Annotated in this window: 53 protein-coding genes and 2 pseudogenes (2 of these 55 only partly in view); 12 read left to right on the top strand and 43 right to left on the bottom strand. The window is 74.8% G+C overall.

Annotated elements, in window-relative coordinates; translation table 11 throughout:
* Positions 1–440, top strand: partial view of a sensor histidine kinase gene (locus HCK00_RS22755; protein ID WP_168103887.1) — the final stretch only. 1,765 nt of this gene lie to the left of the window's left edge; only the last 440 of its 2,205 coding nucleotides appear in the window; the start codon falls outside the window, past its left edge; it ends in the stop codon at positions 438–440.
* Between the two features lie 185 nt (positions 441–625).
* Here the strand turns inward: HCK00_RS22755 and HCK00_RS22750 are convergent, their stop codons facing one another.
* A complete protein-coding gene (locus HCK00_RS22750) occupies positions 626–2,476 on the bottom strand; it encodes an alpha/beta hydrolase (RefSeq protein WP_168103886.1) in 1,851 nt (616 codons plus the stop codon).
* A gap of 440 nt (positions 2,477–2,916) precedes the next feature.
* Here HCK00_RS22750 and HCK00_RS22745 point away from each other — a divergent pair, with 440 nt between their 5' ends.
* Positions 2,917–3,279, top strand: a complete 363-nt coding sequence (locus HCK00_RS22745; RefSeq protein WP_168103885.1) for a DUF805 domain-containing protein — start codon at positions 2,917–2,919, stop codon at positions 3,277–3,279.
* Positions 3,280–3,402: 123 nt separating this feature from the next.
* Positions 3,403–4,125 carry a response regulator gene (locus tag HCK00_RS22740; protein ID WP_311765437.1) on the top strand — a complete coding sequence of 241 codons (723 nt, stop codon included), beginning with the start codon at positions 3,403–3,405 and terminating at the stop codon, positions 4,123–4,125.
* 32 nt (positions 4,126–4,157) lie between these two features.
* On the opposite strand, the gene HCK00_RS28850 is transcribed toward HCK00_RS22740, so the two are convergent.
* The 4 genes and pseudogenes from HCK00_RS28850 to HCK00_RS27915 all read right to left on the bottom strand — a co-directional run bounded on the left by HCK00_RS28850 (position 4,158) and on the right by HCK00_RS27915 (position 10,395).
* The gene (locus HCK00_RS28850) at positions 4,158–4,763 is read right to left on the bottom strand and encodes a LutC/YkgG family protein (RefSeq protein ID WP_446459020.1); all 606 of its coding nucleotides are present in this window, start codon (positions 4,761–4,763) and stop codon (positions 4,158–4,160) included.
* 604 nt (positions 4,764–5,367) lie between these two features.
* Positions 5,368–7,155, bottom strand: a complete 1,788-nt coding sequence (locus HCK00_RS22725; protein WP_240966006.1) for a lactate utilization protein B — start codon at positions 7,153–7,155, stop codon at positions 5,368–5,370.
* A gap of 329 nt (positions 7,156–7,484) precedes the next feature.
* Positions 7,485–8,216, bottom strand: a pseudogene (locus HCK00_RS22720) ((Fe-S)-binding protein); the annotation flags it as partial.
* A 166-nt stretch (positions 8,217–8,382) separates the two neighbouring features.
* Positions 8,383–10,395: an L-lactate permease gene (locus HCK00_RS27915; protein ID WP_168103883.1), complete on the bottom strand. Its 2,013-nt coding sequence runs from the start codon at positions 10,393–10,395 to the stop codon at positions 8,383–8,385.
* Between the two features lie 460 nt (positions 10,396–10,855).
* Between HCK00_RS27915 and HCK00_RS22710 the strand changes: the two genes are divergently transcribed.
* Entirely contained in the window at positions 10,856–11,713 is an 858-nt protein-coding gene (locus HCK00_RS22710) for a FadR/GntR family transcriptional regulator (protein ID WP_168103882.1), read from the top strand.
* Positions 11,714–11,937: 224 nt separating this feature from the next.
* Here the strand turns inward: HCK00_RS22710 and HCK00_RS22705 are convergent, their stop codons facing one another.
* The 4 genes from HCK00_RS22705 to tsaB all read right to left on the bottom strand — a co-directional run bounded on the left by HCK00_RS22705 (position 11,938) and on the right by tsaB (position 14,890).
* Positions 11,938–12,198: a hypothetical protein gene (locus HCK00_RS22705; protein ID WP_168103881.1), complete on the bottom strand. Its 261-nt coding sequence runs from the start codon at positions 12,196–12,198 to the stop codon at positions 11,938–11,940.
* On the bottom strand, positions 12,195–13,364 hold the full coding sequence (tsaD, locus tag HCK00_RS22700) for a tRNA (adenosine(37)-N6)-threonylcarbamoyltransferase complex transferase subunit TsaD (protein ID WP_168103880.1): 1,170 nt from the start codon (positions 13,362–13,364) through the stop codon (positions 12,195–12,197). The genes HCK00_RS22705 and tsaD overlap by 4 nt, the downstream gene beginning before the upstream one ends.
* Positions 13,357–14,103, bottom strand: a complete 747-nt coding sequence (rimI, locus tag HCK00_RS22695; protein ID WP_206320766.1) for a ribosomal protein S18-alanine N-acetyltransferase — start codon at positions 14,101–14,103, stop codon at positions 13,357–13,359. The genes tsaD and rimI overlap by 8 nt, the downstream gene beginning before the upstream one ends.
* 100 nt (positions 14,104–14,203) lie before the next feature.
* A complete protein-coding gene (gene tsaB / locus HCK00_RS22690; protein ID WP_168103879.1) occupies positions 14,204–14,890 on the bottom strand; it encodes a tRNA (adenosine(37)-N6)-threonylcarbamoyltransferase complex dimerization subunit type 1 TsaB in 687 nt (228 codons plus the stop codon).
* A 298-nt stretch (positions 14,891–15,188) separates the two neighbouring features.
* Here tsaB and HCK00_RS22685 point away from each other — a divergent pair, with 298 nt between their 5' ends.
* Positions 15,189–15,785, top strand: a complete 597-nt coding sequence (locus HCK00_RS22685) for a L,D-transpeptidase (RefSeq protein ID WP_311765435.1) — start codon at positions 15,189–15,191, stop codon at positions 15,783–15,785.
* Between the two features lie 137 nt (positions 15,786–15,922).
* Here HCK00_RS22685 and HCK00_RS22680 read toward each other — a convergent pair whose 3' ends face one another.
* The 10 genes and pseudogenes from HCK00_RS22680 to HCK00_RS22635 all read right to left on the bottom strand — a co-directional run bounded on the left by HCK00_RS22680 (position 15,923) and on the right by HCK00_RS22635 (position 27,677).
* Positions 15,923–16,264, bottom strand: a complete 342-nt coding sequence (locus HCK00_RS22680) for a hypothetical protein (protein ID WP_168103878.1) — start codon at positions 16,262–16,264, stop codon at positions 15,923–15,925.
* Positions 16,265–17,048: 784 nt separating this feature from the next.
* Positions 17,049–17,609: pseudogene (gene tsaE, locus HCK00_RS28775) on the bottom strand (tRNA (adenosine(37)-N6)-threonylcarbamoyltransferase complex ATPase subunit type 1 TsaE); the annotation flags it as partial.
* Between the two features lie 251 nt (positions 17,610–17,860).
* Entirely contained in the window at positions 17,861–19,315 is a 1,455-nt protein-coding gene (locus HCK00_RS22670; RefSeq protein WP_168103877.1) for an alpha/beta fold hydrolase, read from the bottom strand.
* 587 nt (positions 19,316–19,902) lie between these two features.
* Positions 19,903–21,045 carry an alanine racemase gene (gene alr / locus HCK00_RS22665; RefSeq protein WP_168103876.1) on the bottom strand — a complete coding sequence of 381 codons (1,143 nt, stop codon included), beginning with the start codon at positions 21,043–21,045 and terminating at the stop codon, positions 19,903–19,905.
* Between the two features lie 72 nt (positions 21,046–21,117).
* Positions 21,118–22,035, bottom strand: coding sequence for a L,D-transpeptidase (locus HCK00_RS28245; RefSeq protein ID WP_168103875.1), 918 nt, complete (start codon positions 22,033–22,035; stop codon positions 21,118–21,120).
* Positions 22,036–22,482: 447 nt separating this feature from the next.
* Entirely contained in the window at positions 22,483–24,000 is a 1,518-nt protein-coding gene (locus tag HCK00_RS22655) for an NAD(P)H-hydrate dehydratase (protein WP_168103874.1), read from the bottom strand.
* A 92-nt stretch (positions 24,001–24,092) separates the two neighbouring features.
* Positions 24,093–24,377: a DUF1540 domain-containing protein gene (locus HCK00_RS22650; protein WP_168103873.1), complete on the bottom strand. Its 285-nt coding sequence runs from the start codon at positions 24,375–24,377 to the stop codon at positions 24,093–24,095.
* 497 nt (positions 24,378–24,874) lie between these two features.
* Positions 24,875–25,243: a holo-ACP synthase gene (locus HCK00_RS22645; RefSeq protein ID WP_168103872.1), complete on the bottom strand. Its 369-nt coding sequence runs from the start codon at positions 25,241–25,243 to the stop codon at positions 24,875–24,877.
* Positions 25,240–27,087 carry a glutamine--fructose-6-phosphate transaminase (isomerizing) gene (gene glmS / locus HCK00_RS22640; protein WP_168103871.1) on the bottom strand — a complete coding sequence of 616 codons (1,848 nt, stop codon included), beginning with the start codon at positions 27,085–27,087 and terminating at the stop codon, positions 25,240–25,242. The genes HCK00_RS22645 and glmS overlap by 4 nt, the downstream gene beginning before the upstream one ends.
* A gap of 293 nt (positions 27,088–27,380) precedes the next feature.
* On the bottom strand, positions 27,381–27,677 hold the full coding sequence (locus HCK00_RS22635; RefSeq protein ID WP_168103814.1) for a hypothetical protein: 297 nt from the start codon (positions 27,675–27,677) through the stop codon (positions 27,381–27,383).
* Between the two features lie 192 nt (positions 27,678–27,869).
* Between HCK00_RS22635 and coaA the strand changes: the two genes are divergently transcribed.
* Both coaA and HCK00_RS22625 read left to right on the top strand, forming a co-directional pair.
* Positions 27,870–28,913, top strand: coding sequence for a type I pantothenate kinase (coaA, locus tag HCK00_RS22630; protein WP_168103870.1), 1,044 nt, complete (start codon positions 27,870–27,872; stop codon positions 28,911–28,913).
* A gap of 215 nt (positions 28,914–29,128) precedes the next feature.
* On the top strand, positions 29,129–30,097 hold the full coding sequence (locus tag HCK00_RS22625) for a DUF389 domain-containing protein (protein WP_168103869.1): 969 nt from the start codon (positions 29,129–29,131) through the stop codon (positions 30,095–30,097).
* Between the two features lie 327 nt (positions 30,098–30,424).
* Here the strand turns inward: HCK00_RS22625 and glmM are convergent, their stop codons facing one another.
* The 3 genes from glmM to rplM all read right to left on the bottom strand — a co-directional run bounded on the left by glmM (position 30,425) and on the right by rplM (position 33,014).
* Positions 30,425–31,783, bottom strand: a complete 1,359-nt coding sequence (gene glmM / locus HCK00_RS22620; protein WP_168103868.1) for a phosphoglucosamine mutase — start codon at positions 31,781–31,783, stop codon at positions 30,425–30,427.
* A 207-nt stretch (positions 31,784–31,990) separates the two neighbouring features.
* On the bottom strand, positions 31,991–32,530 hold the full coding sequence (rpsI, locus tag HCK00_RS22615) for a 30S ribosomal protein S9 (RefSeq protein WP_168103867.1): 540 nt from the start codon (positions 32,528–32,530) through the stop codon (positions 31,991–31,993).
* Positions 32,531–32,570: 40 nt separating this feature from the next.
* Positions 32,571–33,014: a 50S ribosomal protein L13 gene (gene rplM / locus HCK00_RS22610; RefSeq protein ID WP_168103866.1), complete on the bottom strand. Its 444-nt coding sequence runs from the start codon at positions 33,012–33,014 to the stop codon at positions 32,571–32,573.
* Between the two features lie 599 nt (positions 33,015–33,613).
* On the opposite strand from rplM, the gene HCK00_RS22605 reads away from it, so the two are divergent.
* The 3 genes from HCK00_RS22605 to HCK00_RS28240 all read left to right on the top strand — a co-directional run bounded on the left by HCK00_RS22605 (position 33,614) and on the right by HCK00_RS28240 (position 39,540).
* Positions 33,614–34,600 (top strand): EamA family transporter, encoded by a 987-nt coding sequence (locus HCK00_RS22605; protein ID WP_168103865.1) that lies wholly within the window; start codon positions 33,614–33,616, stop codon positions 34,598–34,600.
* Between the two features lie 503 nt (positions 34,601–35,103).
* Positions 35,104–35,943, top strand: coding sequence for a hypothetical protein (locus HCK00_RS22600; RefSeq protein WP_168103864.1), 840 nt, complete (start codon positions 35,104–35,106; stop codon positions 35,941–35,943).
* Positions 35,944–36,234: 291 nt separating this feature from the next.
* The gene (locus tag HCK00_RS28240) at positions 36,235–39,540 is read left to right on the top strand and encodes an AAA family ATPase (protein ID WP_168103863.1); all 3,306 of its coding nucleotides are present in this window, start codon (positions 36,235–36,237) and stop codon (positions 39,538–39,540) included.
* Between the two features lie 246 nt (positions 39,541–39,786).
* Here the strand turns inward: HCK00_RS28240 and HCK00_RS22590 are convergent, their stop codons facing one another.
* On the bottom strand, positions 39,787–40,395 hold the full coding sequence (locus HCK00_RS22590) for a helix-turn-helix domain-containing protein (protein WP_168103862.1): 609 nt from the start codon (positions 40,393–40,395) through the stop codon (positions 39,787–39,789).
* Between the two features lie 102 nt (positions 40,396–40,497).
* On the opposite strand from HCK00_RS22590, the gene HCK00_RS22585 reads away from it, so the two are divergent.
* Both HCK00_RS22585 and HCK00_RS22580 read left to right on the top strand, forming a co-directional pair.
* The gene (locus HCK00_RS22585) at positions 40,498–41,124 is read left to right on the top strand and encodes an SAM-dependent methyltransferase (protein ID WP_168103897.1); all 627 of its coding nucleotides are present in this window, start codon (positions 40,498–40,500) and stop codon (positions 41,122–41,124) included.
* 43 nt (positions 41,125–41,167) lie between these two features.
* A complete protein-coding gene (locus HCK00_RS22580; protein ID WP_168103861.1) occupies positions 41,168–41,680 on the top strand; it encodes a DinB family protein in 513 nt (170 codons plus the stop codon).
* Between the two features lie 340 nt (positions 41,681–42,020).
* Here the strand turns inward: HCK00_RS22580 and HCK00_RS22575 are convergent, their stop codons facing one another.
* The 20 genes from HCK00_RS22575 to HCK00_RS22475 all read right to left on the bottom strand — a co-directional run.
* The gene (locus HCK00_RS22575) at positions 42,021–43,160 is read right to left on the bottom strand and encodes a Fic family protein (RefSeq protein ID WP_168103860.1); all 1,140 of its coding nucleotides are present in this window, start codon (positions 43,158–43,160) and stop codon (positions 42,021–42,023) included.
* Between the two features lie 79 nt (positions 43,161–43,239).
* Positions 43,240–43,722 (bottom strand): VOC family protein, encoded by a 483-nt coding sequence (locus HCK00_RS22570; protein WP_168103859.1) that lies wholly within the window; start codon positions 43,720–43,722, stop codon positions 43,240–43,242.
* A 185-nt stretch (positions 43,723–43,907) separates the two neighbouring features.
* Positions 43,908–44,840, bottom strand: a complete 933-nt coding sequence (gene truA, locus HCK00_RS22565) for a tRNA pseudouridine(38-40) synthase TruA (RefSeq protein WP_311765433.1) — start codon at positions 44,838–44,840, stop codon at positions 43,908–43,910.
* Positions 44,841–44,967: 127 nt separating this feature from the next.
* Positions 44,968–45,528 (bottom strand): 50S ribosomal protein L17, encoded by a 561-nt coding sequence (rplQ, locus tag HCK00_RS22560; protein ID WP_168103858.1) that lies wholly within the window; start codon positions 45,526–45,528, stop codon positions 44,968–44,970.
* Between the two features lie 162 nt (positions 45,529–45,690).
* Positions 45,691–46,713, bottom strand: coding sequence for a DNA-directed RNA polymerase subunit alpha (locus HCK00_RS22555; RefSeq protein WP_168103857.1), 1,023 nt, complete (start codon positions 46,711–46,713; stop codon positions 45,691–45,693).
* A gap of 162 nt (positions 46,714–46,875) precedes the next feature.
* Positions 46,876–47,502: a 30S ribosomal protein S4 gene (rpsD, locus tag HCK00_RS22550; protein WP_168103856.1), complete on the bottom strand. Its 627-nt coding sequence runs from the start codon at positions 47,500–47,502 to the stop codon at positions 46,876–46,878.
* 28 nt (positions 47,503–47,530) lie between these two features.
* Positions 47,531–47,935 carry a 30S ribosomal protein S11 gene (gene rpsK, locus HCK00_RS22545; protein WP_009715860.1) on the bottom strand — a complete coding sequence of 135 codons (405 nt, stop codon included), beginning with the start codon at positions 47,933–47,935 and terminating at the stop codon, positions 47,531–47,533.
* Between the two features lie 100 nt (positions 47,936–48,035).
* Positions 48,036–48,416: a 30S ribosomal protein S13 gene (gene rpsM / locus HCK00_RS22540; RefSeq protein WP_168103855.1), complete on the bottom strand. Its 381-nt coding sequence runs from the start codon at positions 48,414–48,416 to the stop codon at positions 48,036–48,038.
* Between the two features lie 164 nt (positions 48,417–48,580).
* A complete protein-coding gene (rpmJ, locus tag HCK00_RS22535) occupies positions 48,581–48,694 on the bottom strand; it encodes a 50S ribosomal protein L36 (protein ID WP_003956441.1) in 114 nt (37 codons plus the stop codon).
* 60 nt (positions 48,695–48,754) lie between these two features.
* A complete protein-coding gene (infA, locus tag HCK00_RS22530; RefSeq protein ID WP_003956442.1) occupies positions 48,755–48,976 on the bottom strand; it encodes a translation initiation factor IF-1 in 222 nt (73 codons plus the stop codon).
* A 308-nt stretch (positions 48,977–49,284) separates the two neighbouring features.
* Positions 49,285–50,127 carry a type I methionyl aminopeptidase gene (gene map / locus HCK00_RS22525; RefSeq protein ID WP_168103854.1) on the bottom strand — a complete coding sequence of 281 codons (843 nt, stop codon included), beginning with the start codon at positions 50,125–50,127 and terminating at the stop codon, positions 49,285–49,287.
* A gap of 122 nt (positions 50,128–50,249) precedes the next feature.
* Positions 50,250–50,906, bottom strand: a complete 657-nt coding sequence (locus tag HCK00_RS22520; RefSeq protein WP_168103853.1) for an adenylate kinase — start codon at positions 50,904–50,906, stop codon at positions 50,250–50,252.
* Positions 50,906–52,222: a preprotein translocase subunit SecY gene (secY, locus tag HCK00_RS22515; RefSeq protein WP_168103852.1), complete on the bottom strand. Its 1,317-nt coding sequence runs from the start codon at positions 52,220–52,222 to the stop codon at positions 50,906–50,908. Before secY ends, HCK00_RS22520 begins: the two co-directional genes overlap by 1 nt.
* Before the next feature lie 483 nt (positions 52,223–52,705).
* Positions 52,706–53,161 (bottom strand): 50S ribosomal protein L15, encoded by a 456-nt coding sequence (gene rplO, locus HCK00_RS22510; RefSeq protein ID WP_168103851.1) that lies wholly within the window; start codon positions 53,159–53,161, stop codon positions 52,706–52,708.
* 1 nt (position 53,162) lies between these two features.
* Positions 53,163–53,345: a 50S ribosomal protein L30 gene (gene rpmD / locus HCK00_RS22505; RefSeq protein ID WP_019707838.1), complete on the bottom strand. Its 183-nt coding sequence runs from the start codon at positions 53,343–53,345 to the stop codon at positions 53,163–53,165.
* A complete protein-coding gene (rpsE, locus tag HCK00_RS22500) occupies positions 53,345–53,947 on the bottom strand; it encodes a 30S ribosomal protein S5 (RefSeq protein ID WP_168103850.1) in 603 nt (200 codons plus the stop codon). The genes rpmD and rpsE overlap by 1 nt, the downstream gene beginning before the upstream one ends.
* A gap of 44 nt (positions 53,948–53,991) precedes the next feature.
* Positions 53,992–54,375: a 50S ribosomal protein L18 gene (gene rplR / locus HCK00_RS22495; RefSeq protein ID WP_168103849.1), complete on the bottom strand. Its 384-nt coding sequence runs from the start codon at positions 54,373–54,375 to the stop codon at positions 53,992–53,994.
* A 3-nt stretch (positions 54,376–54,378) separates the two neighbouring features.
* On the bottom strand, positions 54,379–54,918 hold the full coding sequence (gene rplF / locus HCK00_RS22490) for a 50S ribosomal protein L6 (protein WP_168103848.1): 540 nt from the start codon (positions 54,916–54,918) through the stop codon (positions 54,379–54,381).
* Between the two features lie 19 nt (positions 54,919–54,937).
* A complete protein-coding gene (rpsH, locus tag HCK00_RS22485) occupies positions 54,938–55,336 on the bottom strand; it encodes a 30S ribosomal protein S8 (RefSeq protein WP_168103847.1) in 399 nt (132 codons plus the stop codon).
* A 251-nt stretch (positions 55,337–55,587) separates the two neighbouring features.
* Positions 55,588–55,648, bottom strand: the 3' end of a protein-coding gene (locus HCK00_RS22475) for a type Z 30S ribosomal protein S14 (RefSeq protein WP_003956452.1). 125 nt of this gene lie beyond the right edge of the window; 61 of the gene's 186 nt are visible here — the last part of the coding sequence; its start codon lies beyond the right edge, outside the window; it ends in the stop codon at positions 55,588–55,590.

Here is a 55,648-nt window from a genome sequence, read left to right as displayed (position 1 = left end):
GGCCCGGCGATCCGGGGGCCGCGGCACCAGGCGGCCCGGCAGCCACTCCGGCCGGACGGGCCCCGGAGGAATCGGGCTGGTTCGAACGTCACCGGGTGGCCGCCGGCTGTCTTCTCGGGGTGGCCGTCGTCGTCGCCGGGCTGGTGGCCGCGGGGTTCTGGCTCCACTCGGTGGTCGGCGAGGTCCGGGGGAACGGCGACCGCTACGCCCGCGTCCACACCGGGATGACGCGGGCGGAGACCGAGCGGATCCTCGGGCCGGGCCCCGGCGACGAGGCCGAGCGGGAGTTGCGGGAGGACGAGCCGCCCCGGCCGGCCGGGGCGGATTGCCGGTACACGCTGGGCATGGACGGTGACGGTGCCGTCGCCTACCGCTTCTGCTTCGCGGACGGGCGGCTCGTCGAGAAGCGCTCCTACCCGGCGCAGGCGGGCGCGGGCTGAGCCCCGGGCCCGCGGGCGGTACGTCTCCTCTCCTCCGGTGTGATCCACCGGACCGGCACCGGCCCCGAGGGGCGGCGAGCCCCGGACGGCGACCGGCCCCGAGGGGCGGCGAGCCCCGGACGGCGACCGGTCCCGTGTCCGCCTGGGGCAAGGCGGACACGGAACCGGGGAGGGGTGGGCCGCACTCAGGGAGTGAAGCGGTTCACCTCACTCACCTGCTCCTGCGCGGCGCGCCGGAGGGCCTCGGCGGCGGGGTCGGCGTCGTCCGTCCGCCGCTGCTGGGCGCCGGAGGGCTTGCCGGTGACGGGCCCGTCGACCGGGTACACCTCCGTCTCACCCGGGAGCGGGAGGCCGGCGCAGGTCGCGCGGTCGGGGCGGTCGCCGTCCAGCAGGAAGCCGTCGACCAGCGTGTCCACGCAGGCGTTGCCGTCCAGGATGTACTGGCCGTGGAAGGTGGAGTCGTCCACCTCGACCAGCCCGGTGCCGGGGGCCCGGCGGAGGGCGCCGGCGGCCTGCTCGTAGCCGGTCTGCGGGTCGAACTCGCTCTGTACGACGAGCACGTTGCCGCGCACGGAGCGGGGCAGGTTCGGCAGCTTCTGGCGCGCCGTGTCCGGCCAGAACGCGCAGGGCTCACCGATCCCGTAGGCCCAGCCGAACATCGGGTACTTCGGGCCCTGCACCTCGCTGAGGAGGCGGTACCAGGCCGGGGAGCGGGTGGGCTGGTCACCGCAGGCCACGGCGAACCGGGTGCCCCCGATGTCGGTGAACTCGGGGTCCTCCGGCTCGGGCTCCGGCTCGGGCTCCGGGTCGGTCAGGGAGGCGGCCACCTTCTTCGCGGTCAGTTCCGCGGCGGGGGTGCCGAACTCGGCGCGGCTCCGCTCGTCCAGCAGCTTCCGCAGCTCCGGCGAGGCGGATGCGGCCGCACCGTTCGCGGACCCGCCGCCCTCCTCGCCGCCGCCCGCGAGTTCCTCGGCCCCGGCGACGAGCACCGCCGTGGCGAGGATCCACTGGAGCTCGTTGCCCATGCCGACGAAGATGCCGTCGTAGGAGTCGGCGGGCACCTCCATCGAGACGTAGTACGCGCGCACCTTCTCCCAGGTCTCCAGCGCCTCCTCGGGGGTTTCGCCCACCACCGGGAAGTTCCGCACCACCCAGGGCAGATACACCTGTTCGAGCTGGCGCTGGCCGATGCGCGGGAAGTCCTCGAACGCCGCCTGGAGCCGGCCCTGCCAGTTGACGCTGGAGTCCAGCACCACCCGGCCGGCCCGGTGCGGGAAGAGGGAGGCGTACTTGGCGCCGAGCCAGCTGCCGTAGGAGTAGCCGAGGTAGTCCAGCTTCCGCTCGCCCAGGAGACCGCGGATCAGATCCATGTCGTGGGCGGTCTGCCAGGTCGTCACATAGGGAGCCAGCTCGCGTGCGCTGCACGCCTTCGCGATGGCACGCGGGATCTTGAGGTGCTCCGCGATGCTCTCCCGCGAGCGGTCGCGGGCGTCGAGCATCGCCTCCTCCGGCGGGAGTTCGGCGTTCGGGACGGAGCACATGAGGTCCTGCGGGCCGGCGCCCAGCTGGCCGGTGCCCCGGGGGTCCATGCCGATCACGTCGTAGCGCTCGCCGAGTTCGGGCCGCAGCCCCGCGAGCAGACCGGCCAGCGAACTGCCCTGGCCGCCCGGTCCGCCGGGGTTCACCAGCAGTGAGCCCCGCCGCTCACCGGTGGCCTCGACCCGGCTGACGGCGACCTTCAGGTCCGCGCCCGCCCCGGGGTCGGACCAGTCACGCGGCACGGTGATCCGCGCGCACTCGGCGGTCCGTGCCCCTCCGGTGGCCTCGAACGGGCAGTCACCCCACTCGATCTTCTGGCCGGTGTAGGCCGCGAACCGGTCGCGGGGCTCCTCGGGAGTCGAGGCCGAGGCGGTGGCCGTGGCCGTCCCGGAGAGAGCCAGGGCGAGGACGGCCGCCAGCGCGCCCGCTCTCCGCCACCGTGTCCCACCCGGCCGGCCCCCCGCTCCGGCCGTCCGGGTCCTGCTCTTCGGCGTCATACGCGTGTGCTCCCCTCCGTCTGCTGTGGTCCCCCGTGAGCCTGCCGGGCGGGCGCCGGTCCCGCCATCCCCCGCAGGTACCGGGGTTCGTCAGTCCTGAGGACCACGGCACCCGCCCGAACAGGCCCTTCGGACAGGCGCGTTGGGCCGACCGATCCGCTCCCGGTCCCGGACCGGTGCCGGCCGTCCCCCGGATCGGCAGGCCGGGCGGCGCGCGGCGCGGCGCCGGATCCGGCGGACGTCGTCTCCCAGGAGCGGTGACGGGCCCCGGGCCCGGTCGGGAACCGTCCCGTGGCGGCCCTCCGGCCACCGGGACCGGGCCCGCCGGGCGTTCTGTCCGTCCGGCCAGCCGTTCTGGCCGGACGAGCAGTGAGGGGCCACCACCCGGGGGAAGACCAAGCTTCGTCCCCACACGATCCAAGGAAAGGACAACGAGAACGATGACCTGGTACCTGCTGGCGTTCCGGAAGTACGCGGTGTTCACGGGGCGCGCGCACCGCAAGGAGTTCTGGATGTTCTGGCTCGTCAGCTTCGCCGTCGGGGTGCTCCTCTACGTTCTCGAACGGGCCCTCTCCATCGACCCGGTGCTGACTGGGCTCTACCTCGCGGTGGTGTTCGTCCCCTCGCTGTCGGCCTCGGCCCGCCGGCTCCACGACACCGGGCGTTCCGGCTGGTGGCAGCTGATCAATCTGGTGCCCCTGGTCGGCGGCATCATCCTGACGGTGCTCCTCGCCCTGCGGGGCACGGAGGGTGAGAACGCCTACGGCCCGGCCCGGACGGCGGCGATACCGGCCGGCCGCTGACAGCAGGCGCGGGTGACCCACCGGGCAAGCCCGCCCCTCACGCGGGGCACCCGGCCCGTGAGGCCGGGCAGCCTCCGTCCACAGGCGCTCCGGGGGCCGGAGGGGCGGTGACATGATGCCCGGGTGAGGACGCCACGAACGCCCGAGAAGATCCGTGTCCTGATCGCGGACGACGAGACGCTGGTCCGGCGCGGCATCCGCCTGATCCTGTCGCAGGCGGACGATCTGGAGGTGGTGGCGGAGGCCGCGGACGGCGGCGAGGCCGTCGAACTGGCCCGGCACCACCGCGTCGACGTGGCCCTGCTCGACGTCCGCATGCCCGGGACGGACGGGATCGACGCGGCGGTCCGGCTGGCGTCCGTCTCGCCGCACACGGCCTGCCTGATGCTCACCACCTTCACCGAGGAGCGCTCGTTCTCCCGCGCGCTCTCCCACGGTGTGGCCGGGTTCCTGGTCAAGGACATCCCCCCGGCCGATCTGATCACCGCCGTCCGGGCCGCGTCCCGGGGGCACGCGGTCGCCTCCCCCCAGCTGACCCGGCGTCTCTTCGACCGCTACGTGGAGCACGAGAGGCCGCGCGCGGCGGCCCGCGAACGGGTCGCCCGGCTCGCCGAGCGCGAGCGCGCGGTGCTGGCCCACGTGGCGGAGGGGCTGGCCAACGCCGAGATCGCGGGTCTGCTGCACCTCAGCGAGGGCACGGTCAAGGCCACCGTCCGGCAGGTCCTCACCAAGCTGAGCTGTGACAACCGCGTCCAGGCCGCCGTGGTCGCGCACCAGGCGGGGCTGACGGCGGACCGGACGGCCGGAACGGCGGGGACGGCGAGGACGGCGGGGGAACACGCCTGACGGTAGGGGGTGGTGGCCCGGTGGCCCGCCGGTCAGCCGGCCACCACCAGCACCTCCAGGGTGCGGGGTCCGTGGACGCCTTCCACACGGGCGAGTTCGATGTCGCTGGTGGCCGAGGGCCCGGAGACGAAGGTCAGCGGGCGGGACGGATCCAGCCGGGCGAGCCCTTCGGGGACGGAGGCCACCACCTGGTCCGCGCGGATCACGCACAGGTGGTAGTCGGGGACGAGCGTCAGCGCGCGCCGGCCCTGCCCCGGCCCGCCGTCGAGGACGAGCGTGCCGGTGGCGGCGATGGCGGTGACCGCCGTGGTGACCACGCCGTCCACGGCGTCCAGCTCGGCCACGGAGAGCGGGGGTTCACCGTCCGGCAGCAGCCGGGGGCCCGGCCCCGGATGCCGGCCCGCGCCCGGCCCCCCGTCGGCGGGTGACACCGGCCGCCAGCGCTCCGGGAAGCCGTCCGGCAGCACCACGCGGGACGCGCCGCGCGCGGCCAGGGCCGCCGCCACGGCGACCGACACCGCGCCGTCCGCGACGGTGCGCACCGTCGCCTTGTAGTCGACCAGACGGTCCGACAGCAGGGCGATCACCTCGGGCGAGCCGGGGGCCGCCGAGCCGCCCCGCGCGTACGCCCGCTCCACGGGGGCCGGGCCGGGTACGGGCGGCAGGCCGGGCTCGGCCGGGGCGCCGGCCGGGTCGGGGCCCGGCGCCGCGTCCACCGCCTCCGTCTCCCCCTCCGTCTCGGCCGCCTTCTCGGCCGCCTTCTCCGCCGCCTTCTCGGCCGAGGCGCCCGCCGGCTCCCCTGCCGCGCCGGTCTCGCGGGCGCCGGCTCCTCCGGGTCCGGCCAGGGACGGTTCCGGTGCCCGGCCCGAGGCGGGTGCGGGCGCCGGGGACCGCACCGGCGCCGGGCGCGGCACGTCGGACAGGGCGCGGCGGATCCGGCCGAGCACGGCCGCCCGCGCCTCGGCGTTGCGCCCGCCGCCGGACGCTCCGGACGCTCCGGAGGCGCGGGACGGACCGGAGGCACGGGACGGACCGGACGTGACCGGTGCGCCGGGCGCGTTCGGTGGGGGTTCCGGTGTCATGGGGACTCCCTGAGTCGACTGAGGTGCCGGGCCGCCCGGGAGCGACGGGAGGGCGCGCCGCCCGCCGGCGTGGGAGAGACGTGCCCGGTGGGGAACGGGGCAGACGGAGCCGGTTCGCCGCCGGACCGCACCGGCACGCGCCGCCGGCTGCCCGCCGTGGTCATCCGTGGGTCCTCTTCCACCAGGCGCGGAACGATTCGGCGGGGGGCGCGGGGGCGTCCCGGGCGTCGCTCCAGGCGGACATCGGGCCGGGGAGCCGGCCGATCTTCCCCGGTGGGGTGTGGCCCCGGCCCGCGAGCAGCCGGCCACCGAGGGAACCGAGCCGCTGGGCGGCGGCGAGCCGGCGGGCGTCGGACAGCACCCAGCGGGCGGCCCGCATCGCCAGCCGTTCGGACGCCGGGGCCCGCGAAGACGCCGTGGCACGCCCGGACTTCGCCCCCCGCCGGGAGATCACGCCCCGACGGGATGCCGCACCCCGCGCGGCGGACGGGCCGTCCCGCCGCCACGGCGCGCGCCGCTTGCCGCCGCTGCCGTCGCTGCCGCTGCCGCGATTCACGCCGCCGCTGCCGCCACCCTCGCCTTCCTCGCCGTGGCCGTCGCCGTCGCCGTGGCCGTGGCCGTGGCCGGTCACACCGTCCCCGCCACCGGCCGCCCCGGAGTCCGTTCCCTCCCCGGCCGCGCCGGTCCGGCCGGGGACGCCGGCGGTGGCCCCGTGGGCCCCGTCGGCCTCGCCGGTCCGGTTCTCCCCGTGGTCCGGCTCGGCACCGTCCCCCTCCACCACCTTGGCCCGCAGATGCACCAGCACCTCCGGAATGTTGATCTTGACGGGGCAGACCTCGTAGCAGGCCCCGCAGAGCGTCGACGCGTACGGCAGCGACCGTTCCGTCTCCGACCGCAGGCCACGGAGTTGCGGGCCGAGGATCGCCCCGATCGGGCCCGGGTAGACCGAGCCGTAGGCGTGGCCGCCGACCCGCTCGTAGACCGGGCAGACGTTCAGGCAGGCCGAGCAGCGGATGCAGGCGAGGGCCTGACGGCCGATGGTGTCGGCGAGGACGTCCGTCCGGCCGCCGTCGAGGAGCACCAGGTGGAAGGTGCGCGGTCCGTCGCCGTCGGTGGTGCCGGTCCAGGTGGAGGTGTAGGGGTTCATCCGCTCGCCGGTGGCGGAGCGGGGCAGGAGCTGGAGGAAGACCTCCAGGTCCTGCCAGGTCGGCACCACCTTCTCGATCCCGACGACGGAGATCAGCGTCTCGGGAAGGGTGAGGCACATCCGGCCGTTGCCCTCGGACTCCACCACCACGGCCGTCCCGGTCTCCGCGACGAGGAAGTTGGCGCCGGAGACGCCGACCTTGGCGCGGAGGAACTTCTCCCGCAGATGGAGCCGGGCGGCGGCGGCCAGTTCGGCCGGCTCGTCGGTGAGGCCGGGCGGCGCCGGGGTGCCGTACTCGCCCATGGTCCGCAGGAAGGTCTCGCGGATCTCGGACCGGTTGCGGTGGATGGCGGGGACGAGGATGTGCGAGGGGAGGTCGTCACCGAGCTGGACGATCAGCTCGGCGAGATCCGTCTCGTAGGCGGCGATCCCGGCGGCGGACAGCGCTTCGTTGAGCCCGATCTCCTGGGTGACCATGGACTTCACCTTGACGACCTCGCGCTCGCCGGTGGCGCGCACCAGTTCGGTGACGATGCGGTTCGCCTCGTCCCCGTCGCGCGCCCAGTGCACCTGGCCGCCGGCCGCCGTCACCCGCTCCTCCACCTGGAGGAGGTAGCGGTCGAGATGGCGCAGGGTGTGCTCCTTGAGGGCCCGTCCGGCCTCCCGCAGCTCCTCCCAGTCGTCCAGCTCGCCGACCACGGACGCGCGCTTGGCGCGGATGGTGGCGGTGGCGTGCGCGAGATTGCGGCGCAGCTGGGTGTCGCGGAGCGCCTCGGCGGCGCTCTCGGGGAAGGCCGGCATACCGACGAACGTCCTGCCGCTCACCGTTCCGCCTCCTTCCCGGCCTGCTCGGCCGGCTCCGCCTGCCGTGTCTGCTCCGCCTGCCCTGGCCGCCCTGGCCGCCCTGGCTGCCCTGGCCGCCCTGGCTGCCCTGGCTGCCCTGGCTGCTCGGCGCCGGGCGCGGGCGGACGGGCCGCCGCCGTTCGCCCGGTCGTGGTGGCCGACGCCGGTGCGGTCACCGCCGCCGTCGCGACCCCCGCCGCCCCGGCCGCGCCCGTCACGCGCGCCGCGCCTGCCGTTCCCGTGACGGGAACGGCGCCGGCCGTCGTGCCCGGTGCCGCCCCCGGGCCCGGCGCCGTCTCCGTGGCGGCCAGGATCTCCGCCAGATGCAGCGTGCGGACGCCCGTCCGCTGCCGGGAGAGCGCCCCGCCGATGTGCGCCAGGCAGGAGTTGTCGCCCGCGCAGAGCACCTCGGCGCCGGTGCTCCGCACCTGCCGCACCTTGTCGGAGCCCATGGCGACGGAGGTGTCGGCGTTCTTCAGCGCGAAGGTGCCGCCGAAGCCGCAGCACTGCCCCGCGTCGGGCAGTTCCACCAGGTCGATGCCGCGGACCGCGCGCAGCAGCCGGAGCGGCTTGTCCCCGACGCGCAGCATCCGCAGCGAGTGGCAGGTGGGGTGGTACGTCACCCGGTGCGGGAAGTACGCCCCGACATCGGTGACCCCGAGCACGTCCACCAGGAACTCGGAGAGCTCGTACACCGGAGGCGCCGCCGCGACCGCCGCCACCAGCCCCGGGTCGCCGGAGACCTCGGCGACCCGCCCGTGGTACTCCCGGACCATCCCGGCGCACGAGCCGGACGGGGCGACGACCGCGTCGTACCCCGCGAAGACCTCCGCGAAGGAGCGGACGAGGGGCACGCAGTCCCGCTGGTAACCGGTGTTGAAGTGCATCTGGCCACAGCAGGTCTGCGCCGCCGGGAACTCCACGGCGCAGCCCAGCCGCTCCAGCAGCGTCACCGTCGCCCGCCCGGTGTCCGGGAACAGGGTGTCGTTGAAACAGGTGATGAAGAGGGCGGTTCTCATGGCGTGTGCGGCTCCTCCCCGGAGGTCACGCCTCCGGCGGTTCCAACTCCCACGGCTCCCACGGTTCCTGCGGTTCCTGCGGTTCGAGCAGCTCCCACGGCCCTGACGGCTCACGGCCCCGGACGTGCCCCGGCCGGCGCGGCGGCGGTTCTCCCACCCGCGCCCGTCACGGCGGCATCCAGGCAAGCACGTTCGACTGCGCGAAGACCAGTACGCACAGCGCCAGCAGCAGCCCGGCGCTCCACTTGAGCACGGCGCGGAAGAGCAGCGCCTCCTTGCCGAGCAGACCGACGGCGGTGGCCGCGATGGTGAGATTCTGCGGGCTGATCATCTTGCCGACCACCCCGCCGGAGGTGTTGGCGGCGACGAGCAGCGTCGGGTCGAGGCCCGCCTTGGCCGCCGCCGTCTGCTGGAGCGTGGCGAAGAGGGCGTTGGCGGAGGTGTCGGAGCCCGTGACGGCGGTGCCCAGCCAGCCGAGGATCGGGGAGAGGAAGGCGAAGGCGGCGCCCGTCCCCGCGATCCAGGTGCCCATGGTGATGGTCTGCCCGGAGAAGTTGAGGACGTAGGCCAGCGCCAGCACGGTGGCGACGGTGAGCAGCGCCGGCCGCAGCTTGGCCACCGTGGCGCCGAACTCGCGGACGGCGGTGGCCGGCCCGATCCGGTAGACGGCGGCCACGGCCACACCGGCGATCAGCAGCAGCGAGCCGGGCGACGAAAGCCAGGGGAAGACGTAGACCGTGCCGCTCGTGACCTCGCCGGTGGCGTCGAGGATCCTGCCGTCCAGGCCCGGCCAGGGGATCTTCACGTCCGTGCCGGCGAGGAAGTCCTTCACCGAGGTCCAGAGCTTCGCGACGGAGAAGATCGCGATGATGATCAGGTAGGGCAGGAAGGCCATCATCAGGGTCCCCGGGCCGGAGGCGGGGGCCGGGGCGCCGGGCCCGGCTCCGGCGGGCGCGCCGGACGGGGCGCCGGTGGACGCATCGGCCAGGGCGCCGGAAGGCCCATCGGACGGGGCGCCGGTGGACGCATCGCCGGAGGTGGCCGCCACCGTCCCGGCCGGTCCGGGGCCCCCCGTCCCGGCGGCCGGGTCCCCCTCCGTTCGCGTTCCGCCGGAGCCGGCCGGTCCCCCGGGCGGCGGGGACGGCGGGGACGGCGCAGACGGCACGGGTGTCACGGACGGCCCGGACGGCGCCGGCCCCGCCGAGGCTCCGGAGCGCGCGGTCGCCGGGACGGAACCGGGGCCGGCCGAGGAACCGTTGCCGTCGTTGCCGTCGTTGCCGTCCGCCGGACCACCGGCTGCCGGTCCCCCGGCGCCGTCCCCGCCCTCGGCCGCCGCCAGCAGTGCGGCCTTCGCCTCGGCCCCGCCCCGCGGCTGCCAGAAGCGGAGGAAGACGACGAGCGCGGCGAGGGCGGCGAGCGCGGCGATGATGTCGGTGAGCTCGACGGAGATGTAGTTGGCGCTCGCGAACTGGGCGACGGCGAAGACGACGCCGCAGACCAGCGCGGCCGGCCAGGTCTGGCGGACGCCGCGCCGCCCGTCCACGATCAGCACCAGCAGCAGCGGGACGATCAGCGCCAGCAGCGGCGTCTGCCGGCCCACGTACGCGCCGATCTCCGTGTACGGGATGGAGGTGAGGGTGCCGGCCGTGATGATCGGGGTGGCGATGGCGCCGAACGCGACCGGCGCGGTGTTGGCCACCAGCACCGTGGCGGCGGCGCGGAGCGGTGAGAAGCCGAGGGCGATCAGCATCACCCCGGTGATCGCGACAGGCGCGCCGAAGCCGGCGAGCGCCTCCAGCAGCCCGCCGAAGCAGAAGGCGATGATCACGGCCTGCACCCGGGGGTCGTCGCTGATCAGCCCGAAGGCCCGGCGCAGATCCTCGAACCGGCCGCTGACGACGGTGAGCTGGTACAGCCAGATCGCGGCGAGCACGATCCACATGATGGGGAAGAGCCCGAACGCGGCTCCCTGGCCCGCGGAGAGCAGGGCGAGCCCGGGGTTCATCCCGTAGCCGAGGACGGCGACGGCGAGCGCGACGGCCAGCGAGACGAGGGCGGCCCGCGGGGCCGGCATCCGGAGACCGCCGAGCAGGACGAAGAGGGTGAGCAGGGGCAGGGCGGCCACCAGGGCGGAGAGCCCGAGGCTGTCGGCGACGGGGGAGAGATCGGGCTGGTGCATACGGTCCTGCCTTTGGGGTTTGGTCAGACCATACGGAGGGGCCGCGCACACGCTATGCAGACCGGGAAGAGGTGTCCAGAGATCCGACCGAGGCAATCGGGGCGCCCCGGCGCACACGGCCGCACCGGCCGCCGGCGAGCGACGGACCACGCGCCCGCACCGCCGGACCACCCACGCCGCCGCACCGCCCGCACCACCGCACCGCCCGCACCACCGCACCGCCCGCACCACCGCACCGCCCACACCGCCGCACCGCCCACACCGCCCGGTGGCCCGCTGACCCGGCCGCCGCCCCCGCCCCTCCGGCCACGGGTGCGTGCTCCGGTCCGCTCCCGTCCGGGCCCGCTTGCCCCCATCCGCTCACGTATGCTCACGGTGGACCCGGATTCATCTGCTCGCCGGTGGGCCCTCCCGGGCCTCCCCCGTTCCGACACCGGCCCCCGGAGGGGAAGAAGCAGCCATGGCTGAGGTGACGACGGCCTGGGAGCCCGTGCCGCGCTCCCGCACCTTCGAGCTCGTGCTCGCCCGGATCGAGGAGCAGATCCTCGCGGGCAACCTCCGCGTCGGCGACCGGCTGCCCCCGGAGCGGGAGCTGGTCGGCCTGCTCGGCGTCAGCCGCGCCGCCGTCCGCGAGGCGCTGCGGGTACTGGAGGCGCACGGCGTGCTGCGGCCCCGGGTGGGGACGGGGCCGGCCTCCGGCAGCGTCATCACGGCCATGCCGGGGGACGGGCTCACCCAGCTCGTCCGGCTCCACATGGCGCTGGCGAACTTCCCGCTGGACGACGTCGTGGAGTCCCGGGCCACGCTGGAGCGGGCGAGCGCCCGGCTCGCCGCCCGCCGCGCCACCGAGGACGACCTCGCCCGGATGGGCGCCGAGATCGCCGCCATGGCCGAGCCCGGCCTCCCCCGCGAACGCTTCAACGACCACGACGCCGCCTTCCATGTGGCGATCGCCGAGGCCGGCGGCAACCGGCTGATGACGGACATGACGGTGGCGGTGCGCAACGCCTGCCGGCCCACCCTGCTCCGGGCGTTCAACCGGATCGGCGACTGGCCCACGGTGGCGGCCCGGCTGAACCGGGAGCACACCGCCGTCCACGAGGCCATCGCCGCCGGCGACCAGCAGCGCGCCGGCGATCTGCTGGAGGACCACATCCGCGGCTTCCACCACGACTTCATGCGGAAGTCCCTGGAACCGGGCGGTGTCTCCGGCACCCCAGGCGCCCCAGGCACCCCAGGCGCCACCGATGTATCAGGCGTTTCCGGTGCCGCAGCCGGCGGTGGGCACGGCGTCCGCACGGGCCCGGCCCTGCGCTGAGCGCCCCGCCGCGAGCCGAACGGGCCCCGGGCACGAGCCCGAGCTCCGGGCCGGGCGTGATCCGCCCGGGCTCACGCGACGCGCACCGGAGCCGTCCGAACGTTCACCGGAGCGGGCGGGACGAGCCGGAGGAATCCGGCTCCACGGCGCGCGCCCGCCGGGCCGGGCGGACGAGGACGGCGCGGTGCCCGGCCGCGTCCCGGCGGGGCCGGTCGGCCACCGCCTCAGCGCACCTCGCGGGAGGTGAAGCGCCAGCGGTGGACCGGGCGGCCCAGCAACTCCGGCGGCGGTGCCGGGAGTTCGGGTAGCGCCTCGGCCTCGGTGGGCACCTCCCACCAGGTGATCGCCAGCACCCGGCCGCCCTCGGCGGACAGGATCTCGTACCGCAGCGGCTCGCCGACGACGGGCTGCTCACGCACCCAGGCCAGCAGTTCCCCGCCCCGGCCCTCGGCGGCCCGGGCCTCCCACATCTGCGCGATGATCATGAGTAGAGGTTCCCCTGACTCAGCTCGTGGACGTGGTCATGACCGTGCGCGTGTTCCCCGCCGTGTGCGTTACCGTGCCCGTGGGCGCCGGCCCCGGCGGCACCCGACACCGGCGCGCCCGGCTCCGCCGGCACATGCGGCTCCGTCACCGGCAGGGACGAGTCCGCGGAGAGGTCCCAGGCGGAGGCCGCGCGGCCCCGGGCCACCATCTCCGCGCCGAGGGCGGCGACCATCGCGCCGTTGTCCGTGCAGAGCTTCGGGCGCGGGACGCGCAGCGTGATGCCCGCGTCCTCACAGCGCCGCTCCGCCAGGGCGCGCAGCCGGGAGTTGGCCGCCACACCGCCGCCGATCATGAGGTGGTCCACGCCGTTCTCGCGGCAGGCGCGGACGGCCTTGCGGGTGAGGACGTCCACCACCGCCTCCTGGAAGGACGCCGAGACGTCCGCCACCGGCACCTCCTCACCGGCTTTGCGCTTCGCCTCGATCCAGCGGGCGACGGCCGTCTTCAGCCCGGAGAAGGAGAAGTCGTACGGCGCGTCGCGCGGACCGGTCAGCCCGCGCGGGAAGGCAATGGCGTCCGGGTCCCCGTCCCGGGCGACGCGGTCGATGACGGGGCCACCGGGGAAACCGAGGTTCAGCACCCGCGCGACCTTGTCGAACGCCTCGCCGGCCGCGTCGTCGATGGTGGCGCCGAGCGGCCGGACGTCGCTGGTGATGTCCGGGGCCAGCAGCAGCGAGGAGTGGCCGCCGGAGACGAGGAGCGCCATGGTCGGCTCGGGCAGCGGGCCGTGTTCGAGCTGGTCCACGGCGATGTGCGAGGCGAGATGGTTGACGCCGTAGAGCGGCTTGCCGAGCGCGTAGGCGTACGCCTTCGCCGCCGAGACGCCCACCAGCAGGGCCCCCGAGAGACCGGGCCCGGCGGTGACGGCGATCCCGTCCAGGTCGCCGGGCGCCACCCCGGCCTCCTTCAGCGCCCGCCGGACGGTCGGCACCATCGCCTCCAGGTGGGCGCGGCTGGCCACCTCGGGCACGACGCCGCCGAAACGGGCGTGCTCGTCGACGCTGGAGGCGACGGCGTCGGCGAGGAGGGTGTGGCCCCGGACCACGCCGACACCGGTCTCGTCGCAGGAGGTCTCGATACCGAGGACCAGGGGCTCGTCAGCCATGGATGATCGTTCCCTGTTCAGGTTCGCCGGGTTCACCGGGCACGCCGGATGCGCCGGTCTGATCGGATGGGTGCGGCCCCGCCGGGGGCGACGGGTGCGCGGGGCCGGCCGGAGCGGCGGGCGCGCCGGCGGGGTTCAGGTCCCGGGCCGGGTCGGCGGCCGGACCGGGCTCGGTACGCCGCATCACCAGGGCGTCCACGTTGCCCGGCTGGTAGTAGCCGCGCCGGATGCCGACCGGCTGGAAGCCGAAGCGCTCGTAGAGGCGCTGGGCACGGGTGTTGTCGACCCGCACCTCCAGCATCACCTCCTCGCACTCGAACGCGGTCGCCGCGGCGAGCAGTTCGGCCAGCAGCCGGGCGCCGAGGCCGGTGCCCTGGTGGGAGCGGGTGACGGCGATGGTCTGGACGTCACCGGTGGCCCCGGCCACCGCGAGTCCGCCGTAACCGACGAGACGGGCGCGGCGGGGATCGCCGGGCGCGGCGGGGGTTCCCTCCACTGCGGGGCCCGCGGCTGCGGGGTCTTCGGTGGTGGGGCCCTCGGTGGTGGGGGCCTCCGCTGCGGGACTCCCGCCGGCGGGAGGCTCCCCGGCCGGGGGCTCCTCCGCCACGACGTAGCGGCGGGAGGCGTGAAGACCCCGGGCGTGGGCCAGTTCCGACCAGAACATGCCCTCGGTCCAGGCGTCCTCCGGGAACATGGCGCGCTCCAGCTCCAGCACGGCGGGAATGTCCCACCAGCGCATCTCCCGCAGCACGACGGGAGCGCCGGGCGGTGGGGCGGTGGCGCCGGACACCGCCGTGCCGCCGGCCGAGCCGCCGGTCCTCGTGTTCCTCACCGGGGCCTCACCGGGGCGTGACCACCTTGTAGTGGGCGGGCACCTGGGCGTCGGGCCGGCGCAGATAGAGCGGGCGGACCGGCTCCCCGGCGCCCGCCAGGAACGCCTCGTCCCCGGCGGCCAGCTTCTCGGCGGCGAGCGCGGCCAGCGCCCCGGCCGACTGGTGCTCGGGCATGCCCTCCGGCACCTCGCGGAAGACGTCCCGGTAGAGCAGCGCGCCGGCGCCGACCGCGGGCGTCCCCGCGACGCGCTCCGCGATGTCGGCGGGGCGGTCCACCGCCGGCTCGCCCACCCGGGTCCGCGGGTCGGTGTAGCGGGCCCAGTAGACCTCCTTGCGGCGCGCGTCGGTGGCCACGGTGAAGGGCCCCGCGAGCCCGGCCCGCCCGGCGGCGTGGGCGAGGCCGTCGAGGCTGCACACCCCGTACACCGGCGCCCCGGTCACGGCGCCGAAGGCCGCGGCCGTGACGAGCCCGACCCGCAGCCCCGTATAGGGGCCCGGCCCCTGGCCGACGACGATGCCGGTCACCGCGGACAGCTCCGTCCCGGCCTCCCGGAAGACCCGGTCGACGGCGGGCATCAGCAGTTCCCCGTGGCGCCGGGCGTCCACCCGGGAGAACTCGGCGAGGACGCGCTCGCCGTCGTGGAGGGCGACGGTCACGGCGGGGGTCGCGGTGTCAAGAGCGAGCAACAGCACGCCTACAGCCTACGGCGCCCCGCGCGGCACCCGGCCCGGCGCTGGGCCCAGGGCCGGGCGGGGCGGCGCGGGGACGGGCGGCGGGGCCGGGACGGGACGGCCGGGGAACGCCCGGGCGGCGGGACGGCGCGGGATGCCGAAGGACCGCGAACAGCCGTACGACGCGGGGCTGGTCACTCCTGGGGCGGGCGCGATCCCGGGCCCGGAAGGTGCCGCCCGGTGGTGGCGCGAGACGGGGCCGCGGCGGTGCTAACGTCGGTCACACAGACGTACGACGGTACGAAAAGGTGGGCACCGGGTGGCAGTGAGCAGCGCGGGGAAGACGGTGGCCGCACTCACCGTGGTGGCCCTCGCCGCGGTCGGATTTCTGACGTACCAGGCGGCCGCCGGCGCCTCCGACCTCCCCGCCCGCGGGGACCGGCCCGGCGCGTCGGCCTCCCCGAGCCCCGGCGCGGGCGAGGGAGGCGACGGCCCCGGCAAGGGCGAGCAGGAGTCCACCGAGGCGGAGCGCCCCCCGGTACCCGCCGGCTCCGGCACCGGCCTGCGGGTCGTCTACTCCCTGAAGGCCGAGCGCGTCTGGCTGGTCGGTGAGGACGAGCAGCCCACCCGGACCTACCCCGTGTGGCCCAGCGCCCTCAGCCCGGCGCCCGGCGAGTACGCGGTGGTCTCGCGCTCGGAGAGCGTCACGGGCTCGGACGGGGTGCCGATCGAGCACTCCGTGATCTTCACCTCCGCCGAGGGCACGGTCATCGGGTTCAGCGCCGCCGCGGACGGCTCCAAGCCGCGGGTCGGCGAGGGAGAGCCGAAGACGGGCGGCATCCGGTCGGCGCGGAAGGACGCGTCGGCGATGTGGACCTTCGCGCCGGTCGGCACCAAGGTCGTGGTCGTCCGCTGAGCCGGGCACTCCCCCGCTACGAGGCATGACACCGGTGACGCCCGCGACGCATGCGACGCCCGTGGCGCACAGCGGCGGCACGCCCCCGGCCGGGGCCGGACGCCGGGACGGAGACGTGTCCGAAGGGGGAATCCGGCTCAGGCGGCTTGACGGTCGCTTCCCGGCCGCGGATCCCCAGGGGCGTCCGGGCCGTCACCGTCGTCCGGGGGACCGGCCGCCGGACGGGCGGCGTCCGCCCCCTCCGCGTCGGCGGGGGGCGTGGAGACGGCCGTCGCCGCGGCGCAGGACGCGAGCAGCCGGCTGACCGTCAGCGGCCCCTCCCCGGAGGGCGAGCCCGGCTTCGCCGCCCCGGCGGCGGATTCCGCCTCGGCCGCCCCGGCGGTGGTTCCGGTCCCCACCTCAGCGGCAGGTCCGGTCGCCGCCGCCTCAGCGGCAGATCCGGTCGCCGCCGCCTCAGCGGCGTCGTCGTGGCGCTGCATTGGTGCCTCCCGGAGGGCTCCTGGTGGAGAACGGCTCACCGGCATGGTTAGGTACACCTAACCGGGGACTTGCCATCCATGTGACCACGCCCGATGCCGCGCACGCAACATCTTGCCGACGCGTTGTCGGAACGTTGCGCGGTCGGGACGGACTCCCCCTCCGGGGCGGTGCGCGCTCCCCAGGAAGCCCCGCGCGTCCCGCAGGGCGCCACCAGGGCGGCCGTAGCGGGAGCCGCCCCGGCCGGGCAGGGCTCGGCGGCACCGGGCGGGACCGCGCCCCGGTCAGGCTCCGGCGATCCCCGGGGCGGAGGCCCCCGGGCCCGAGGTCCCCGGGAGGGGCCGTAGCGGGAGCAGCCCCGACCTCGCAGGGCTCGGCGGCACCGAGCAGGATCGCACCCCGGTCAGGCTCCGGCGATCCCCGGGCCGGAGGTCCCCGTGCCCGAGGTCCCCGGGACGGGCCGTAGCGGGAGCCGCCCCGGCCCCGCAGGGCTCGGCGGCACCGGGCGGGACCGCGCCCCGGTCAGGCTCCGGCGATCTCCGGGTCGGAGGGCTCCGTGCCGGAGGTCTCCGGGTCCGAGGGCTCCGGGCCGGTCAGCCGGGAGAGGTCCGTGGCGGCCCAGCGGGGTCCGACGCCGATCAGCGTGACCTCGCGGGCGTCCTCGTCCGCGCCGGGCTCGCCGTCGTGGACCACCGGGGCCCCATCAGCGGCGTCAGCGGCGTCCGTACCACCCGGGACACCCGTCCCGGCTCCGGCCGGGGGTTCCCCCGGGAGCGAGGCGGCGGCGCCCTCCGCGCGGTCGATCACGACATGGAGGCGGTCCTCCGACAGCTCCTCCATCCGCCCCTCGCCCCACTCCGCGACGACCACCGACTCGGGCAGGGAGACGTCCAGGTCCAGGTCCTCCATCTCGTCGAGCCCGCCACCCAGGCGGTAGGCGTCGACGTGGACCAGCGCCGGGCCGTCCCCCAGCGGCGGGTGGACCCGGGCGATGACGAACGTCGGCGAGGTGACCGCTCCCCGCACCCCGAGCCCTTCGCCCAGGCCACGGGTGAGCGTCGTCTTGCCCGCGCCGAGCCGGCCCGTCAGCAGGACGAGGTCGCCGGGGCGCAGCAGCTCCGCGAGGCGGCGGCCGAGCGCGCGCATCGCGTCGGCGGTGCGGACGGTGAGCCGCACGGGGACGGCGGAGCCGCCGGGCCCCACGGACCCGCCGGCCCCAGCCGCTCCGGGGGCTCCGACGGGCCTGGTGGCTCCGGACGTTCCGGCGGCGCCGGTTGCCGTGCCGGTGCCGGTGCCGGTTCCGGTTCCGGTGCCCGGGGCGGTGCTCATGTCGTACGGGGCTTCCATCTCTCTCCTCGCGTCGTCCCGGCCCGGTCCGGCGGCGTCCGGAGCCGCGCCGGGAGGGCGTTCCGCTCGTCCGGGCGCCCCCGCGGCGGTCGTGCGCCGGGCGTCGCGCGTGCTGCTGCCGTCACTGCGGCCGATGGTACGAGCCCACGGGCCCCGGCGGCGGCAGTAGCACGCGGCACGGCCACGCGACGCGGCAGTGCACGGCACCGCCCGGGGTCCGCTCCCCGTCCCGGCCCGGGGACGGGAGCGCCTCAGCCCTGGACCGGCCGGGAGGGGCGGGGCAGGCGGGGCGCCCGGGGTGCGCGGCGGCGCCGGGCCGGCGGGGCCGCGTCCGCACGGGAGATCAGCTCCGCCAGGCGCGCGTTCACCGTCTCCGGGTGTTCCAGCATGACCAGATGGCCCGCGTCCGGCACGATCACCAGTTCGGCCCCCGGGAGCGCCGCCACGATGGCGTCGCTGTGCGAGCCGGGGGTGACGAGGTCGCGGTCACCGACGATCACCAGGACGGGCAGCTCCGCGAAGGCCGCGAGCGCCTCCGCCTTGTCGTGCTCCTGGAACGCCGGGTAGAACTCCGCGACCACGTCGATCGGCGTGGACTCGATCATGCGTTCGGCGAAACGGGTGATCGCGGGGTCCACGTTCCGCGAGCCGAAGGAGTAGCGCTCGACGATCCCGGCGAAGAGGTCGGCCGTCACCCGGCGCCCCCGCTCCACCAGGTCCACCCGGGAGACCAGCGCCCGGAACACGCCGGGGAGTATCCGCCGCACGGCGTTCACCCCCGCCACCGGCAGCCCGAAGTCGATCTCGGCCAGGCCGCCCGCCGAGGTGCCGACGAGCGCGACGCCCGCCACCCGCTCGCGGACGTACTCCGGGTCGTGCGCGGCCAGCGCCATCACCGTCATCCCGCCCATCGAATGCCCGACGAGCACGACGGGGCCCTCGGGCGCGGCGGCGTCCAGCACGGCCCGCAGATCGCGCCCCAGCTGGTCGATCGTGAGCGGGACGCCCTCCGCCTGCGCCACCCCGCGCCGGGAGCGGCCGTGGCTGCGCTGGTCCCAGAAGACCGTGCGGACCGCGCCGTGCAGCGCCTCCCGCTGGAAGTGCCAGGAGTCCTGGTTGAGGCAGTAGCCGTGGCAGAAGACGACGGTGAGCGGGGCCGGAGCGCGGCGCCCGAAGGGGCGGCGGGAGCGCCGGGGGCGGCGGGACGTGGCCGGGGCGCCGGGGGGTGGCGGCGTGCCGGGGGCGCCGGGCGTCTGCCGGGTGCCCGCCGGCCCGGGATCTCCCGCCACTCCCGGCCTTCCCGCCGTGCCGGCCGTGCCCGGCGTGCGGAACGGCTCGGGGTGCCGGGGCGGGTGAGCGCCCCGGGACTCGCGGCCCTCGCGGATCTCGTGGATCTCGTGGACCTCGTAGCGGAGCACCGTCCCGTCGTCGGCCACGGCCTCGCCGGGCGTGCCGCGCAGTGTGCCGTACGGTCCGGCGGTGTCCAGGGCGAGGCGGGCCGTGCGGCGCATGCCGCGGTGGACGGTGAAACGCTCCAGCGCGACGCCCGCGGCGGCTCCGGCGGCGACCACGCCGAGCGCCGTCCCGGCCAGCCCCGCACGGCGCCAGCCGCGCCGGCCCGCGGCGGCGGCCGCCGCGTCCACGGCTGCCGCGGCCGCGTCGAGAGCCGCGCCGGACGCGGGGTCGCCCGCGGTTGTCTGAGCCATCGTCCTGCCACTCCTGTCCGTCCGTGCGTTCACCAGTTCGCCTCCCGGGCCGTGCGCGCGGTGCCGCGTCCGCCCGTGGGGCCGATCCTCCCCCGGGCCGCCGGCCGCCTCGCACCCCGGGCCGTCCGCCGGACACCCCGCCGTGCCGCGGGCCGGGCCGTCCGGCGTGTCGCCCGCCGGGCCGTCCGCCGTGTCCTCCACCCTGCCACCGGCCGGGGCCCGGGTGACGCCGGCCGGGAGGTCCGGCCCGGTGGCCGGCCGGCCACCGCCCGCCGCCGCGCCGTGGAGCACGCCGCGACCGGCCGGGGCCGGCGGCCCCGCCGGCCCGCCCGGCCCGCCCGGCCCGCGAGACGCCGTCGTCGCTGTCGTTCCCACCGGCTCAACCGTCACACGGTGCGTATGCCCCGCACGCCGGGCCGGGCGATCCCCGGAGCACCGGCGAATCCCGGCCGGGGCCTGCCGGGGCCTGCCGGGGCCCGCCGGGGGATCCACCCACGCGGGGTCCCGCGCCGTCCGGTGCCGCCCGCGCGCCGGCCCCCGGCCCTCCCGGCCGCGCCGCCCCGCCGCCAACCGGCCCCCTCCCGGCGCTAGCCGGCGCCCTCGCCGACGTACACCCGCGGCACCCGGGTGCCGATCCGTGTGACGATCTCGTACGCGATGGTGGAGGCGGCCACCGCCCAGTCCTGGGCGGTCGGCTCCCCCGCGTCGCCGGGGCCGAACAGCACGGCGTCGTCGCCCGCCGCGGCCGTGTCGCCGCCCAGGTCCACCACGAACTGGTCCATCGCGACCCGGCCCGCGACCGTCCGCCACTTGCCGCCCACCAGCACCGGCCCGGTGCCGGAGGCGTGGCGCGGGATGCCGTCGGCGTAACCGAGCGGGACCAGCGCGAGCGTCGTCGGGCCCGGGGTGACGTAGTGGTGGCCGTAGCTGACGCCGTGCCCGCCCGGCACCCGCTTGACGCTCGCCAGCCGCCCGGCGAGCGTCATGGCCGGGCGGAGCCCGAAGTCGGCGGAGTGCCCCACCTCGGGGCCGGGCGAGACGCCGTACAGGGAGATGCCCGAGCGGACGAGGTCGAAGTGCGCCTCCGGCAGCGTCAGCAGCGCCGGGGAGTTGGCCATGTGCCGCACCTCCGGGCGCAGCCCGGCCCGCTCGGCGGTGGCCAGCGCGGAGCGGAAGACGTCGAGCTGGGCGCCGATGGAAGGGTGGCCCGGCTCGTCGGCGCAGGCGAAGTGCGACCAGAGGCCCGTCACCCGCAGCACACCCTCGGCCTCGGCGGCCCGCGCCGCCGCCACCAGCTCCGCCCAGTCGTGCGGCGGGCAGCCGCCGCGGCCGAGCCCCGTGTCGGCCTTGAGGTGGACGCGGGCGGTGCGGCCGCTCGCGCGCGCCGCGGCCACGATCTCCCGCAGCGCCCACCCGGCGCTCGCCGAGACGTCGACGTCCGCCTCGATCGCCTCGCGCCAGGGGCCGCCCGGGGTCCACAGCCAGCACAGCAGCCGCCCGGTGTCCCCCGCCGCGCGCAGGGCCAGCGCCTCCTGCGGGGTGGCGGTGCCGAGCCAGGCGGCCCCGGCGGCCCGGGCCGCGCGGGCACAGGGCAGCGCACCGTGGCCGTAGGCGTCGGACTTGACGACGGCCATCAGCTCGGCGCCGGGGGCGCGGTCCCGGAGCGCCCGGACGTTGGCCCGGATTGCGCCGAGGTCGATCTCGGCACGGGCCCGCAGCTCATCGTTCATCGGCCCCAGTGTCTCACCGGGGCCCGGCGCCACGCCCGGGGGCGGGGCAGGCGCGGGACCACGGCGCCCGGGTCAGGTGCCCGGGCGGCGGCCCCAGACGTAGACCTGGTCGTTGATCCGCAGCGTGTCCCAGAGGCGCCGCGCGTCACGCCGGGTGAGGTTCACACAGCCGTGGGAACCGCCGGCCGGGTCGTGGATGTCGTCGCGGACGGCGTGGAACGCCTGTCCCCCGTCGAAGAACTGGGCATACGGCATCGGGGTCTTGTAGAGCGTCGAGAAGTGGTCCCGGTTCCGCCAGAAGACCCGGTGCGTGCCGGTGCGGGTGGGCCGGCCCGCCTTGCCGGTGCGGATGTGCACCGGCCCCATCAGCACCTCGCGCCCCCGCTGCACCCACATCAACTGCCGCGCCAGATCGACGCAGGCGACCCGCTCACGGACCACCGGACACCGGCCGGCGGCGTTCGGGTCGCGGCGGGCGTCCGCGAGCACCCGGCGCGCGGTGAGGCGGCGGACGTGGTCGCGGGCCGCCGGGCCGGCGAAGCCGATGGCCGGGTCCAGCCCTTCGCGGTGCTGCCAGGCCCGGATCGCGCGGCAGTCGGCCTCCGACTGCCGGCCGTCCACCGTGAGCCCCAGGAACCGTTCGACGGTGCGCTGGTACGGGCCCGTCCGCGCCGTACAGGGCCCGGAGGGCGCGCCGGCCGTGGACGCGCCGGAACGCTGGGGTCCGTGCCGCCCTTCGGCGGGCGTGCGCTCCCCGGCGGGCCGCCCGCCGGGGCCCGGGGACGCGCCCGGCCCGGTGGGGCCGGCGGTTCCGCCGGGGCCGGCCGTGCCGGAGGGGCCCGTCGGTTCGTGCGTGCGTTCCTGCCGGGGGCGGTTGTCCTCCGTGGGGGACGGCGGCGCATGCTCCGCCACCGCGAAAACGCAGCCCGCCAGCGACAGCACCGCCGCGACCGCGGCCGTCCAGCGCCCGCACCTTCCCGCAGGACCCATGTCCGCTCCGCCTCGCCGCCGGGGACCGGGCGCGGCGGCCTCACCCGTCCGGCCGATCCATCTGATGATCAGAACGGAGTGAGGCATCCCGCCCCGCCCGCGGCGGCACACCGGCGCGCCCGGGAGCCCACCCGGTTGCGCCAGGACACACCCCCGCCCGGCGCACGCCCGGCAGCGCGGCCCGGGGCGGCCCGTGCGGCCGTGCGGCCCGTGCGGCCGTGCGGCCCGGGCGGCCGTGCGGCCCGGGCGGCCGTGCGGCCCGGGCGGCGCTGCGTCCTTGCGGCGCTGCGTCCTTGCGGCCCATGGCGGGGCGTCAGCCGGGGCGGAGGCCGGGAAGGAAGCCGGGAAGGAGGCCGGGGGGACGTCAGCCGGGACGGCGCCCGCGGCCCGTGCCGACGCGGCCCGGCGGCCGTCCGGGCCGTCCCGCCCGGCCGTACGGACCGCGCGTCAGCCGTCGCTGCCGGAGGCCACATCCGCCCAGGCCCCCGCCAGGGCCGCCGCCACCTCGGACGCCCCGATGGGCGCCCCTGTGCGCCCCGCTGCCCGCCGTCCGGCCAGGCCGTGCAGATACGCGCCCGCGGACGCCGCCTCCCGGGGGGCGAGCCCGGCCGCCAGCAGCGAGCCCGTCAGCCCGGACAGCACGTCGCCCGTGCCGGCCGTGGCCAGCCAGCCGGTGCCGGTCGGGTTGACCCGTACCGGCCCCTCGGCGTCCGCCACCAGCGTCGTGGACCCCTTGAGCAGGACCGTCGCGCCGAACTCCGCCGCGAGCCGGCGCGCGGACGCCAGCCGCGCGCCCTCCACCTCCTCGCGCGCCACGGAGAGCAGCGCCGCCGCCTCCCCGGCGTGCGGTGTGAGCAGCAGTGGCGCCCTCCTCCGCCGCGCCTGCTTGCGGTCGAGCAGGCGCAGCCCGTCGGCGTCCACCAGGACGGGCACCTCCGAGGCCAGGACGTCCTTCATCGCGCGGCGGGCGTCCGGCCCCTCACCGAGGCCCGGCCCGATCACCCACGCCTGTACCCGGCCCGCCTTGGCCGGCGGGCCGGCGCTCACCAGCGTCTCCGGGAAGCGGGCGATCACCGCGTCCCCCGCCGGGCCGACGTACCGCACGGCGCCCGAACCGCCGCGCAGCGCGCCCGCGACGGCGAGCACCGCCGCGCCCGGGTAGCGCGCCGAGCCGGCCACCACCCCGACGACCCCGCGCCGGTACTTGTCGCTCTCCGCGCCCGGCGTGGGCAGCAACGCCGCCACGTCCGCGTGCTGCGGCGCCTCCAGCTCGGCCGTGGCCGGGAGGAACGGCTCCAGCCCGATGGGGACCAGCCGCACGGCCCCGGCGTGGCCGGCCCCCGGGTCGATCAGCAGCCCCGGCTTGCAGGCGCCGAAGGTGACGGTCGCGTCGGCCCGTACGGCGGCGCCGCCGACCTCACCGGTACCGGCGTCCACACCGCTCGGCAGGTCGACGGCCACCACCACCGCGCCGGAGTCACGGGCGGCGGCGGCCAGCGCGGCGGCGGCGGGGCGGAGCCCGCCCCGCCCGCCGATCCCGGTGATGCCGTCCAGGACCAGGTCCGCCCGGCCGACCGCCGACAGGGCGGCACGGTGCGTGCCGCCGGCACCCGGCGCGTCCCCCGTCCCGGCCTCCGGCCCCGGCGCCGCCGCCGGCACGGCCCGTCCGCCCGCGGCGCGCAGGGCCGCCAGGCCACCGGGGTGCGCGCGGTCCGGCGCGAGCAGGACGGCGGTGACCGCCGCCCCGCGCCGGGCCAGCCGGGCCCCGGCGTACAGGGCGTCACCACCGTTGTCGCCGCTGCCGGCCAGCACCGCCACCCGGGCCCCGGAGACCCGGCCCAGCACGCCGGCGCACGCGGCCGCCAGCCCGGCCGCCGCGCGCAGCATGAGCGCTCCCTCGGGAAGGCGCGCCATCAGCGCGCGTTCGGCCGCCCGTACGGTTTCCACGCTGTACGCAGTTCTCATGGTCCCCAGTGTCCCGGCCGGCCCGGCCCGGGCGCTCCCCCCGCACCGCACGGCGGAGGAACCGGGCGGCGGGCGCCCCGGCGAACGTTCCGTCAGGCGGGCTCGTACGTCATGCAGTCGGCCATGTGCTGCCGGAGGCCGACGGTGATCCCCGGGGCGCGGCACTCCAGCTGGTCGTTGTGGCGGCAGTCGGACATCTTGCACGCCCCCACCCGGCCGGTGGCCATCGGATCACCGCCCTTGGGCGCGCCGTCCGTGAAGGTGTCGCAGTGCGCGTGCCCGGGGTCGCCCACGGTGATGGCGCGCGCGTGGCAGCTGCTCTCCCGGTTGTACGCGCAGGCGGTCGCCGCGCAGTCGTTGACGATCGGCATCTCCATCGTGCTCTCCACCTGGTCGGGGCCCGTCGGGAATCGTCCGGGGCCTGGCGCGGGCTCACCGGGCCCCGCAGCGGGCCCCGGCTCTCCCGGGCTCCCGGGACGCCGCGTGACGGCGCGCGCCGGGAACCGCCCGGAGGCGGGCGCCGGAGGATCCGGCCGGCGCCCACCACGGCCGAGCCTGGCAAGCGGCACGGCGGCGGGCCAGCGGAGCGCGGCCGGCCGGGTGAGGGCGGCGGGTGCCGGGGCGGGCCCGGCGGGAGGACCGGGCCCGGTGGGAAGACCCGGAGGGGGCCCGGGGAAACGCGCGGCGGAAAGAGGGGGCCGAAGGGAGGCCGGGGAAACGCGCGGCGGCGGACGGGGCCCGAGGGGAGGCCGGGAGGGCCGGGGAGCCCGGGGAACGGGCCGGGCGGCGGGGCCGGCCGCGGCGGGCCCCGCCCCCAACGGCGGCAACCCACCGCCGCCCCGCGCCGCTTCGGCTCCCGGGGTCCGGGGCCGTCTCACCCCTCGGCGATGACCACCGCCGAGGCGATCCCCGCGTCATGGCTGAGCGAGACGTGCCAGCCGGTGACGCCCAGCCGGGCGGCGCAGGCGGCGACCGTCCCCGTCACGCGCAGCGTGGGCCGGCCGTCGGGGGCGGTGACGACCTCCGCGTCCGTCCAGGCCAGGCCACCGGGGGCGCCCAGCGCCTTGGCGAGCGCCTCCTTGGCGGCGAAGCGGGCGGCGAGCGAGGCGGTACCGCGCCGCTCACCGCCCGGCAGCGTCCGTTCACGTGCCAGGAACAGCCGTTCGGCGAGGGCGGGCGTCCGGTCCAGCGCCGCCGCGAACCGGGCGATCTCGGCGACGTCGATCCCGACGCCTATGATCACTCGACCGTCACCGACTTCGCCAGGTTCCGCGGCTGGTCCACCTCGTTGCCCCGGGCGGTCGCCAGCTCGCAGGCGAAGACCTGCAACGGCACCGTGGCGACCAGCGGCTGGAGCAGCGTCGGCGTCGGCGGGATACGGATCAGGTGGTCCGCGTAGGGCACCACCGTCTCGTCGCCCTCCTCGGCGATGACGATGGTGCGGGCGCCGCGGGCCCGGATCTCCTGGATGTTGGAGACGATCTTGTCGTGCAGCACCGAGCGCCCGCGTGGCGAGGGCACCACCACGACGACCGGCAGGTCCTCCTCGATCAGCGCGATCGGCCCGTGCTTGAGCTCGCCGGCGGCGAAGCCCTCGGCGTGCATGTAGGCGAGCTCCTTGAGCTTGAGCGCGCCCTCCAGGGCGACCGGGAAGCCGACGTGCCGGCCGAGGAAGAGCACCGTGTTCTTGTCGGCGAGGCTCCGCGCCAGCTCCCGCACCGGCTCCATGGTGCCGAGCACTTCCTCGACCTGGACGGCGATGGCCGAGAGCTCCTGGATGACGGAGCCGATCTCGTCCCCCCACTTGGTGCCGCGCACCTGCCCGAGGTAGAGCGCGACGAGGTAGCAGGCGACGAGCTGGGTGAGGAACGCCTTGGTGGAGGCGACGGCCACCTCGGGGCCGGCGTGGGTGTAGAGCACCGCGTCCGACTCACGGGGGATGGTCGAGCCGTTGGTGTTGCAGATGGCGAGCACCCGGGCGCCCTGCTCACGGGCGTGACGGAGCGCCATCAGGGTGTCCATGGTCTCGCCGGACTGGCTGATGGCGACGACCAGCGTGCGGTGGTCCAGGATCGGGTCCCGGTAGCGGAACTCGCTGGCCAGCTCCGTCTCGCAGGGGATGCGCGTCCAGTGCTCGATCGCGTACTTCGCGATCATCCCGGCGTGGTAGGCGGTGCCGCAGGCCACTATGACGATCTTCGTGACCTCGCGCAGCTCGGACGGCGGGATGCGCACCTCGTCCAGGAGGAGCGTGCCCGACCCGTCGATCCGGCCGAGGAGGGTGTCGGCGACCGCCTTCGGCTGCTCGGCGATCTCCTTGAGCATGAAGTAGTCGTAGCCGTCCTTCTCGGCGGCGGAGGCGTCCCAGTCCACGTGGTATTCGCGGATGGCGGCGGGCGCCCCGTCGAAGTCGGTGACGGTCACGCCGTCCCGGCGCAGCTCGACCACCTGGTTCTGGCCCAGCTCGATCGCCTCGCGGGTGTGCGCGATGAACGCGGCGACGTCCGAGGCGAGGAAGTACTCGTCCTCCCCGACGCCCACCACCAGCGGGGAGTTGCGGCGGGCGCCGACCACCACGTCCGGCTCGTCCGCGTGCACGGCGACGAGCGTGAAGGCGCCCTCCAGCCGGCGGCACACCTGGCGCATGGCCTCGGCCAGGTCGCCGCCCGCGGAGAAGGACTCGGCCAGCAGATGGGAGACGACCTCGGTGTCGGTCTCCGACTCCAGCCGGTGGCCCCGCTCGGACAGCTCGGCGCGGAGCGCGGCGAAGTTCTCGATGATGCCGTTGTGGACCACGCTGACCCGGCCCGCGTTGTCCAGGTGCGGGTGCGCGTTGGCGTCGGTCGGCGCGCCGTGGGTGGCCCAGCGGGTGTGGCCGATGCCGGTGGTGCCGCTCGGCAGCGGACGGTCGCTCAGCTCCTTCTCCAGGTTGGCGAGCTTGCCGGCCTTCTTCGCCGCGGCCAGCCCCCCGTCCGCGAGGACGGCGACCCCCGCGGAGTCGTACCCCCGGTACTCCAGCCGCTTCAGACCGGCGATGACGACGTCGAGGGCGGACTGCCCTCCCACATACCCAACGATTCCGCACATGCCCCGCAGCCTACGGCCCCGGCCCGGGGGCCCGCGCTCTCGGGGGCGGCGGTTACGCACCCGCGTGTGACGGGTCACGCCCGTACGCCGTCACCCGGCCACCCGGGCGGGGGCACCGGGCGCCGCGGCGCGCGGTCCGGAACGGGAGCTCCCGGCGGGGCGGACGAGCGCGGAACGGACCGGGGCGGGCGGGCCGGGACGGGCCCCGCGGGACACGGGCGCGGCGGACACGGGCAGGCACACGCCCGCCCGGCCGCCCGGCCGCGCGTTCGGCCGCGCGTTCGGCCGCGCGTTCAGCGGCTCCGGTCGATCCGGTCCCGGGCGTCCCGCAGCAGCCAGAGGTACTCGGACTCCTCGCAGCTCGGCTTGGTGCCCGTCCGGTAGAGGTCCAGGCAGTCGTCGAGGTCCTCCATCAGATCCTCGTCGGGCAGTTCGTCGGCGAGGTCGCTGACGATCCGCCCGGCCGCCTCCGGGGCCGGGTGGGGAAAGGCCGGCGGGGCGGGACGGGCGGCCACCGGCGCGCCGCCGTCCCGTCTCCGGCCGAAGGCGTGGCCGAACAGCCGGGCGGGACGGTGGGCGGAAACGGACATGGTGTCCCCCCTGATCGGGTGCGGGCCGGCCGGGCCGGGGCGGCGTGCGGCCGGTGTTCCGCCCCCGAACGTTAGGGCCCGGCGAACATCTTGTGTAGGGCGGGCGGAGAACCCGTGGCGGCCGTGCGGGTGACACCGCCGGATGCGCGGCCCCACCCCCGGCCCGCCGGCGCCGTCCCGTCCCCGCGCACAATGGGGCCCGTGCCCCTCACCGACCCCCAGCAGCGACGCCGCCCCGATGTCACCCCTTATGTGGACCTCGGCCGTGCCGAGTGGAGCGCCCTGCGCGAGCGGACCCCGCTGCCGCTGACGGCGGACGAAGTGGAACGGCTGCGCGGGCTGGGCGACGTCATCGACCTGGACGAGGTGCGGGAGGTCTACCTCCCGCTCTCCCGGCTGCTCAACCTGTACGTGGCCGCCACCGGACGGCTGCGCGGCGCCCTCAACACCTTCCTGACCGGCACCGGGGACGCCGGGGACGGGCCCGGTGGCGCGGGCGGGGGCACGGGCGGCGCCGGCGTGCCCGGCGTCCAGCCCGGCACCCCGTTCGTCATCGGCGTGGCGGGCAGCGTCGCCGTCGGCAAGTCCACGGTCGCGCGGCTGCTCCAGGCGCTGCTGGCACGGTGGCCGGAGCACCCGCGCGTCGAGCTCGTGACCACCGACGGCTTCCTGCTGCCCAACGGCGAACTGCGGCGGCGCGGTCTGATGTCCCGCAAGGGCTTCCCGGAGTCCTACGACCGGCGGGCGCTGACCCGTTTCGTCGCCGAGGTGAAGGCGGGCCACCCGGAGGTCACCGCGCCGGTCTACTCCCACCTGGTCTACGACATCGTCCCGGGCGAGCGGCTGACCGTCCGCGGCCCGGACATCCTCATCGTCGAAGGGCTCAACGTCCTCCAGCCCGCGCTCCCCGGCCGCGACGGCCGCACCCGGGTCGGCCTCGCCGACTACTTCGACTTCAGCGTCTACGTCGACGCCCGCACCGAGGACATCGAGCGGTGGTACCTGGACCGCTTCCGCGCCCTGCGCGCCACGGCCTTCCAGGACCCGTCCTCCTACTTCAAGAAGTTCACCCAGGTCTCCGAGGACGAGGCGCTGGAGTACGCCCGCACCATGTGGAGCACGATCAACCGGCCCAACCTGGAGCAGAACATCCTGCCCACCCGGGGCCGCGCGGGCCTGGTCCTGCGCAAGGGCGCGGACCACAAGGTGCGGCGGCTGAGCCTGCGCAAACTCTGAGCCGCCGGGTGGCGCGCGGCGCCGCGCCGGTCCCGCGCGACGGGGCGGCCCCGGGGGCCGGTGCGGCCGGGCCGCGTGGCGGAGGAGCGGGCCGGCGGCACGGGAACGCCGCCGATCGGCGGCGGCGGTCGGCGGCGGTCGCCGGCGGCGCGGATGGGCCCGGCGGAGCCCGCGTCTCCGGCACGATCCGCCGGACAGGCCCTAAGGTGCGGCGCATGCTTCAGCTGCGGATCATCTGCCCCGCGGAGCGGACCGGCGAGGTCACGGAGGTGCTGGAGCGGTCGGTGGGCACCGCGCACCTGGCGGTGGTGGCCGGGGCCGCGCGGCAGCCGCCCGGCGACCTGCTGCTCTGTGAGGTGGCCCGGGAGGCCGCCGACGAGCTGATCGACGAGTTGCGCGCGCTGGGCCTGGCCCGGGACGGCTCGATCGTCCTCCAGGACGCCGTCCTGTCGCTCTCCGAGCGGTCCGCGCGGGCCGAGCGGGAGGCGCCGGGGGAACCGGCGGACGCGGTGCTGTGGGAGTCGCTCTCGGAGCTGACCCACGAGGAGTCCACCGTCTCCGTCACCTACCTGGCCTTCATGACCACCGCCGTGATGATCGCGGCCTGCGGCGTGATGCTGGACAACGCCATCCTGATCGTGGGCGCCATGGCCGTCGGCCCCGAGTTCGGCCCGCTGTCCGGGGTGAGCACGGCGCTGGCGCAGTGGCGGCCACGGCAGGCGGCGCGGTCGCTGTCCGCGCTGGTCACCGGGTTCGCCGTGGCCATCGCCCTGACGACGGTGGGCACCCTCGCACTGGACGCGGCCGGCCTGTTCTCGGCGGGGATGCTCGGGGGCAGGCGCGGCACCACGGAGTTCGTCTGGCAGCCGGGCCGGCTCTCGCTGGTGGTGGCGCTCCTCGCGGGAATCGCCGGGGCGCTCTCCCTGACCTCGGCGAAGTCCGGCGCCCTGATCGGGGTGGCGATCTCGGTGACGACCGTGCCGGCGGCCGCGAACGCCGCCGTCGCGCTGGCCTACGGCGACGGGCCGGAGCTGCGCGGCTCGAGCCTGCAACTCGTGGTCAACCTCAGCGGCATCCTCGTCGCGGGCACCCTCACCATGATCGCCCAGCGGCTGCTGCTGGAGCGGACCAAGCGGCGGGAGCGCGCCCTGGCCGCCCGGGACACCGCCCGCTCCGGGCCCTGACCCGGGCCCGGCACACCCAGCGCGGAACCCGGTGACGACCCCGGCCGCACCTGGACGGTCCGCCGGCTCCCCCGCCGGGCCCCGGCGGTGTCCCGCCCGTCCACCGCCCGGCCACCGCACGCTCGCCGCGCGGCCGGACGCGGCCCGGTGCACCCCGTCCCGGGGCGAGCCCCGCGCCGATGCGCCCGTCCACCGTGGGACCGGACGCGCCGGGCGCCGCCGGGCCCGCCGGCGGGCGGACTCACCCTGCCGGCGGACGCACCCCGCGGGTGGATCCGCCCCCGGGCGGACGCGCCGCTTCCGGAACGCCGCCCGGCCCGGCGCCGCCTAGCCCAGCGCCGACTTCACCGCGTCGGCGAGGCGCGCCGCGACCGAGCGGGCCTGCTCGGTGTCGGGAGCCTCGACCATCACCCGGACCAGCGGCTCCGTGCCCGAGGGGCGGAGCAGCACCCGCCCGGTGGCGCCGAGCTCCCGCTCCGCGTCGGCCACGGCGGCGGCCAGCTCGGGGCTGGAGTCCACCCGGGACTTGTCGACGTCGGGGACGTTCACCAGCACCTGCGGCAGCCGCTCCATCACGGCGGCCAGCTCGCGCAGGCTCCGGCCGGTGGCGCTGAGCCGCGCGGCGAGCATGAGGCCGGTGAGCGTGCCGTCGCCGGTGGTGGCGTGGTCGAGGATGATGACGTGGCCGGACTGCTCGCCGCCCAGCGCGTAGCCCTCCTTCTTCATCTCCTCCAGCACGTACCGGTCACCGACCGCCGTCTGCACCAGGGAGATGCCCTCCCGCTCCATCGCCAGCTTGAAGCCCAGGTTGGACATGACGGTGGCGACGACGGTGTTCCGCCGCAGCGCGCCCCGCTCGCGCAGGCCGACCGCCAGGACGGCCATGATCTGGTCGCCGTCCACCTCGTTGCCCTCGGCGTCCACGGCCAGGCAGCGGTCGGCGTCCCCGTCGTGGGCGATGCCGAGGTCCGCGCCGTGCTCCAGGACGGCGTCCCGGACGTGCGCGAGGTGGGTGGAGCCGCAGCCGTCGTTGATGTTGAGCCCGTCGGGGTCGGCGCCGACCGTGATCACCTGGGCGCCGGCCCGCGCGAACGCCTCCGGGGAGACCCGGGACGCGGCGCCGTTGGCCTCGTCCAGCACCACCTTCAGGCCGTCGAGCCGGTTGGGCAGCACGCCGATCAGGTGGGCGACGTAGTTGTCGAACCCCTCGTCGTAGGCGCGGACCCGGCCGACCCCGGCGCCCGTCGGCCGGTCCCAGGGCTCCCCGGCCCCGTGCGAGCCGTGGAGCGCCTCGATGCGGTCCTCCAGCTCGTCGGGGAGTTTGTGGCCGCCGCGGGCGAAGAACTTGATGCCGTTGTCGGGCATCGGGTTGTGGCTGGCGGAGAGCATCACGCCGAGGTCGGCGCCGAGCGCGCCGGTGAGATACGCCACCGCGGGGGTGGGCAGCACCCCGACGCGGAGCACGTCCACGCCGGCGCTGGCGAGCCCGGCCACGACGGCGGCTTCCAGGAACTCCCCGGACGCGCGCGGATCACGCCCGACCACCGCCGTCGGCCGATGGCCCTCGAACGTCCCCGCCTCGGCGAGCACGTGCGCCGCCGCGACCGAGAGGCCGAGCGCGAGCTCCGCCGTCAGGTCCGCGTTGGCGACGCCGCGCACACCGTCCGTGCCGAAGAGTCGTCCCACTGGTGTCCTCCGTGATCGCTGAAGGTGAAGCCGGGCCGCGGGCACCGTGGGGCCGCGGGCCGGAGGATGCCGGTCCTGGGGTGCCGTGTCCTCTCTTGTCCTCCCTCGACGGCAAGAGACGACACCACACCCCTGTCAGACCATATGACGAACGCCCCGGCAGGCACGGATCGTGCCGCCGGGGCGAGTCGTACCGCGGGTGAGCGGTCAGCGCTTGCTGTACTGCGGAGCCTTGCGGGCCTTCTTCAGACCGGCCTTCTTCCGCTCCACGGCCCGGTCGTCCCGGCTCAGGAAGCCGGCCTTCTTGAGGGGGCCGCGGTTGTTGTCGACGTCCGCCTCGTTCAGCGCACGGGCGACGCCCAGCCGCAGGGCACCGGCCTGGCCGGAGGTGCCGCCGCCGCGGATGCGGGCGATGACGTCATAGCGGTCGTCGAGCTCCAGCACCTTGAAGGGCTCGTTGACCTCCTGCTGGTGCACCTTGTTGGGGAAGTACTCCTCCAGGGCGCGACCGTTGATCTTCCACTGGCCGCTGCCCGGCACGATGCGCACGCGGGCGATGGCGTTCTTCCGGCGGCCCAGGCCGGAGGCCGGCTGGGGGTCGCCGAAGCGGGACGCGAGCGACTCGGTGGTGTACTCCTCAGCGCCGTGGGTCTCCTCGGCGCCGTGGGTCTCCTCGGCGGACGTCTCCTCGACGGCGGAGGTCTCCTCCACGTCGGCGACGGGGGTCTCTGCGGTGGTCTCGGCCACGATTCTCCTCGGTTCTCTCTTGTCTCGGGGGTGGCCGGTACTACTGCGCGACCTGGGTGATCTCGAACGGGACGGGCTGCTGGGCCCCGTGGGGGTGCTCGGAGCCCGCGTAGACCTTGAGCTTCGAGAGGACCTGACGGCCCAGCGTGTTCTTGGGGATCATGCCCTTGATGGCCTTCTCGACGGCCTTCTCCGGGTTCTTCGCCAGCAGGTCGTCGTAGCGGACGGACCGCAGACCACCGGGGTAGCCCGAGTGGCGGTAGGCCAGCTTCTGGGTCCGCTTGTTGCCGGAGAGGTGCACCTTGTCGGCGTTGATGATGATGACGAAGTCACCAGCGTCAACGTGCGGCGCGTACACCGGCTTGTGCTTGCCGCGCAGCAGGGTGGCGGCCTGGGAGGCCAGGCGGCCGAGAACCACGTCGGTGGCGTCGATGACGTACCACTGGCGCTGGACGTCGCCGGGCTTGGGGCTGTACGTACGCACGGTCGTTAGCCTTCGCTTCTGCAGTGATGGGGCTCCCCGGGCCCGGAAGGGCCGGTGGGGAAGGTCCTGACAAGGTCACCTGGACGACCACGACAGCCCTGCGGGAACGGGTGACGCGGCCCGTGCGCCCGCTGCTGGTGTCGGCCCGGTGGACCGGCGTAAGGGCCCCTCACGTGAGATGGAGCAAGCCAATACGCATAACGAACCAGCAGGATACCGGGGAGGCGCCACGCCGGTCAAAACGCCTCCGAGGCGTGCCCCGGGCAGGACCCCGGACCGGCCCCGGGCCGCCACCGGGCCGCTCCGGACCCCCGCGGGACGGCGGGGCGGACCGGACCGGGGCGGACCGGGGCGGGCGACGGCCACATGACGGCGCCGGAGCGATCCGGCCGGCGCGGGCGCCCGCCCGGCAGCCCTCCGCCCGGCCGCCCGCGCCGTCCGGGCCGGAGGAGCGGAAGGCCGGAGGACAGGCGGTCCCGCGAGAGGGTGACACCCGCCACGTTCCGTCACCGGACGATCCGCCACAAAGGTAATGCTAAAGGAATTCGACCCCAAATGTTCGATAGACGTCCATAGTTGGCCCAACCGAGCCTAGGGGGATGAGGGAGTCGACCGCCCCTGCCCTGGTGCTCGGCAGCATGCTCAGCGTGCACTTCGGACTCGCCGTGGGTAAACAGCTGTTCGATGTGGTGGGGCCGCTGGGGGTGATGGCCCTGCGGCTGGGCCTGGCCGCCGTGGTCCTCCTGCTCGTCCACCGCCCGGCGCTGCCGCGCACCCGGGCGGACCTGCTGCTCGTCCTCGGCTTCGGCACGGCGATCGCCGGGATGAACCTCGTCTATCCCGCCCTGTGGTACCTGCCGCTGGGCACCGTGTCGGCGCTTCAGCTGCTCGGGCCGGTGACGCTGGCCCTGCTGGCGTCCCGGCGGACGGGCGACCTCCTGCTCGCCTCCCTCGCCGGGCTCGGCGTCTGGCTCTTCCACGCACCCGGCGGGGTACGGGCCCCGCTGCCCGGGGTGGTGCTGGCCCTGGCCTCCGGGGTCTCCATGGCCTGCTACCTGCTGCTCAGCCGGCGGGCCGGGACCCGGGGCGGCGGGGCCCCGCTGGCGCTCGCCGTCACCTGGGCGGCCGTGCTGACGGTGCCCTTCGGCGTGGCGGAGAGCGGGAGCGCGCTGCTGGACACCCGGGTGCTGCTGACCGGGGCCCTGGTGGCCGTCCTCGCCACCGCGCTGCCGTACTCGCTGGAGCTGGCCGCGCTGCGGCGGCTGCCACCGCGCACGGTCGGGGTGCTGCAGAGCCTGGAGCCCGTGTGCGCGGGGATCGCGGGCACCACCGTGCTCGCCGAGCACCTGGCGCCCGCGCAGTGGCTGGCGCTCGGGTGCGTCGGCACGGCCTGCGCCGGGACGGTGCTGCGCGGGCGCCGGGCGGGGCCGGGGACTGCCCCCGGGCCGGCCGTCGCGATCCCCGGCCCGGCCCGCCCGGCGGCCACCCCGGACCCCATACCCGGGCCACCGTCCGCTCCCCCGCCCGGTCCGGCGGTCACCCCGCAGCCCACCCCCCAGCCGGAGCCGGGACCGGGCGGCGGCTGACGGACGGCGGCTGACGGACGGCGGCTGGCGGACGGCGGCTGACGGACGGCGGCTGACGGACGGCGGCTGACGGACGGCGGCTGACGGACGGCGGCTGACGGACGGCGGCTGACGGACGGCGGACGGGCCGGCAGGGCCGGCCGCCGCCCCGATCCGCGGCGGCGCCACGGGGACCAGGAGTTCCCAGGAGTTCCCGCACCGTCCGGCCACCCCACCGGGAGCGGGCGTCCCGCCCCGTCCCCACGGGCCGTCACCGAGCGTCCGCGCGCGGCGAGTCCGCCGTGATCTGGGCGACGAGACCGTCCCTGCCCGATCCCCCACCGCCCACGAACGCCACCACGGGCACCGCGCCGGCCCGGATCCGGCGCCCCGGATCGACGCCCCGGCCGGCGACGTCCCGCCGTCCGGCAGGCGGTACTCGGCCCGCGCCACTTCCCCGTGCCCAGAAAGGGAGGTTGTCGGCGGTCGGTTCCTCATGCACCAAGCGGTTTAAGATGCGTCCTATGAGCTTTGGGCATCAGGGCTTTCCAGGGCCCGGAGGTTCTTTCGATTCATCGTCGCCCGACTGGGGCGCCATGGCGGACCGGACGGCCGCCCGCAACCGCCGTCGGCGCCTGCTGATGATCGGCGGCGGGGTGGCGGCCACCGCGATCGTGGCCTCGGTCGTCACCTTCGGGCTCGTCAACGGCGGTAACGCCGAAGGCGGGGAGCGGGCCCTGCCCTCGCCGGACGCGCTCCCGAGCGAACCACAGCAGCCCGAACCGTCGTTCTCCGAGGTGAAGCCGCCGCCACCGCCGGACCCGCGGGAGTTCATCGCGAACGCCGAGAAGGACACCGCCCCGCTGAGCGCCACCACGCTCTTCCCGGACGAGCGGATGACCATGAGCAGCCGCTCCTACGCCAAGGGCGCCACCGACAGCGTGACCAACTGCGCCACCGTGGCCTCCGCCCGGCTCGCCCCCGCCCTCACGGAGAACGGCTGCGACCAGGTGATCCGCGCCACCTACGCGCGGGACGGCGTCGCCGTCACCGTGGGCATCGCGATCTTCGGCACGGAGGCGCAGGCGGCCAAGGCCAAGGAGGACGCCGCCGGCAACATCCAGTCCCTCGCGGGCGAGGGCGTGCCGGTCTTCTGCCGCGCCACCGCGTGCCGGCTGACGGCCAACTCCGTGGGCCGCTACGCCTACTTCACGGTGTCCGGTTACACCTCGGGCGAGGCCGTCACCACCGCGGACACCCAGGCGCGCCAGGCGGGCAAGGACGTCGCCGACTACACGTTCAACTCCATCGTCAACCGCGGCGAGGCCCAGGCCTCCCAGGCCGCCACGGCCCAGGCGGGCTGAGCCCGGCCCCGGCGCGGCCCGGGGAACCCCCGCCCGGGCCGGACCGGGCCTCCACGGCGATCGAGGCGCGTGGGGACGGGCGCCTCGCGGCGCCGGCGCCGTTCGCGCGCCGGCCGGCCCCCCGGCCCCGGCGCCCACGGCCCGGCCGGCACCGGGAAGGGCGACGGCGCCATTGCCGGTGCCCACCGGGCTGGCTTATGGTCGGCGCGTTATCCGTGCCGTCCCGCTCCCAGCCGGGAGGACACCATCGCGGGCATCCCAGCCGTGCCGGCCGCGGCCGCCTACCGCCCCGTGCCCACTCTGGTCGGGCGGGCGCCGCTGCTCGCCGCCGTGGAGGCCCGGGTCGCCGCCGGCGGCAGCGCCGTCCTGACCGGGCCGAGCGGCATCGGCAAGTCCTCCCTGCTGGAGGCGGTGGGCAGCGCGGCGGCCGGCCGCGGCGAGCTGGTGCTGCGCGCCGCCGGTACCGCCACGGAGCGGTGGATCCCCTACGCGGTACTGGCCGAGCTGCTGAGCCAGGTGCCCCCCGACTGGCTGGACGCGCTGCCCGGACCGCAGCGCGCCGCCATGGACGGCGTCCTCCTCCGCGACCGTCCCGCCGTCAGCGGTGGCCGCGCCCAGTTCGCCTGCCGCCTCGCCTGGCAGACGCTGCTGGCGCGCTGCGCGCAGGCCGGTCCGGTGCTGCTGCTCCTGGACGACGCGCAGTGGCTCGACACCGCCTCCGCCGACACCCTCGCCTACGGCGCGCGCCGGCTGGCCGGCGGCGCGGTGCGCACGGTGCTGGCCGGGCAGCGGCCCGAGGAGGGCGCGGGCCTCGCCGCGCCGGGTGCGGGCCCCGGTGCGGGGCCGGCCGCCCCGCCCCGGGGGCGGCCGGCCCCGTGGCCCGTACCGCCCGGCTCCGTCGAGATCGCCGTACCGCCGCTCGCGCCCGACGAACTCGCCGACCTGCTCGACCAGTACGGCCTGCCCGCCCGGGTGGCGAACACGCTGCACGCCGAGTCGGGCGGCAACCCGTATCTCGCGCTGGCGCTGGGCGGGGCGTTCACCGGGCGGCTGCCCCGGCACGGCCGCCCCGTGCCGCTGCCCCGTCACGTGCACGCGCTGATCGGCGATCGCGTCGCCGCCCTCCCCACCCGGACCCGGGAGACCCTGCTGGTCGCGGCGCTCGCCACCCGGCCCACCGCCGACCTGCTGCTGCGCGCCGGGCGCGCCGACGCCGACCAGGACATCCGCCGCGCCGAGGAGGCCGGGCTGCTGGTCACCGAGGGGGGCGCGCTGCGGTTCACCCCGCCCGCCGTCGGCACCGTGCTCGCGGAGTCCGCGTCCGCCGCGCACCGCGCCGCCACCCACACCGTGCTGGCCGGCGCGGTGACCGACACCGCGGGACGGGTCCGGCACCGGGCGCTCGCCTCCGCCGACCCGGACGCCGAGGTGGCCCGCTCCCTGGTGACCGCCGCCGAGGCCGCCCGCCGCCAGGGCTCCCACCGGCTCGCCGCCGAGCTGTATCTGCTCGCCGCCGACCGCACCCCCTGCGAGTTCGAGGCGGAACGGCTGGAGTGGCTGGTCGTCGCGGCCGAGGTGGGCGCGGCGGCCGGGCTGCCGGGCGTCGTGCACCGCGCGGCCGACGCCGTCCTGGCGGCGGACACCCACCGCGGCCGGCGGGTCCGCGTCCGGGTGGCGCTCATCGACCTCTCGGGCCAGGCGCTCGCCGAGCGGGACGAGGTGTTCGCCGCGGCCCTGGTCGACGCCGGGGACGACCCCCTGCTGCTGGCCCCGCTGCGGCTGCGGCTCTCCTGGGCGGCCATGGTCGACGGCCGGCCCGGTCCCGGCGGCGCCGAGGCCGCGCGGGCCGCCGCGCTCGCCCGCGCCGCCGGGGACACCGACACCGAGGCCATGGCCCTGTGCATCCAGGCCATCGCCGCCCGGGTGCGGGGCCGCGCCGACCACCGCGCCCTGATGGCCGCCGCCCTGGCGCTGCCCCAGCCGGCCGTCGACGGCCGGTTGCACATGGCGCCGCGCTTCCACGCGGCCCGCTTCGCCGTCTTCGACGACCGCCTGGCGGAGGCCCGGCAGGATCTGCTGCGGATGCTCGCCCTGACCGAACGCGGCCAGGGCGAGGAGGTCATGGAGGTGCTGCGCAGCCTCTCCGAGGTCTCCGCGCGGCTCGGCCGGTGCGCGGACGCCCTGGACTTCGCCGACCGCGCCATCCGCATCGCCGAGGACGCCGCCCTCAGCCCCGGCCCCGTCTGGTACAGCGCCGCCGTCGCCGAACTGGCGGGCGGCGCCGTCCAGCGGGCCGTGGCCTACGCGGAACGGGGGGTACGCGCCTCCGAACAGGAGCGCGACTCGATCTATCTGGGCCGCCATCTGCACGTCCTGGGACAGGCACGGCTGCGCACCGGGGACGTCCGGCGGGCCGTGGAGGCCCTGCTCCGCATCCGGGAACTGGAGCGCGAGCAGGGCGTCTCGGCGCCCCTGGTGCTCCGCTGGCACGGCGACCTGGCGGCCGGGCTGACGTCCCTGGGCCGTCACGACGAGGCGGCGGGGATCCTCGCCGCCGCGCGTGAGGCCATCGCCCGCGAACTCGGCGGCGCCCCGGACGGCACCGGATCCCCGGGTCCCTCCCCGGCCGGTGTCCCGGCACCCGGTTCTCCGGCGCCTGGTGCTCCGGCGGCCGGTGTCCCGACGCCTGAGGCCTCGTTGCCCGGGGCCTCGTTGCCCGGAACCTCGTTGCCCGGCGTCCCGTCACCGGGCGCCCTCCACCCCGGCCCCTCCCCGTCCGGAGCCGCCCCCGCCGGGGCCCCTCCGGAATCCCTCCCGCCGGGGGACGCCTGGCCGGTGGTGCCCGGCGCCGCTCCCCCCGGTACCGCTCCTCCCGGTACCGCCTCGCGAGGCGGCCTTCCGCCCGGCGCGGGCGCCCTCGCCGGGCTCGACCGCGCCGAGGCCGCGCTGCTCGCCGCCCGCGGGGACCCGGACGCGGCCGCCGCCCTGCTCGACAGCGCCGCGCGCCGCTTCGCCGCCCTCGGCCAGCCCCTGGAACACGGGCACTGCCTGCTGGTCCGCGCCGGGCTGGAGCGCAGGCGCCGCCGCACGGCCGCGGCCCGCACCGCGGCCGGTGAGGCGCTGGCCCTCTTCGGCCGGCACGGCGCCAAGCCCTGGGCGGAACAGGCGGCCCGGCTGCTGGCACGGATCGACGGCACGTCCGCGGCCCCCTCCCGGACCGGCGCGGCGGCCCCCGCCACCACCGGCCAGACGTCCCCCGGCGCCCCGGCCGGACCCACCCGCCCGGCCGCCCCGCCCGGCGCGGCCGCCGCCGTCCCCGGCCACGCCGGAGCCGGGACCACCGCCCGCGAGCCGTCCCCCGGCCCGGGCGGGGCGGCGCCCGGCGGCCTCGCGGGGGTGCTGACGGACGCGGAGGAGCGGATCGCCGTGCTCGTCGGGGAGGGCGCCACCAACCAGGAGGTCGCCGCCCGGATGTTCCTCAGCGTCAAGACCATCGAGGCGTCGCTGACCCGCATCTACCGCAAACTGGGCCTCCGCTCCCGCACCCAGCTCAGCTCCTGGCTGAGTTCCGCCTACGGCCTCTCCGACGGCCCCTGACGGCGCCGCCGGCGCAGTCCTGCGTCCACCACTGCGGGCGGCGTCCGTGGGGCTCCCCCGACCTCGGCCACGGCCGGCGTGCGGGAAACGCTGAGCACCTGCGGCCCAGCTCAGAGGGGGACAGGAACGGCCGCAGCGGGTGCGGGGCCGGGCGAAGGGCCCGGGGCGCGGGCCTGGTCACCGCCGGCCGCGGTGTCCGCGCGGTGAGGCTCGCTGCTGACGGAGATACGGAATCCTTCGCCGATTTCACCGTCGGCTCCCGGCCTGGGACGACCGATGAGGGTCGGTGCGTACATGCGCGCGCACTCCCTGCAAGCCGAACAGGATGAGAAGCTCGACCACGCCGCCGTCGGCGCTGCCCAGCCAGTGGGGCAGGGACGTGTCGAACTCGGCCGCCTCACCGGGCGGCAGGGTCAGGTCACGCTCGCCGGTCACGAGCCGCAGGCGTCCGCTGAGCACGTAGAGCCATTCGAAGCCTTCGTGGGTCTGCGGGGCCGGTTCGAGTGGTTCCGGCCGGGCGGGGATGATCATCTTGAACGCGTGCACACCGCCCGGTCGCCGGGACAGGGGCACGAACGTCATCCCGAACCGCCTGATCGGCTTGAGGTGGATCCGGGGGTCGCCGGTGCGCGGGGCACCGACGAGATCGTCCAACGGGACGTCATAGGTACGGGCCAGCGGCAGCAGCAGTTCCAGGCTCGCCCGGCGCTGCCCGCTCTCCAGCCGGGACAGGGTGCTCTCCGACACGCCGGTCGCCGCCGCGAGGTCGGCGAGGGTGATGCCGCGGTCACGACGCAACGCGCGCAGCCGCGGCCCCACCGCGTCGAGCACGTCTTCATCCGTCGCGGGATCCATGGGGCCATCTTGCCATTACCGCAAGATTGCGTGCCATTTCGTGGTGCGCCCGGCGAGACTGAGCGCCTTCCGGCACAAGGAGTCCTGATGAGCACCTCCGACATGAGCACCACCGATGCGGTCGCCTTCTGGGACGGCGTCTACGCGGCCCGGCCGGCAGCCGGCGACCCGCGGCCCAACGCTCGCCTCACCGAGACGGTGACGGGCCTGCCGCCCGGTGACGCGCTGGACCTCGGATGCGGCGACGGCGGCGACGCGCTGTGGCTCGCCGGCCAGGGGTGGCACGTCACCGCCGCCGACATCTCGGCCGTGGCGGTCGAGCGGCTCGCCGCCCTCGCCCGCTCACACGGCCTGGGCGACCGCGTCACCACCGTGCGACACGACCTGCACAGGTCCTTCCCGCCCGGCGGGTTCGACCTGATCTCCGCCCACTACCTGCACACCCCCTGCGACCTGGACCGGGTGACCGTCCTGCGCTCGGCCGCGCACGCACTGCGCCCGGGCGGGCGGCTGCTGGTGGTCGACCACGGCTCGGCCGCGCCCTGGTCGTGGAATCAGGACGCCGACACCCGGTACCCGAGCCCACGGGAGGTCGCCGCCGGTATCGATCCGGCCCCGGAGACATGGACGGTCGAGCGGGCCGACGCCCCCCGCCGGATCGCGACCGGACCAGGCGGGCACACCGCCGAGGTCACCGACCACGTCCTCCTCATCCGCCGCACCGCCTGACCCGGCGGCAGGCCCCCGACGAAGGAAGGCGAGGCGACCACTGTTGCCCAGCACCACACCCCGCACCACACACCACAAGGGCCGTGGCGACACCCCGCCGCCCCGGACCGGAAGCAGTGAGATCGAGGTCTTGCGCGGCTTTCTCGACTACCTCCGGACCTCGATCGCCACGAAGGTCGACGGCGCACCCGAGCCGCAGGCGCGAACAGCCGCGGTGCCGTCGGGCACGAACCTGCTCGGCCTGCTCAACCACCTGACGTACGTCGAGCGGTCGATGTTCCTCGGGGACCACGTCCACGACTGGCAGGCGACGTTCCACGCCGCGCCGGCGGACAGCGTGGCCGATGTCGTCGCCCGCTACCGCGACGCGGTCAAGCGCGCGAACGACGTTCTCGACGGGTGCGCCGATCCCGGCGCACCGGTCCCCCGGCCCCGGCCGGACCGCCCCGCTCCCAGCATCCGCTGGGCACTCACCCACCTGATCGAGGAGACCGGCCGGCACGCGGGCCACGCCGACATCCTCCGCGAGCTCATCGACGGCACGACCGGCCGCTGACCCACCCTCGCGGGGAGAGAAACACGTGATCAGAGAACCACGGCCAGTGCCACGCCGCTCCCGCCGGACCGCGAGGCCCTCACGGAGAACCAGACCGCCGCCACCGACCCCTGCCGGGACCGACGCCGAACGTGTGCCCGGAGACCGGGCGGGCGAGGCTGTCGTACCGCCGGGCTGAGGAGATCCTCGCCCGCCACCAAGGGCGGGCCGGAACCTACCGGTGGGTTACTCGCTCCCTGCTGTCCGAGCCAGGACCAACGGGCCCCGCCGACGCGGGAGCACTCCACCCGGCACACCACCTCTTCCCCGGCCCTCCCCCGGGCCCTGACCACAGTGGCGGTCACTCCGCGTACGGGTTGGTGAGCCGCACGGTTCGCCGGGCGTGCTCCAGTACCCCGGCCGGGAAGGCCGGCCCCGGCACGTAGTAGCGAGCCTTCGTGTTGCCCACCGGTTCCAGCAGCCCGGCACCGACCAGGAACCGGATGTCCCGTACCGCCTGCTGTCCGCTCAGGGATTCCGCCCGCTGGTAACGCGCACGGCGGACACGCCCCGCGAGGGCGGCGTCGTGCAAGGCGGTGACCTGACGCTCCTCCACACCGTGACGCTCGGCGAACGCGGCGAGCTCGAGCCAGCACCGGTTCGAGCGCTCGATGCGGTGTATCACCGACTGCGCCTGCTGGTGATAGGCCAGCAGGTTGAAGGAGATCCAGGCCGAGGTGGAGCGCTCCGGCTCCCACTCCGGGCCTCCCACCGCCCTCAGGACTTTGTAGTACTCCCACGTATTGCCGGGCTTGCCCAGCCACGCCTCGACGGACGAGAACTCCGGCGCGAGCACCCCGTCCCGCGCAATCACCAGCGTCTGCAGTGAGCGGGACATACGGCCGTTGCCATCGGCCCAGGGATGGATGTTGACGAGGTTCAGATGGGCCATGGCCGCCCGGACCAGCACGTGGGAGTCGAGATCCCCTTCGTTGAGCCAGGCGACCAGCTCCTCCGTCAGGGCCGGCAACCGGTCGGCGTCAGGGGCGACGTAGGCCGCGGACGAGGGGTCACCCGGCTCGTTGATCCACACGCCCCGCCGACGCCACTGCCCGGCCAGTCGCTGCGGATGGTGGTGCCCCTGCAACATCCAGTGCAGGCCGTTGAGCAGTGCCTTCTCGTAGCGGAAATCCGGGGCGTCGTGCAACGACTGGATGTAGGTCATCGCGTGCCGGTAGGCGATGGTCTCCGCCTTGTTCTCCTCCGAGGTGGCGACCTCCCGCTCCCCGTCGATCAGATCCTCGACATCCAGCGCGTCGACGCGGTAGCCCTCAATGGTGTTCGACCCGGCGATCGCCTGTGCCGTCAGCGTTCGCCGCAGGTCCGCCGTCCACTTGGCGGGGGTCTGCCGCACCTGGTACCGCAGTTCTTCCCGCATACGGTCCACTGCGGCAAGGACCGAGTGATCCGCGGCGGCGAGAACGGGCGTCTGATAGAGCATGCAGCAATGATACCCAGTGGGTGTCATTCACTCTCTCCGCCGACGGCCCGCCGGTGCCCCGGCCCCCGGGGCCCGTGTGTCAGTGGCCCTCGTAGGCCGCGCGCAGGGCCGCGACGTCCAGCTTCCGCATGGAGAGCATCGCCTCCGTGGCGCGCTTGGCCTTCTCCGGGTCGGGGCCGCCGACCAGACCGAACAGCTCGACCGGGATGACCTGCCAGGACACCCCGAACCGGTCCTTGAGCCAGCCGCACTCACTCTCCTGGCCGCCGCCCTCGATGAGCCGGGACCAGTAGTGGTCCACGTCCTCCTGGGTGTCGCAGTGGATCTCGAACGAGATCGACTCGTCGAAGGTGAAGTGCGGTCCGCCGTTGAGTGCGGTGAACTTCTGGCCGTTGGCCTCGAAGGAGATGGTCACCACGGAGCCGGGCTCCCCCGGGCCCGCCTCGGTGTACCGCATGACGTCGCCGATCCGGCCGTCCGGGAAGACCGAGGTGTAGAACGCGGCGGCCTCCTCGGCCCGGCCGTCGAACCAGAGACAGGTGGTGAAGCCCTTGGCGATCATGGGTGCCCTCCTGGGGTGGTATGGGATCGAGGTGTTCACCCGTACCGACCGCCCGGCCGCCGCAAACTCATCGGCCGTCCGGAAGAAAGCCGGGGCCGGGCCCGGGCCCGGCGGGCGGCACCGCGCCGGGCGGACGGCCCTACACCGGACCGGGACGCGACGGACGCCGGCCACCGTGCCGCCGGTCAGGACTCCGGCGCCGGTTCCGCCACGGTCGCGGTCCCCGTCCCCGTCGGCGCCGGCGTCGGCGTCGGCAGCGTTCGCCGGTTCCGGGCCGCCAGGTTCCGGGCCGCGAGGCGGTCGTCCGCCGGATAGCCGACCTCCTCCAGCGTCAGCCCGTACGGCCGTACGACGTTGACGGCCGAGTTGCGCACCCGCCCCGCCAGCACCTCCGCCGGGAAGCCCACCGGCCGGTGCCCGTCGCCGACCAGCAGCATCGCGCCGACCAGCGCCCGCACCATGTTGTGGCAGAAGGCGTCGGCGCGCACCGTCGCCACCGCCAGCCCGGCGTCCTCCCGCCCCGGCTCCGGCCGCTCCCAGTGCAGGTCGAGCAGGGTACGGATGGTGGTGGCGCCCTCCCGCTTCTTGCAGTAGGCGGCGAAGTCGTGCTCGCCGAGGAGCCTGGCCGCGGCCTCGTTCATCAGTCCGACGTCCAGCGGCCGGTCGTGCCAGAGGACGTGGCCGCGCCGCAGCGGGTCCACCCCGCCGCGGTCGTCGCCGACGCGGTAGGCGTAGCGCCGCCAGATCGCCGAGAAGCGGGCGTCGAAGTGCGGCGGGGCCTCACGCACCGACCACACCCGCACATCGTGCGGCAGCCGCCCCGCGAGCCGCCGCAGCAGCTTCTCCCCGTGCTCGGCCCAGACCTCCTCGGCCAGATCCACATGCGCGACCTGGCCCCGCGCGTGCACCCCGGCGTCCGTGCGCCCGGCGACGGTCAGCTCCACCGGGTACGGCAGGCGCATCACGATCCGCAGGGCGTCCTCCAGCTCACCCTGCACGGTGCGCCTCTCGCGCTGCCGCGCCCAGCCGGAGAACTCCCGGCCGTCGTAGGCGAGGTCCAGCCGGACCCGCACGTGGCCGGGGCGCACCGCGCCGTTCGTCGCACGCTCGTCACTCACCCGGAAAATCCTCCCAGAGACCCGTCAGGGAAACGGGACGGGCCCGCCCCAGCGAACTGGAGCGGGCCCGTCCGTACAGCTGCCGCCCGTGCGGCCACCGGCCGCTCGCACGGCCGGAGGCGCCCGGTCAGGCGTCCTTCTTCTCCTCGCCGGCCCCGGCCGTCTCGGCGGACTCGGCGGACTCGCCGGCCTCCGCGGACGCGGCCTCGGACTCGGCGGCCTTCTCGCCCTGGTCCTTCTTGAGGTCCGCGACGGCCTCGTCACCGGCGCGGTCCTTGGCGGAGCGCTGGGTGGCGGCCTCGGCCTCGCCGACCGCGGCCTGCTGCACGGTCAGCGCCTCGACCAGCTCGATGACGGCCATCGGCGCGTTGTCACCGCGGCGCGAGCCGATCTTGGTGATCCGGGTGTACCCACCCGGGCGGTTCTCGTACCGGGGGCCGATCTCCGTGAACAGGGTGTGGACGACACCCTTGTCGCGGATGGTCTGGAGCACCTGGCGGCGGTTGTGAAGGTCGCCCTTCTTCGCCTTGGTGATCAGGCGCTCGGCCACCGGGCGCAGCCGGCGGGCCTTGGCCTCGGTGGTGGTGATGCGGCCGTGCTCGAAGAGCGCGGTGGCGAGGTTCGCCAGCATCAGCCGCTGGTGCGCGGCGCTGCCGCCCAGACGGGGACCCTTGGTGGGCTTCGGCATGGTGTTTCTCCTCGTGTGTCTGCACCGGCCGTATCAGGTACCGGTGTCAGCGTCCGCGCGGGCTCCTGCCCGTACGGAACCCGGGGGCTCACGCCCCCGGAGGTGTGCGGCCGCCGATCGCGGCGCCGGGGACGGGCCCCCGGCGCCGCGATACGGGCCGGCTCAGTACTGCTCGGTCTCCACGAAGCCGGAGTCCGAGTCGTCCTCGGCGCCGAAGGCGTCCGCGGCGGCGGTCGGGTCGAATCCGGGCGGGCTGTCCTTGAGCGCGAGGCCCATGCCGGCCAGCTTCGCCTTGACCTCGTCGATCGACTTGGCACCGAAGTTGCGGATGTCGAGCAGGTCCGCCTCGCTGCGGGCCACCAGCTCACCCACGGAGTGGATGCCCTCGCGCTTGAGGCAGTTGTAGGAGCGGACGGTGAGCTCCAGCTCCTCGATCGGCAGCGCGAGATCGGCGGCGAGGGCGGCGTCCGTCGGGGACGGGCCCATGTCGATGCCCTCGGCGTCGATGTTGAGCTCACGCGCCAGCCCGAACAGCTCGACCAGCGTCTTGCCGGCCGAGGCCATGGCGTCACGCGGCCGCATGGCCTGCTTGGTCTCGACGTCGACGATCAGCTTGTCGAAGTCGGTGCGCTGCTCGACACGGGTCGCCTCGACCTTGTACGTGACCTTGAGCACCGGGCTGTAGATGGAGTCGACCGGGATCCGGCCGATCTCCTGGCCGAGCTGCTTGTTCTGCACGGCGGAGACGTAACCGCGGCCGCGCTCGACCGTCAGCTCCAGCTCCAGCTTGCCCTTGCCGTTGAGCGTGGCGAGGACGAGGTCCGGGTTGTGCACCTCGACACCGGCCGGCGGGGCGATGTCCGCGGCGGTGACCACACCCGGGCCCTGCTTGCGCAGGTACATCACGACCGGCTCGTCGTGCTCCGAGGAGACGACCAGCTGCTTGATGTTGAGGATGAGGTCGGTCACGTCCTCCTTGACGCCCGGCACGGTGGTGAACTCGTGCAGGACCCCGTCGATCCGGATGCTGGTGACGGCGGCACCGGGGATCGAGGAGAGGAGCGTGCGGCGGAGGGAGTTGCCGAGGGTGTAGCCGAAACCGGGCTCCAGCGGCTCGATCACGAACCGGGAGCGGTATTCGTCGACGACCTCTTCGGTCAACGAGGGGCGCTGAGCGATCAGCATGGACGTACTCCTTCAGTCATGGCACCCGCTATTTGATGCCGGACAAGGACCAAGGATACGGGCGGCCGGAACGGGATTCCTCCCGTTCCGGCCGCCCGCCCCCGGCCGCTGTGAACTCTGGCTCCGGCCGTTCCGCGGAGGCGGACCGACCGGATCTCCGGATTACTTGGAGTAGAGCTCGACGATCAGCTGCTCCTGCACCTGGGTGTCGATCACCTGGCGCTCGGGCAGGCTGTGCACGAGGATCCGCAGCTTCGACGGGATGGACTCCAGCCAGGCCGGAACCGTCTTCTCGCCGGCCTCGGCACGGGCGACGACGAACGGCGTCATCTCGTGCGAGGCCTTGCGGACCTCGATGATGTCGTTCACGGACACGCGCGCCGACGGGATGTCGTTCTTGCGGCCGTTGATGGTGATGTGACCGTGCTTGACCAGCTGACGGGCGTGGTCGCGGGACTTGGCGAAGCCCGCGCGGTAGACCACGTTGTCCAGCCGGGTCTCGAGGATGCGCAGCAGGTTCTCGCCGGTCTTGCCCTGCTTGCGGTTCGCCTCCTCGTAGTAGCCACGGAACTGCTTCTCAAGGACACCGTAGATGCGGGCACACTTCTGCTTCTCACGCTTCTGCAGCAGGTACTCGCTGTCCTTGGTGCGCCCGCGACCGTGCTCACCCGGGGGGTAAGGACGGATCTCGATCGGGCACTTCGCGCTCTCGCACTTGCTCCCCTTGAGGAAGAGCTTCTGCTTCTCCCGACGGCAACGCTTGCAGTCGGCCCCGGTGTAACGCGCCATTGTGGTGTTGTCTCCTACTTCAGCCGGCTCAGACGCGACGGCGCTTGGGCGGCCGGCATCCGTTGTGCGGGGTGGGGGTCACGTCCTGGATCGAGCCGACCTCCAGGCCGGTGGCCTGGAGCGAGCGGATCGCGGTCTCACGGCCGGAGCCGGGGCCCTTCACGAAGACGTCGACCTTGCGCATGCCGTGCTCCTGCGCGCGACGGGCGGCCGACTCGGCGGCCATCTGCGCGGCGAAGGGGGTGGACTTGCGCGAGCCCTTGAAGCCGACATGGCCGGCCGAGGCCCAGGAGATCACGTTGCCCGTGGGGTCCGTGATCGAGACGATCGTGTTGTTGAACGTGCTCTTGATGTGAGCGTGCCCGTGGGCGACGTTCTTCTTCTCCTTGCGGCGCACCTTCTTGGCGCCGGCCGTACGGCTCTTCGGAGGCATTCTTGGAAACTCCCGTGGAGGTGGTCGGTCCTACCTGCCGGACCGCGAGGACATGCGGCGCCGGGTCGCCCCGGCGGGCCGCACTGGCGTCCGGTGAGGACTACTTCTTGCCCGGCTTCTTCTTACCGGCGATCGCGCGACGCGGGCCCTTGCGGGTGCGGGCGTTGGTGCTGGTGCGCTGACCACGGACGGGCAGGCCACGGCGGTGACGCAGACCCTGGTAGCTGCCGATCTCCACCTTGCGGCGGATGTCGGCCTGGATCTCACGGCGGAGGTCACCCTCGGTCCGGAGGTTGGCGTCCACGTACTCGCGGATCTTGACCAGGTCCTCTTCGGTGAGGTCCCGGACGCGGGTGTCCGGGTTCACGCCCGTGCTCGCCAGCGTCTGCTGGGCGAGGGAACGGCCGATGCCGAAAACGTAGGTGAGGGCGACCTCGACGCGCTTGTCGCGCGGGAGGTCAACGCCTTCGAGGCGTGCCATCTAGGGCTCCTGATTACATTCGGAGGTCTTCCGCAGCACCTCTCCCGGCCGCCTCGGCCGCCGGGTCCCCGGCCTCCGCCGGGGGTGTCGCCCCTCGCGCGGGGCGGATGTCTGCGTATCTGTTGTGTGGTGCGTCGCGCGAACTGCTTCGAGTGCGGTCGGTGTCAGCCCTGGCGCTGCTTGTGGCGCAGGTTGTCACAAATGACCATGACCCGCCCGTGACGGCGGATCACCTTGCACTTGTCGCAGATCTTCTTGACGCTCGGCTTGACCTTCATGGGTGTGAGGTTCTCCGGGTCGTGTGACCGCTCCGCCCGCGGGCGGCACGGTCACGAGATCTACTTGTAGCGGTAGACGATCCGGCCGCGCGTCAGGTCGTACGGGGAGAGCTCCACCACGACCCGGTCGTCGGGAAGAATACGGATGTAGTGCATCCGCATCTTGCCGCTGATGTGCGCGAGGACCTTGTGACCGTTCTGGAGCTCCACCTTGAACATGGCGTTCGGCAGAGACTCGATCACGGTGCCCTCGATCTCGATGGCACCTTGCTTCTTGGCCACGCTTCGCCTTTCGAATCGGCTACCTTGATCGGTTCACGGCGTGCTCAAGGCAGGCGTGATCCGACGGGTCAGTCTACGCCACGGCAACCGGAAAGACTAATCAGGAAGGATGCCCCGCGGGAGTGATCGGTAACCATCCGGTCTCGGCTCGCGCCTCCACCCGCCCCCCGGGGCCTCTCCACGCCCCTCGGGCACCCTTGCCGGCCGCCACCGGGGGCGGGCCGAGCCTGGGCGGACCGGGCAGCCGGACCGGGGACAGCCCCGGGAGCGGGCCGGCGCGGCCGCTGCTCCGGGGGCCCGTCCCTCGTTCAGCCGTTCGCGCAGGGGTCGGGCGCGGTGGTGACCCCGAGCTCCGCCAGCTTCGCCCGGCCGCCGTCGAAGGCGGTGAGCACCAGCGGGCCCTCCTCGGTGAGCGCCACCGAGTGCTCCCAGTGGCTGCTCCAGCTGCCGTCGTCGGTCTTGACCGTCCAGTCGTCCGGCAGGACGTGCGTCTTCGGGGTGCCGAGGCTCACCATCGGCTCGATCGCGATGCAGAACCCCGGGACCAGCCGGGGACCCCGGCCCCGCCGCCGCTCGACGTAGTTCAGCAGGTGGGGGTCCATGTGCATCTGCGAGCCGATGCCGTGGCCCCCGTAGTCCTCGATGATCCCGTACCGGCCGCCGGCGGGGCGCGGCTGGCGGCGGATGTAGCCCTCGATCGCCCGGGAGATGTCCACCAGGCGGTTGCCCTGCCGCACCGCGGCGATCCCGGCCCACATGGACTCCTCGGTGACCCGGCTCAGCTCCAGCAGCTCCGGGGCGTGGCCCTCGCCCACGAAGACGGTGAGCGCCGCGTCGCCGTGCCAGCCGTCGATCACCGCGCCGGCGTCCACGGAGATGATGTCACCGTCCCGCAGCACCGTGACGGCGTCCGGGATGCCGTGCACCACGACATCGTTGACCGAGGTGCAGATGGTCGCGGGGAAACCGCCGTAGCCCAGGAAGTTGGACGTGGCGCCGTGCTCCGCCAGCACCTTCCGGGCGACGTCGTCCAGGTCCTTGGTCGTCGCGCCCGGGACCGCGGCGGCCCGGCACGCCTCGTGGACGCGCGCGACCACCATCCCGGCCTGGCGCATCTTGGCGATCTGCTCCGGGGTCTTGATCTCCACCATCGGGTGCCTTCAGCCTTCTCGGTCGTGTGCGCACCTGCCCGGTGCTCCCATCACAACGGTACGGCCGCGATGCCCTCGGGGCGCCGCGGCCGTACCGTAACCGCTCGTACTCGCCCGGCCGCTCAGGCCGCTTCCCGCCGCAGGGCGGCCATCGCCCGCTCGGTGACCTCGGCCACGGGGCCGAGCGCCGAGATCGTCACCACCAGACCCTGGGTCTTGTAGTAGTCGATGATCGGCTCGGTCTCCCGGTGGTAGACCTCCAGCCGCCGGCGGACGGTCTCCTCGCGGTCGTCGTCACGCTGGTACAGCTCACCGCCGCACACGTCGCAGACGCCCTCGGCCTGGGGCTTCTTGTACTCGACGTGGTAGGTGTGCGCGCTGTCGCTGCGGCAGGTGCGCCGGCCGGCGATCCGCTTCACGACCTCTTCCTCGGGGACCTCCAGGTCCAGCACCGCGTCGAGCGAGACGCTCTCCTCGGCGAGGATGGCGTCCAGCGCCTCCGCCTGATGGAGGTTCCGGGGGAACCCGTCCAGCAGCCAGCCCTCCGCCGCGTCCCCCTGGCTCATCCGGTCCCGGGCCATCTCCACGGTGATCTCGTCGGGGACGAGGTCACCCGCCTTCATGTACTCCTGCGCGCGGCGGCCGAGCGCGGTGCCCTGGCTGATGTTCGCGCGGAAGAGATCTCCGGTGGAGATGTGCGGAATGGAGAGATTCTGGGCGAGGTACGCGGCCTGCGTACCCTTCCCGGCACCAGGCGGCCCGACGAGGACGATTCGCATCAGCGGAGGAACCCTTCGTAGTTGCGCTGCTGCAGCTGGCTCTCGATCTGCTTCACCGTCTCCAGACCCACACCCACGATGATGAGGATGCTGGTGCCGCCGAAGGGGAAGTTCTGATCGGCGCTGAACAGAACCAGTGCCACCGTGGGCACCAATGCGATCAAGCCCAGGTACAGCGAGCCCGGCCACGTGATGCGATTGAGCACGTAGCTCAGGTACTCAGCGGTCGGGCGCCCGGCCCGGATGCCCGGGATGAAGCCACCATACTTCTTCATGTTGTCGGCGACTTCTTCGGGGTTGAACGTGATCGCCACATAGAAGAACGCGAAGAAGATGATCATCGCGAAGTAGATGGCGATGTACATCGCGCTGTCCGGCGAGACGAGATTCGCCTGGATCCAGGTGGCCCACCCGGCGGTGGAGTTCGAGAACTGCACCAGCAGGGCCGGGATGTAGAGCAGCGAGGCCGCGAAGATGACCGGGATCACACCGGCCTGGTTCACCTTGAGCGGGATGTAGGTGGACGTCCCGCCGTAGGACCGGCGGCCGATCATGCGCTTGGCGTACTGCACCGGGATCCGGCGCTGCGCCTGCTCCACGAAGACCACCAGCGCGACCATCGCGAGGCCGACGGCGATGACGGAGCCGAACTCCACCCAACCGTCCATGATCTTCCCGGACAGCTTGATCTGCCACAGCGAACCCGTGAAGCCGGCCGCGATCGCGATGAACATGAGCAGCGACATGCCGTTGCCGATGCCGCGGTCCGTGATGAGCTCGCCCAGCCACATGACCAGCGCGGTACCGGCGGTCATGGTGATGACCATGACGGCGGTGGTGAAGATCGACTGGTCGGGGATGATCTCGGCGGCGCGGTCACAGCCCGGGAAGAGCGAGCCGCTGCGGGCCGTGGCCACCAGGCCGGTGCCCTGGAGGACGCCGAGCGCCACGGTGAGGTAACGGGTGTACTGGGTGATCTTCGCCTGGCCGCTCTGGCCCTCCTTCTTCAGGGCCTCCAGCCGGGGGATCACCACCACGAGAAGCTGCAGGATGATGCTGGCCGTGATGTACGGCATGATGCCGAGCGCGAAGATCGTCAGCTGGAGCAGGGCGCCGCCGCTGAACATGTTGACCAGGCCGAAGAGGTCGCCGCCCTGGCCCTTCGCGGCCTCCATGCAGTAGTTGACGTTGACATAGCTGACCCCGGGGACGGGAATGTGCGCCCCGAGTCGGAAGAGCACGATGATGCCCAACGTGAACAGCAGCTTCTTGCGCAGGTCGGGCGTCTGGAACGCCCGGGCGAACGCGGTGAGCACGGTGCCTCCTGCGCCCCCCGCGCCAGGCGCGAGAGGTGACGGTCTTGAGGAACGACGGATATCGACGTGTCGACCGGTGAACGCGGTCGGTGGAAATCTGGGTGGAGCGGGTGTGACGTGGTGAACATCGTGCGACGGACATCGGTGGCGCCGCGCCCGTCACCGGTGTGACGGGCACGGTGGACATCGACGCACATCGGTCGTGCGGTCCGGCGCCCGATACGCGGTCGAGCGTATGCGGTGCCGGGCCCTCTCGGTGGTGCTGTGCTGGTCGTGCTGTGCCGGTGGTGCTGTGCCGTTCGTGTGGTGCCGTTCGTGTGGTGCCGGTCGTGCGGTCCTCGGTGGTGCCGGGGCAGCCGCGCGCACACGGGCCACGCGGACAGTAACGGACGCCACCTTACCGGCGGACCTGCCCCGGCGGAACGACCAACCGGGGATGCCCCGTTAGGGCATCCCCGGTTGAACCGTTCACGGGCTCGTGTCTCAGGCGGACCAGTTCACGGAACCACCGGCGGCGGTGATCTTCTCCTGGGCGGAGCCGGAGACGGCGTCGACCGTCACCTGCAGCGCCACGGAGAGCTCACCGGTGCCGAGCACCTTCACGGGACGGCTCTTGCGAACCGCGCCCTTGGCGACCAGATCGGCCACCGTGACCTCGCCACCCTCGGGGTACAGCGCGGCCAGCTTGTCCAGGTTCACGACCTGGTACTCGGTGCGGAAGGGGTTCTTGAACCCCTTCAGCTTCGGGAGACGCATGTGGAGGGGCATCTGCCCGCCCTCGAAGCGCTCCGGAACCTGGTAACGGGCCTTGGTGCCCTTGGTGCCACGACCGGCGGTCTTACCCTTGGACGCCTCGCCACGACCCACACGGGTCTTGGCGGTCTTGGCGCCCGGGGCGGGCCGGAGGTTGTGGACCTTCAGCGGCTTGTCCTCCGCCATGTCAGTCGACCTCCTCGACCGTCACGAGGTGCCGCACGGTCTGCGCCATGCCGCGGATCTCGGGGCGGTCCTCCTTGACGACCACGTCGTTCACGCGCTTCAGGCCGAGCGAACGAAGGGTGTCGCGGTGGTTCTGCTTGCTGCCGATGTACGACTTCTTCTGCGTGATCTTGAGGCGGGCCATCACACACCCGCTCCGGCACGCGCCCGCAGCAGAGCCGCGGGGGCGACGTCCTCCAGCGGCAGGCCGCGGCGGGCCGCGATCTCCTCCGGGCGCTGCAGCCCGCGGAGCGCCGCCACCGTGGCGTGCACGATGTTGATCGGGTTCGACGAGCCGAGCGACTTGCTCAGCACGTCGTGGATGCCGGCGCACTCCAGGACGGCGCGCACCGGGCCACCCGCGATCACACCGGTACCGGGGGAGGCAGGCTTCAGCAGGACGACGCCCGCAGCCTTCTCGCCCTGGATCGGGTGCGGGATGGTGCCCTGGATCCGGGGGACCTTGAAGAAGTGCTTCTTGGCCTCCTCCACACCCTTGGCGATGGCGGCCGGCACCTCCTTGGCCTTGCCGTATCCGACACCCACGGTGCCGTCACCGTCGCCCACCACGACCAGCGCGGTGAAGCTGAAGCGACGACCACCCTTCACAACCTTGGCAACACGGTTGATCGCGACAACGCGCTCAACGTACGCGGTCTTCTCGGCGGCGGCGCCGCCGTCCCGGCCCTTACGGTCCCGCCGCTCGCCGCCACCGGCGCCGCCACCGCGGCGCTGGGGTCCAGCCATTGGATTTACCTCTCTCGTTTACGTCCGCTGCTACGGAACCGTGCTCAGAACTTGAGCCCGGCCTCGCGGGCGGCGTCGGCCAGAGCGGCGATCCGCCCCGCGTACTGGTTGCCACCGCGGTCGAACACGACGGCCTCGATGCCGGCGGCCTTGGCCCGCTCGGCGACCAGCGCGCCGACCTTCTGGGCCTGGCTGCTCTTGTCGCCCTCGCCGCCACGGATGGACGTGTCCAGGGTCGAAGCCGAGGCCAGGGTGCGGCCCGCGACGTCGTCGACGACCTGGGCGACCATGTGACGGTTCGAGCGCGTCACGACCAGGCGGGGACGCTCCGGCGTACCGGAGACCCGCTTGCGGACGCGGATGTGGCGCCGCTTGACGGCGGCGCGCTTCCGGGCGTCGCCCTTGGCGATCTTCACGCCGTATGCCATGGCTTACTTACCAGCCTTTCCGACCTTGCGCCGGATGACCTCGCCGGCGTACTTCACGCCCTTGGCCTTGTACGGGTCGGGCTTCCGCAGCTTGCGGATGTTGGCCGCGACCTCACCGACCTGCTGCTTGTCGATGCCCTCGACGCTCAGCTTGGTCGGGGACTCGACCTTGAAGCTGATGCCCTCGGGAGCCTTGATCAGGATCGGGTGGCTGTAGCCCAGCGAGAACTCCAGGTCGGAGCCCTTCGCCTGGACGCGGTAGCCGACCCCGCTGATCTCCAGGTTCTTCCGGTATCCCTCGGTCACCCCGGTGATCATGTTCGCCACCAGCGTGCGGGACAGGCCGTGCAGGGCCTTGTTCTGACGCTCGTCGTTGGGGCGGGTGACGGCGATGACGCCGTCCTCGTCCCGGCTGACCTCGATGGGCGCGGCAACGGTGTGCGTGAGGGAACCCTTGGGGCCCTTCACGGCGACCGTACGGCCATCGATGGTGACGTCCACGCCGGCGGGAACCGAGATGGGGAGCTTGCCGATACGCGACATTGCAGTTCCTCCTTCCCGATTACCAGACGTAGGCGAGGACTTCCCCGCCTACGCCCTTCTTCTGCGCCTGCTGGCCGGTGAGCAGCCCGTGGGACGTGGAGATGATCGCCACGCCCAGGCCGCCGAGCACCTTCGGCAGATTGGTGGACTTCGCGTAGACCCGCAGGCCCGGCTTCGAGATCCGCTTGATGCCGGCGATCGAGCGCTCGCGGTTGGGGCCGAACTTCAGCTCCAGGACGAGGTTCTTGCCCACCTCGGCGTCCTCGGTCCGCCACCCCGTGATGAAGCCCTCCTGCTGGAGGATCTCCGCGATGTGCGACTTGATCTTGCTGTGCGGCATCACGACGGCGTCGTGATAAGCCGAGTTGGCGTTCCGCAGACGAGTCAGCATGTCTGCGATGGGGTCGGTCATGGTCATGATGGCCTTCGGCCTCTCTCGCCGGGGTTTCCTGTCTGCGCCATCCCTCTCCCCGACATGTTCTCGGGACGGGTGCGGCGCGGGGACCTACGGCGTAGTAAGTGTCAAACGGGCACGGCCCGCGGACGGCCGCGGACGGCGGGCGCCCAACCCTTCCACTCTACGGGAAACGCAGAGGCGGAACGGGCCGGGCTCCCACCGGGCCGCGGACGGCTTACCGAGAGTCCTGGCTGGGAGTCCGGGGAGGACTCCTACCAGGAGCTCTTGGTGACGCCCGGCAGCTCGCCGCGGTGCGCCATCTCACGGAGGCAC

The sequence above is a fragment of the Streptomyces zingiberis genome, from assembly GCF_012034935.1.
Taxonomy (GTDB): Bacteria; Actinomycetota; Actinomycetes; order Streptomycetales; family Streptomycetaceae; genus Streptomyces; species Streptomyces zingiberis.
This window is presented reverse-complemented; position numbering and strand designations above follow the sequence as displayed.

What these genes read in the sequence shown, in the direction of transcription:
- HCK00_RS22750 (WP_168103886.1), bottom strand. Translation starts at nt 2,476, where the DNA reads ATGACGCCGAAGAGCAGGACCCGGACGGCCGGAGCGGGGGGCCGGCCG.
- HCK00_RS22745 (WP_168103885.1), top strand. Translation starts at nt 2,917, where the DNA reads ATGACCTGGTACCTGCTGGCGTTCCGGAAGTACGCGGTGTTCACGGGG.
- HCK00_RS22725 (WP_240966006.1), bottom strand. Translation starts at nt 7,155, where the DNA reads ATGCCGGCCTTCCCCGAGAGCGCCGCCGAGGCGCTCCGCGACACCCAG.
- HCK00_RS27915 (WP_168103883.1), bottom strand. Translation starts at nt 10,395, where the DNA reads ATGCACCAGCCCGATCTCTCCCCCGTCGCCGACAGCCTCGGGCTCTCC.
- HCK00_RS22710 (WP_168103882.1), top strand. Translation starts at nt 10,856, where the DNA reads ATGGCTGAGGTGACGACGGCCTGGGAGCCCGTGCCGCGCTCCCGCACC.
- HCK00_RS22705 (WP_168103881.1), bottom strand. Translation starts at nt 12,198, where the DNA reads ATGATCATCGCGCAGATGTGGGAGGCCCGGGCCGCCGAGGGCCGGGGC.
- tsaD (WP_168103880.1), bottom strand. Translation starts at nt 13,364, where the DNA reads ATGGCTGACGAGCCCCTGGTCCTCGGTATCGAGACCTCCTGCGACGAG.
- rimI (WP_206320766.1), bottom strand. Translation starts at nt 14,103, where the DNA reads ATGCGCTGGTGGGACATTCCCGCCGTGCTGGAGCTGGAGCGCGCCATG.
- HCK00_RS22680 (WP_168103878.1), bottom strand. Translation starts at nt 16,264, where the DNA reads ATGCAGCGCCACGACGACGCCGCTGAGGCGGCGGCGACCGGATCTGCC.
- HCK00_RS22670 (WP_168103877.1), bottom strand. Translation starts at nt 19,315, where the DNA reads ATGGCTCAGACAACCGCGGGCGACCCCGCGTCCGGCGCGGCTCTCGAC.
- alr (WP_168103876.1), bottom strand. Translation starts at nt 21,045, where the DNA reads ATGAACGATGAGCTGCGGGCCCGTGCCGAGATCGACCTCGGCGCAATC.
- HCK00_RS28245 (WP_168103875.1), bottom strand. Translation starts at nt 22,035, where the DNA reads ATGGGTCCTGCGGGAAGGTGCGGGCGCTGGACGGCCGCGGTCGCGGCG.
- HCK00_RS22655 (WP_168103874.1), bottom strand. Translation starts at nt 24,000, where the DNA reads ATGAGAACTGCGTACAGCGTGGAAACCGTACGGGCGGCCGAACGCGCG.
- HCK00_RS22650 (WP_168103873.1), bottom strand. Translation starts at nt 24,377, where the DNA reads ATGGAGATGCCGATCGTCAACGACTGCGCGGCGACCGCCTGCGCGTAC.
- glmS (WP_168103871.1), bottom strand. Translation starts at nt 27,087, where the DNA reads ATGTGCGGAATCGTTGGGTATGTGGGAGGGCAGTCCGCCCTCGACGTC.
- HCK00_RS22635 (WP_168103814.1), bottom strand. Translation starts at nt 27,677, where the DNA reads ATGTCCGTTTCCGCCCACCGTCCCGCCCGGCTGTTCGGCCACGCCTTC.
- coaA (WP_168103870.1), top strand. Translation starts at nt 27,870, where the DNA reads ATGGGGCCCGTGCCCCTCACCGACCCCCAGCAGCGACGCCGCCCCGAT.
- HCK00_RS22625 (WP_168103869.1), top strand. Translation starts at nt 29,129, where the DNA reads ATGCTTCAGCTGCGGATCATCTGCCCCGCGGAGCGGACCGGCGAGGTC.
- HCK00_RS22605 (WP_168103865.1), top strand. Translation starts at nt 33,614, where the DNA reads ATGAGGGAGTCGACCGCCCCTGCCCTGGTGCTCGGCAGCATGCTCAGC.
- HCK00_RS22600 (WP_168103864.1), top strand. Translation starts at nt 35,104, where the DNA reads ATGAGCTTTGGGCATCAGGGCTTTCCAGGGCCCGGAGGTTCTTTCGAT.
- HCK00_RS22590 (WP_168103862.1), bottom strand. Translation starts at nt 40,395, where the DNA reads ATGGATCCCGCGACGGATGAAGACGTGCTCGACGCGGTGGGGCCGCGG.
- HCK00_RS22585 (WP_168103897.1), top strand. Translation starts at nt 40,498, where the DNA reads ATGAGCACCACCGATGCGGTCGCCTTCTGGGACGGCGTCTACGCGGCC.
- HCK00_RS22575 (WP_168103860.1), bottom strand. Translation starts at nt 43,160, where the DNA reads ATGCTCTATCAGACGCCCGTTCTCGCCGCCGCGGATCACTCGGTCCTT.
- HCK00_RS22570 (WP_168103859.1), bottom strand. Translation starts at nt 43,722, where the DNA reads ATGATCGCCAAGGGCTTCACCACCTGTCTCTGGTTCGACGGCCGGGCC.
- rplQ (WP_168103858.1), bottom strand. Translation starts at nt 45,528, where the DNA reads ATGCCGAAGCCCACCAAGGGTCCCCGTCTGGGCGGCAGCGCCGCGCAC.
- HCK00_RS22555 (WP_168103857.1), bottom strand. Translation starts at nt 46,713, where the DNA reads ATGCTGATCGCTCAGCGCCCCTCGTTGACCGAAGAGGTCGTCGACGAA.
- rpsD (WP_168103856.1), bottom strand. Translation starts at nt 47,502, where the DNA reads ATGGCGCGTTACACCGGGGCCGACTGCAAGCGTTGCCGTCGGGAGAAG.
- rpsK (WP_009715860.1), bottom strand. Translation starts at nt 47,935, where the DNA reads ATGCCTCCGAAGAGCCGTACGGCCGGCGCCAAGAAGGTGCGCCGCAAG.
- rpsM (WP_168103855.1), bottom strand. Translation starts at nt 48,416, where the DNA reads ATGGCACGCCTCGAAGGCGTTGACCTCCCGCGCGACAAGCGCGTCGAG.
- rpmJ (WP_003956441.1), bottom strand. Translation starts at nt 48,694, where the DNA reads ATGAAGGTCAAGCCGAGCGTCAAGAAGATCTGCGACAAGTGCAAGGTG.
- map (WP_168103854.1), bottom strand. Translation starts at nt 50,127, where the DNA reads ATGGTGGAGATCAAGACCCCGGAGCAGATCGCCAAGATGCGCCAGGCC.
- HCK00_RS22520 (WP_168103853.1), bottom strand. Translation starts at nt 50,906, where the DNA reads ATGCGAATCGTCCTCGTCGGGCCGCCTGGTGCCGGGAAGGGTACGCAG.
- rplO (WP_168103851.1), bottom strand. Translation starts at nt 53,161, where the DNA reads ATGGCGGAGGACAAGCCGCTGAAGGTCCACAACCTCCGGCCCGCCCCG.
- rpmD (WP_019707838.1), bottom strand. Translation starts at nt 53,345, where the DNA reads ATGGCCCGCCTCAAGATCACGCAGAAGAAGTCGTACATCGGCAGCAAG.
- rpsE (WP_168103850.1), bottom strand. Translation starts at nt 53,947, where the DNA reads ATGGCTGGACCCCAGCGCCGCGGTGGCGGCGCCGGTGGCGGCGAGCGG.
- rplR (WP_168103849.1), bottom strand. Translation starts at nt 54,375, where the DNA reads ATGGCATACGGCGTGAAGATCGCCAAGGGCGACGCCCGGAAGCGCGCC.
- rplF (WP_168103848.1), bottom strand. Translation starts at nt 54,918, where the DNA reads ATGTCGCGTATCGGCAAGCTCCCCATCTCGGTTCCCGCCGGCGTGGAC.
- rpsH (WP_168103847.1), bottom strand. Translation starts at nt 55,336, where the DNA reads ATGACCATGACCGACCCCATCGCAGACATGCTGACTCGTCTGCGGAAC.